This is a genomic window from Bacteroidota bacterium (assembly GCA_018692315.1).
Classification (GTDB): domain Bacteria; phylum Bacteroidota; class Bacteroidia; order Bacteroidales; family JABHKC01; genus JABHKC01.
Genome location: JABHKC010000068.1, coordinates 1 through 57,671, shown reverse-complemented (window position 1 = coordinate 57,671; position 57,671 = coordinate 1). Strand labels below are relative to the sequence as shown.

General features: G+C 31.6%; 43 protein-coding genes (1 of these 43 running past the window's edge). 16 read left to right on the top strand and 27 right to left on the bottom strand.

Annotated features, from left to right (window positions below):
* From lepA to HN894_05600, 4 genes are all read left to right on the top strand, one after another.
* Window positions 1-616, top strand: partial view of an elongation factor 4 gene (gene lepA, locus HN894_05615; protein MBT7142796.1) — the final stretch only. The gene continues 1,175 nt to the left of window position 1, outside the view; 616 of the gene's 1,791 nt are visible here — the last part of the coding sequence; the start codon falls outside the window, past its left edge; it ends in the stop codon at window positions 614-616.
* Between the two features lie 27 nt (window positions 617-643).
* Window positions 644-1,267: an HAD family phosphatase gene (locus tag HN894_05610; protein MBT7142795.1), complete on the top strand. Its 624-nt coding sequence runs from the start codon at window positions 644-646 to the stop codon at window positions 1,265-1,267.
* Between the two features lie 70 nt (window positions 1,268-1,337).
* Window positions 1,338-2,600 carry a DUF2271 domain-containing protein gene (locus HN894_05605; protein ID MBT7142794.1) on the top strand — a complete coding sequence of 421 codons (1,263 nt, stop codon included), beginning with the start codon at window positions 1,338-1,340 and terminating at the stop codon, window positions 2,598-2,600.
* A 124-nt stretch (window positions 2,601-2,724) separates the two neighbouring features.
* Window positions 2,725-3,339, top strand: coding sequence for a DUF2238 domain-containing protein (locus HN894_05600; GenBank protein ID MBT7142793.1), 615 nt, complete (start codon window positions 2,725-2,727; stop codon window positions 3,337-3,339).
* 287 nt (window positions 3,340-3,626) lie between these two features.
* On the opposite strand, the gene HN894_05595 is transcribed toward HN894_05600, so the two are convergent.
* The 17 genes from HN894_05595 to HN894_05515 all read right to left on the bottom strand — a co-directional run bounded on the left by HN894_05595 (window position 3,627) and on the right by HN894_05515 (window position 22,190).
* Window positions 3,627-4,589: a hypothetical protein gene (locus HN894_05595; GenBank protein ID MBT7142792.1), complete on the bottom strand. Its 963-nt coding sequence runs from the start codon at window positions 4,587-4,589 to the stop codon at window positions 3,627-3,629.
* A 177-nt stretch (window positions 4,590-4,766) separates the two neighbouring features.
* Window positions 4,767-6,173 carry a glutamate decarboxylase gene (locus HN894_05590; GenBank protein MBT7142791.1) on the bottom strand — a complete coding sequence of 469 codons (1,407 nt, stop codon included), beginning with the start codon at window positions 6,171-6,173 and terminating at the stop codon, window positions 4,767-4,769.
* 74 nt (window positions 6,174-6,247) lie between these two features.
* Window positions 6,248-6,946 carry a cysteine dioxygenase family protein gene (locus tag HN894_05585; GenBank protein MBT7142790.1) on the bottom strand — a complete coding sequence of 233 codons (699 nt, stop codon included), beginning with the start codon at window positions 6,944-6,946 and terminating at the stop codon, window positions 6,248-6,250.
* Window positions 6,947-6,955: 9 nt separating this feature from the next.
* The gene (locus HN894_05580; GenBank protein MBT7142789.1) at window positions 6,956-7,483 is read right to left on the bottom strand and encodes a DUF4833 domain-containing protein; all 528 of its coding nucleotides are present in this window, start codon (window positions 7,481-7,483) and stop codon (window positions 6,956-6,958) included.
* A 32-nt stretch (window positions 7,484-7,515) separates the two neighbouring features.
* A complete protein-coding gene (locus HN894_05575) occupies window positions 7,516-8,868 on the bottom strand; it encodes a hypothetical protein (protein MBT7142788.1) in 1,353 nt (450 codons plus the stop codon).
* Between the two features lie 83 nt (window positions 8,869-8,951).
* Window positions 8,952-9,518 carry a YceI family protein gene (locus HN894_05570; protein MBT7142787.1) on the bottom strand — a complete coding sequence of 189 codons (567 nt, stop codon included), beginning with the start codon at window positions 9,516-9,518 and terminating at the stop codon, window positions 8,952-8,954.
* A gap of 118 nt (window positions 9,519-9,636) precedes the next feature.
* The gene (locus tag HN894_05565) at window positions 9,637-10,149 is read right to left on the bottom strand and encodes a hypothetical protein (protein ID MBT7142786.1); all 513 of its coding nucleotides are present in this window, start codon (window positions 10,147-10,149) and stop codon (window positions 9,637-9,639) included.
* Between the two features lie 85 nt (window positions 10,150-10,234).
* A complete protein-coding gene (locus HN894_05560) occupies window positions 10,235-10,630 on the bottom strand; it encodes a thioredoxin family protein (GenBank protein ID MBT7142785.1) in 396 nt (131 codons plus the stop codon).
* Window positions 10,600-10,977, bottom strand: a complete 378-nt coding sequence (locus tag HN894_05555; protein MBT7142784.1) for a rhodanese-like domain-containing protein — start codon at window positions 10,975-10,977, stop codon at window positions 10,600-10,602. The genes HN894_05560 and HN894_05555 overlap by 31 nt, the downstream gene beginning before the upstream one ends.
* A 370-nt stretch (window positions 10,978-11,347) precedes the next feature.
* Window positions 11,348-11,614 (bottom strand): hypothetical protein, encoded by a 267-nt coding sequence (locus tag HN894_05550; GenBank protein MBT7142783.1) that lies wholly within the window; start codon window positions 11,612-11,614, stop codon window positions 11,348-11,350.
* A 3-nt stretch (window positions 11,615-11,617) separates the two neighbouring features.
* Entirely contained in the window at window positions 11,618-12,172 is a 555-nt protein-coding gene (locus HN894_05545) for a sigma-70 family RNA polymerase sigma factor (GenBank protein ID MBT7142782.1), read from the bottom strand.
* Window positions 12,173-12,220: 48 nt separating this feature from the next.
* On the bottom strand, window positions 12,221-13,417 hold the full coding sequence (locus HN894_05540) for a TolC family protein (GenBank protein ID MBT7142781.1): 1,197 nt from the start codon (window positions 13,415-13,417) through the stop codon (window positions 12,221-12,223).
* 235 nt (window positions 13,418-13,652) lie between these two features.
* Window positions 13,653-16,745 carry an efflux RND transporter permease subunit gene (locus HN894_05535; GenBank protein ID MBT7142780.1) on the bottom strand — a complete coding sequence of 1,031 codons (3,093 nt, stop codon included), beginning with the start codon at window positions 16,743-16,745 and terminating at the stop codon, window positions 13,653-13,655.
* 45 nt (window positions 16,746-16,790) lie between these two features.
* Window positions 16,791-18,521, bottom strand: coding sequence for an efflux RND transporter periplasmic adaptor subunit (locus HN894_05530; GenBank protein MBT7142779.1), 1,731 nt, complete (start codon window positions 18,519-18,521; stop codon window positions 16,791-16,793).
* 266 nt (window positions 18,522-18,787) lie between these two features.
* Entirely contained in the window at window positions 18,788-19,177 is a 390-nt protein-coding gene (locus tag HN894_05525) for a hypothetical protein (protein ID MBT7142778.1), read from the bottom strand.
* A gap of 391 nt (window positions 19,178-19,568) precedes the next feature.
* Window positions 19,569-19,973 (bottom strand): hypothetical protein, encoded by a 405-nt coding sequence (locus HN894_05520; protein ID MBT7142777.1) that lies wholly within the window; start codon window positions 19,971-19,973, stop codon window positions 19,569-19,571.
* A gap of 48 nt (window positions 19,974-20,021) precedes the next feature.
* Complete coding sequence (locus HN894_05515; GenBank protein MBT7142776.1) at window positions 20,022-22,190, bottom strand: hypothetical protein; 2,169 nt, start codon at window positions 22,188-22,190, stop codon at window positions 20,022-20,024.
* A 485-nt stretch (window positions 22,191-22,675) separates the two neighbouring features.
* On the opposite strand from HN894_05515, the gene HN894_05510 reads away from it, so the two are divergent.
* A complete protein-coding gene (locus tag HN894_05510; protein MBT7142775.1) occupies window positions 22,676-27,190 on the top strand; it encodes a hypothetical protein in 4,515 nt (1,504 codons plus the stop codon).
* Window positions 27,191-27,313: 123 nt separating this feature from the next.
* Here HN894_05510 and HN894_05505 read toward each other — a convergent pair whose 3' ends face one another.
* The 3 genes from HN894_05505 to HN894_05495 form a co-directional block, all read right to left on the bottom strand.
* Window positions 27,314-28,837 (bottom strand): T9SS type A sorting domain-containing protein, encoded by a 1,524-nt coding sequence (locus HN894_05505; GenBank protein MBT7142774.1) that lies wholly within the window; start codon window positions 28,835-28,837, stop codon window positions 27,314-27,316.
* Window positions 28,838-28,988: 151 nt separating this feature from the next.
* Window positions 28,989-29,453 carry a T9SS type A sorting domain-containing protein gene (locus HN894_05500; GenBank protein MBT7142773.1) on the bottom strand — a complete coding sequence of 155 codons (465 nt, stop codon included), beginning with the start codon at window positions 29,451-29,453 and terminating at the stop codon, window positions 28,989-28,991.
* 33 nt (window positions 29,454-29,486) lie between these two features.
* The gene (locus tag HN894_05495) at window positions 29,487-30,101 is read right to left on the bottom strand and encodes a hypothetical protein (GenBank protein MBT7142772.1); all 615 of its coding nucleotides are present in this window, start codon (window positions 30,099-30,101) and stop codon (window positions 29,487-29,489) included.
* A 507-nt stretch (window positions 30,102-30,608) separates the two neighbouring features.
* Here HN894_05495 and rpsA point away from each other — a divergent pair.
* The 8 genes from rpsA (at window position 30,609) to HN894_05455 (ending at window position 41,954) form a co-directional block, all read left to right on the top strand.
* Entirely contained in the window at window positions 30,609-32,702 is a 2,094-nt protein-coding gene (rpsA, locus tag HN894_05490; GenBank protein ID MBT7142771.1) for a 30S ribosomal protein S1, read from the top strand.
* 21 nt (window positions 32,703-32,723) lie between these two features.
* On the top strand, window positions 32,724-33,074 hold the full coding sequence (locus tag HN894_05485) for an STAS domain-containing protein (GenBank protein MBT7142770.1): 351 nt from the start codon (window positions 32,724-32,726) through the stop codon (window positions 33,072-33,074).
* A 33-nt stretch (window positions 33,075-33,107) separates the two neighbouring features.
* Window positions 33,108-34,022, top strand: a complete 915-nt coding sequence (locus tag HN894_05480; GenBank protein ID MBT7142769.1) for a ribonuclease Z — start codon at window positions 33,108-33,110, stop codon at window positions 34,020-34,022.
* A gap of 206 nt (window positions 34,023-34,228) precedes the next feature.
* Window positions 34,229-34,816: a hypothetical protein gene (locus tag HN894_05475; protein MBT7142768.1), complete on the top strand. Its 588-nt coding sequence runs from the start codon at window positions 34,229-34,231 to the stop codon at window positions 34,814-34,816.
* Window positions 34,817-35,113: 297 nt separating this feature from the next.
* Window positions 35,114-36,085 carry a lytic transglycosylase domain-containing protein gene (locus tag HN894_05470; GenBank protein MBT7142767.1) on the top strand — a complete coding sequence of 324 codons (972 nt, stop codon included), beginning with the start codon at window positions 35,114-35,116 and terminating at the stop codon, window positions 36,083-36,085.
* 19 nt (window positions 36,086-36,104) lie between these two features.
* Window positions 36,105-38,993 (top strand): excinuclease ABC subunit UvrA, encoded by a 2,889-nt coding sequence (gene uvrA / locus HN894_05465; protein MBT7142766.1) that lies wholly within the window; start codon window positions 36,105-36,107, stop codon window positions 38,991-38,993.
* An 89-nt stretch (window positions 38,994-39,082) separates the two neighbouring features.
* The gene (locus tag HN894_05460) at window positions 39,083-40,813 is read left to right on the top strand and encodes a T9SS type A sorting domain-containing protein (GenBank protein ID MBT7142765.1); all 1,731 of its coding nucleotides are present in this window, start codon (window positions 39,083-39,085) and stop codon (window positions 40,811-40,813) included.
* Window positions 40,814-40,841: 28 nt separating this feature from the next.
* Window positions 40,842-41,954 carry a glycosyltransferase gene (locus tag HN894_05455; GenBank protein MBT7142764.1) on the top strand — a complete coding sequence of 371 codons (1,113 nt, stop codon included), beginning with the start codon at window positions 40,842-40,844 and terminating at the stop codon, window positions 41,952-41,954.
* Window positions 41,955-42,144: 190 nt separating this feature from the next.
* On the opposite strand, the gene HN894_05450 is transcribed toward HN894_05455, so the two are convergent.
* From HN894_05450 to HN894_05435, 4 genes are all read right to left on the bottom strand, one after another.
* A complete protein-coding gene (locus HN894_05450; protein MBT7142763.1) occupies window positions 42,145-44,073 on the bottom strand; it encodes a response regulator in 1,929 nt (642 codons plus the stop codon).
* A gap of 41 nt (window positions 44,074-44,114) precedes the next feature.
* Window positions 44,115-44,567 (bottom strand): response regulator, encoded by a 453-nt coding sequence (locus HN894_05445; protein ID MBT7142762.1) that lies wholly within the window; start codon window positions 44,565-44,567, stop codon window positions 44,115-44,117.
* A gap of 78 nt (window positions 44,568-44,645) precedes the next feature.
* Window positions 44,646-47,576: a PAS domain S-box protein gene (locus HN894_05440; GenBank protein ID MBT7142761.1), complete on the bottom strand. Its 2,931-nt coding sequence runs from the start codon at window positions 47,574-47,576 to the stop codon at window positions 44,646-44,648.
* A 98-nt stretch (window positions 47,577-47,674) separates the two neighbouring features.
* The gene (locus HN894_05435) at window positions 47,675-48,085 is read right to left on the bottom strand and encodes a DUF4783 domain-containing protein (GenBank protein MBT7142760.1); all 411 of its coding nucleotides are present in this window, start codon (window positions 48,083-48,085) and stop codon (window positions 47,675-47,677) included.
* Between the two features lie 88 nt (window positions 48,086-48,173).
* Between HN894_05435 and rlmH the strand changes: the two genes are divergently transcribed.
* The gene (gene rlmH / locus HN894_05430; GenBank protein ID MBT7142759.1) at window positions 48,174-48,647 is read left to right on the top strand and encodes a 23S rRNA (pseudouridine(1915)-N(3))-methyltransferase RlmH; all 474 of its coding nucleotides are present in this window, start codon (window positions 48,174-48,176) and stop codon (window positions 48,645-48,647) included.
* Between the two features lie 31 nt (window positions 48,648-48,678).
* Here rlmH and HN894_05425 read toward each other — a convergent pair whose 3' ends face one another.
* The 3 genes from HN894_05425 to HN894_05415 all read right to left on the bottom strand — a co-directional run bounded on the left by HN894_05425 (window position 48,679) and on the right by HN894_05415 (window position 53,836).
* A complete protein-coding gene (locus HN894_05425; GenBank protein ID MBT7142758.1) occupies window positions 48,679-50,211 on the bottom strand; it encodes a sodium/proline symporter in 1,533 nt (510 codons plus the stop codon).
* A 68-nt stretch (window positions 50,212-50,279) separates the two neighbouring features.
* Window positions 50,280-52,673 carry a tetratricopeptide repeat-containing sensor histidine kinase gene (locus HN894_05420; protein ID MBT7142757.1) on the bottom strand — a complete coding sequence of 798 codons (2,394 nt, stop codon included), beginning with the start codon at window positions 52,671-52,673 and terminating at the stop codon, window positions 50,280-50,282.
* Window positions 52,670-53,836: a hybrid sensor histidine kinase/response regulator gene (locus tag HN894_05415; GenBank protein MBT7142756.1), complete on the bottom strand. Its 1,167-nt coding sequence runs from the start codon at window positions 53,834-53,836 to the stop codon at window positions 52,670-52,672. The genes HN894_05420 and HN894_05415 overlap by 4 nt, the downstream gene beginning before the upstream one ends.
* A 328-nt stretch (window positions 53,837-54,164) precedes the next feature.
* Between HN894_05415 and HN894_05410 the strand changes: the two genes are divergently transcribed.
* Window positions 54,165-54,830, top strand: coding sequence for a hypothetical protein (locus tag HN894_05410; protein MBT7142755.1), 666 nt, complete (start codon window positions 54,165-54,167; stop codon window positions 54,828-54,830).
* Window positions 54,820-57,603, top strand: a complete 2,784-nt coding sequence (locus tag HN894_05405; protein ID MBT7142754.1) for a right-handed parallel beta-helix repeat-containing protein — start codon at window positions 54,820-54,822, stop codon at window positions 57,601-57,603. The genes HN894_05410 and HN894_05405 overlap by 11 nt, the downstream gene beginning before the upstream one ends.
* Window positions 57,604-57,671: the final 68 nt, after the last annotated feature.

Genomic DNA, 57,671 nt, shown 5'->3' with positions numbered 1-57,671 from the left:
CCCTACTTTAATTGAGCATGTTGAAGAACCATATATAAAGGCTCAAATAATATCAAAAGCAGAATATGTTGGCGGAATAATGAAACTTTGCATCGACAGGCGAGGCATTCTAAAAAATCAATCCTACCTTACGAGCAATCGTGTTGAGGTAACTTTTGAAATGCCTCTTGGCGAAATTGTTTTCGATTTTTACGATAAACTAAAAAGTATTTCAAAGGGATATGCTTCTTTCGATTATTTTCAGACAGGATTTCAGCCGGCAAAGCTTGTGAAATTAGATATTCTGCTTAATGGAGAATCAGTTGATGCACTTTCTACACTGATTCATAACGACAACGCTTACGATTTTGGGCGACGAATGTGCGTAAAACTAAAAGAACTTATTCCACGACAGCAGTTCGATATTGCAATTCAGGCAGCTATAGGCTCAAAAATTATTGCTCGCGAAACCGTTAAAGCTGTCAGAAAAGATGTTACAGCAAAATGTTATGGGGGCGATATTACAAGAAAAAGAAAACTACTCGAAAAACAGAAAAAAGGAAAAAAACGAATGCGTCAGGTTGGGAATGTAGAAGTTCCGCAACAAGCGTTTTTAGCGGTTCTGAAACTGGACTAACTAATTGTGAATTATGAATTGGTAATTATGTTAGATAATTCAAGCTCAATTAAAAATATTATTTTCGATTTTGGAGGCGTTATTTGCAATATTGATTTCGAAAAATCATATAGGGCTTTCACTGAATTAGGATTCAAAAATCTTGACAATCTGTTTTCAAAAAAATCTCAAACTGCAATTTTCGATGATTTTGAAAAAGGAAAAATTAATCCGGCCGATTTCAGAAAAGAAATTTATAATATTACTAAAATTGATATTTCCGATAAAATCTTTGACGAAGCATGGAATGCAATGATTTTAAATATTCCTAACGCAAGGGTAAATTTACTTAAAAAATTAAAAACAAAGCATCGCATATTTTTGTTAAGTAATACAAACCGAATTCATTACGATTATTATTTAAAGAATTTTCAAAATGAATATGGTTTCAAGAATTTTTCTGAATTATTCGAGAAAGCATATTTTTCATTTTTCATTGCAATGAAAAAACCAGATATAGAAATTTTCGATTTTGTAATAAATGAAAACCAACTGAAACCAACTGAAACTATTTTTATTGACGATTCGCTACAACATATTGAAGCTGCTACTTTAGTAGGATTGCAATCTTATCATCTGAAAAACAATGAGGATATTACAGAACTTTTCTGAAATTATAATATATTTGCATCGTATTAATTAGTTTTATATGAATGATTAAATCTTTATTAAATATTGTGTTATGAAAAAAATAGTCTATTTATTATCAGTCATTTCTACTGCACTTACTGTAGTAGTTTTGCTAAGTTCATTTGGACAATCAAGTACATTGCAAACCTCTGGAAATATGAGCTTTACTTTTAAAACAGTTACATATAATGGAAATTTTGCTCCGAAACACGTGTTGGCTGTTTGGATTGAAGATAATTCTGGTTTTATTAGGACACAAAAAAAACATGCCGCTGCCCAACAACAACGTTTATATACATGGATAGCTTCCTCGAACCAAAATGAGATTGATGCAATAACAGGTTCAACAATAAACGTTCATCAAACTCATACAATTACATGGGATTGCAAAGATTTGAACGGAAACGAAGTGCCCGATGGTGATTATACCATTTGGATTGAATTTACAGAAAAGAATATTCAAGGTCCGATTTATTCACTTACATTCACTAAAGACACCGCCTACCAGCTTCTAACACCACCTGATGAGCTAAACTTTATTGACATAGAGCTTGAATATACTCCAACTCCAGGCCTTCCTACCTCCAATTTCTCGGTGAATGATTCAAATATTTGCACCTACGAAGGAGTAACATTTACAAACAGCTCATATTTAGCCACAAGTTATGAGTGGGATTTCGGTGATGGTGCTAATCCTGCAACAGGAAACACTGAAGGCCCTCATACTGTAACTTATTCTACATCAGGAAATAAAACCATAAGTTTGACAATAAATGGAACAATTACCCAAAGCTATACTGAAATGATAGAAGTAATAGCTCAACCTGAAGCGGATTTTATCTATTCGTTTTTGAACACTTATGATGTTATTTTTAGTAGTAATTCAGTAAATGCCACTACCTATCTTTGGGATTTTGGAGATGGAGACACCAGCACCGATGATAACCCAAACCATACTTACCTTGCAGAAGGAATTTATGATGTAAGTCTGATTGCAATGAATGGAGATTGTGAGGACACTGTAATCAAGAGTATTATAATAGATGGTACCAAAATTGAACGTAATGAATTGAATTCTACATCAATAATTTATCCTAATCCTGCAAAAGGCATTTTCTACATAGTTCCTTTGAATGTTGGAACGAAAGATATTTTTGTTTCTGTTTTTGATACGCATGGGAAAATAGTTTTAAAGCAAAAATATGAATACTCAAGTTCCATCAAAATTGATGCAACGATCCTTGATGCAGGAACCTATTTCGTAAAAATTGATAACAGTACACAAACTCATTATAAGAAACTTGTGATTTTGTAAGAATTTCATAGATAATTCAATGGATGGCATTTTAGGTCATCCATTTTTTTCAATCAGTAAGAGTTTTTAGTATTTATTCAATAATTTTTATACTGCTTAAGACAAATCAATTTTAAATTTCATTATGAAAACAATTTGGTTTGTAATTTTTTTCTCTGTTTTCATATGGTCTGGAGTAGCCCCAAAAGACTATTTTACATGGTTTTTGGAAGTTTTCCCTGCAATTATTGGTTTGGTTTTATTGATAGTAACATACAAAAAATTCCCTCTCACAACTCTTCTTTATTTTCTCATTTTAATACATTGCGTAATATTAATGGTTGGTGGACACTACACTTACGCCGAAGTTCCACTTTTCGACTATATTAAACCAATATTTGGTTTTAGTCGTAATAATTACGACAAAGTAGGACATTTTGCACAAGGTTTTATACCTGCGATTTTAGTACGAGAAATTTTTATCAGAAAAGAAATTATTGTTTCACACAATTGGCAAAACTTTTTGATTGTTAGTGTTTGCCTGGCTTTCAGTGCATTTTATGAATTGATTGAATGGATAGTTGCAAAGTTTACTGGCGAATCGGCCGATGCTTTTCTTGGAACTCAAGGATATGCTTGGGACACTCAGACCGATATGGCAATAGCTTTACTTGGGGCAATTTTTGCATTAATTATTCTATCTAAAATTCATGATAAACAATTACTTAAACTATCTAACAAATTGAATTTGAGCAAATAAAGTATTAAACTGAGGTTTAATTGCTCAAGTTTCGCATTTGCAAAATAGCTGTATAATCTACAGAATTTGTCCGAAAGTTATTCAAAACATAATCTTGCAAAGGCGCAAGGGAGCAAAGTTTTATGAAATAAAACTCTTTGCAATCTTAAAACCAAGTTTCACACTCAAAGCAAGATTTTTTTCGTTTCACAGATTTCCAGAAATTTTGCGACTTTGCGGCTGCGAGATTTTTTTCTGGTTTATCCAGCTTATGAAATTGAGAAGTGAAAATTCTGAGTTTATCATTTTCATCCAATTCTCACAAATTCAATAATCGTATTATTCTGTTGAATCTTAACTTTCTTGCAATGACTAAGATAAATAAACTTAAAAGCTGAGTCGGTATTAAAAATAGATTTTCCGATTTTCTCAAATTTCCCTTCACATTCTAATGCTCCAAAATTATTACGCCGACAAATTTTATAATGCTCTTTTTCCAGACTTATACTAAACCATGAACCGGCACCCTCACCGCTTATCCATTGTGCATTTTCTGAAATATTTATATGTCTAACTGGTTCAGGAAGAGTACTCTTTAAAATCTTTTTATTCGAAATCTTAAGTGGATAAAAAGGTTTATTTTGAAGAATTTTTGGAAGTATAATTTTATTAGATAGCGAGTTTACATTATCGCGAGGAGTTGGAGTTAAAGACACAAAATATTTTAGTTTACATAAGATTTTCCAATTTGGTTTGCCGGCAACTATTACAGAATTCACAAAACGGGAACAATTACTCCCCTTATATTTGAACGGACCATAAGGAATCAGGCTTTCATTTTGCATTTCAGTTGCTTTTGCAAATGCCTTCTGAAAATTAATTTGGCAATAGGAAGCATATAATTTTCCTTCACCATGACATTCATAATTGGATTGTAATTCTTTTAAAATATCAAGAAAATTTTCAATATTTTCAGCATTACTTGAAATTTCAGGAATTTCAGGAATTTCATTTATTTTTAAACCATCATCGGTAGATTCACTGCGGACTCTGGCATATTGGAATGGTGTATGGTATCTGCCAAAATCAAAATAGTGGCAACTCATTTTTTTACTATCAATTAAAACTAATGCAGCATGGCCAACTTTGTAGTAATGATTTTTGCTGATTCCAAGAATTTTTGAAATGCTATCGTACCAAGAGCCCGGCTGTTTACAAAACGTTTCCGGCCAGGCAATTGCAATGGCAAATCCTGTGTATTTGATATTCATTAAATTTTGAGTTGTCAATTTTTAATTCCCAATTAGTGCATATAAGAAAATATATCATTTTTTGGAAGTGGTGCTTAGAAGATTTCAAGTTCAAGGCTTGGTTGGCTTGAAAATCAGGAGTTTACTTTTGTAAATGACTGATTTGAAAGCTAAGCATAACGCAGAAATTGGAAGTTTCTAAGTGCCACTAATTATTAATTCTGCTTCATCAATCAAGTTATTAAAAAATAAATCAATATCAGATTTATTAAGTTCAGCGTTTGCGGCTATTAGCCGTATTGTTAAGCTATCTCCAATGTATCCAAAATTGACAATAGATTTTCCGCTTTTTCGTAAAGACTCCCGCAATTTAAGATTGAATTCATTGCTATCTGTATTAATTTCAGGAATATACCGAAAGCATACAGAAAATGATTGACGTGGAACAATTAGTTCTAATTTTGTGTTTTCAATCACTTTCTTTTCTGCATATTTTGCCATTTCAATCAAATTGTCAATTCTATTTTTGTATCCTTCCAATCCAAAATATTTCCATGCAAACCATAATTTTACAGCATCGACTTTGCGACCACACTGAATAGATTTTTTCCCCAAATCTTCAATCATATCTATATCATGAAAAATATAATCTGCATTAATATCAGTAATATTGTGCTGTAAGCTTCCATGTCTTTTGACAAGAATTACAGAACAAATCAAAGGAATATTCATAAGTTTGTGCGGATTCCATGCAAAAGAATCAGTTTTCTCAATACCTTTTACCAGATAGCGATGCTCCTTGCTTAGAATTATTGAACCTCCAAACGAACCATCGGCATGTAACCAAACGCCATATTTCTCGCAAATATCAGCCATCTCATCAATGGGATCATAAGCTCCCAATAAAGTTGTGGCACATGTAGCTACTGCAAAAAAAGGTTTCTCGCCCCGATTGACTGAGTCCTTAATTTCTCTTTCGAGCTCCGATGGAATCAATCTTCCGTTTTCGTCAGCTTTCACTTTGATTACATTTTTCGCACCAATTCCTAAAATATTTGCAGCCGTTTCAAAAGAATAATGAGCTTGCTCGTTTACAAATATTTTCAGTTTCAAATTCCTGTCGTATCCATCAAATCGTCCTTCGGGAAATACCTTATTGCGTGCCGATAACATGGCGATTAAATTTGCATTGCTGCCGCCACTTACAAAAATTCCATCGCCATGGGAATAGCCGGCATAGCTATTCATTAATTTTATCATTTCGGTTTCTATCATAGTAGCCACCGGGGCAACTTCATAGGTGTACATAGAAGTATTTGCCAGAGTTGAGAAAATTTCTCCTATAAAAGCAGGAAAATTAAAACCTGAATACAATTGATTTAAAAACTGTTTGTTTCCTGTTCTAACAGAAAAATTTAAATATTTGTCTAACAATTCTAAAAATTCATTCTCTGAAACACCGATTTGATTTATCGGAAAGTCAATTATTTTATTTAATTCTGCTGGAAATTTAAAATTAACTATCAATTCTTCAATTTTGTTATTATTTTTAAGATAGTTTTTTATTTTCTCAAAAGATTCTGAGAGTATTTTTTGATTATTCATTATTTTTAATTAAAAGTTTGAATATATAAATCAAAAATTCAATTCAAACCTCTGATTTTCATTCATCGAAATAATTAATTCAATTTAGCAATTTGTTCTTCCATTTTCGAAATAACGTTATATTTTTTACTTAACTCATAAAATGGCCTGACTAAAGTAAAATAATCAATAAAGTCGTCTAATGAAATGTTCAATAAGGGCTTATCTGAAAGCATCAATTTTTTATTCATATTAAGATATGCCGAACCTTTTGTAGTAACTTCCTTCTGGAATTCAGGCATATAAACTTTCGCATTCTCCGACACATTATTTTTTCTGGTATTCGATCCATAAATATGAAGTGTAGTGAGCTTCTTTGAAAATGAGTTTCCCATCATATGAGTTAAATCTCCACAAACTGATGCAATCTGACCTTCATAAAAATTATCTTTTTGAATAAGTTTTATTTCTTTCTCATTTGTTTCATACAATCGATGTGCAGCTTCTCCAAAAAAATAAACGCAACCCCATTCAGTATATCCATGGTTGTGAATTGCTGTGAAATCTCCTACACGCCACGACATTAACAGAATTTTATAATTCCCATTATCTACAATTAACTTTCTTCCATAACTCTCAGATATGCAGTGATCGAAAGAAATATATTCCCTGAGTTCTTTTTCGGAAAGATTTGCCTCAGAAACTATTTCAGAGACTAATTCATTATTAATAAAAGGTAAATTATTTAATTCAGCACTAATTTCTTTTATACAATTTGGTAATTCTTTATTCATAATTTTGTTTTATGGAACAATTGTTTCAATTAAATCTTTTCCGGTTTTTATATCTATTGCATGTAGTTCAACTTTTGTGATATTTGGGAACCAGAAAGTTCCTCCGTCTATTTGAATGAAAATTCTCTTTACGGCAACTTCTTTATTTTGTGAATTAGTAAAAACTTTAAAATCTCCATTAGTATTTTTCTTTATTTCAAAATTCCTGTATCCATATGAAACAAATTGGAATTTTGCTTTATTATCTCCAATATCCAAAAATGTTAGACCATAGGAAAATTTTTTTTGAATCCAGCTTAAAGGCTCAATTTTATTTGAATTAGTGTGTTTTATCCAATAAATATTTATAGGATTTTCTGTATTTAGCTTACCAAAAGTTGTAAGATTAATATCATATACAATTTCGTCAGAATCTTTACTTCTTTCTATTTTGAATAAAGATTTTGAAATTCCATGATTCTCTTCTTTTGCAGTAAAACTTATCAAAATGAAGCTAATTATCAGAATAAAAAGAGTCCTGTTCTTATATTTTTTCATCAATTTCGTAAAAGCTAAATTTGTGTGCATTTTTAAAAAAGCATAGCTGAACCAACATATAATCCTTTCTGGCCAAATTGTTTGTCCTTAGAAATTGCCCAGTTCACACTTATAACATTATTATCATTATAAATAAAATAAAAGCCAAGCCCATAACTTGCAATCGGTTTATGATTTGTTTCTGTAAAAAATGAATTTAATTGCTGCAATGGAACCGAAGAAGTGTTTATTTCATAATTTTGAGTAATATATGCAAAATCAGAAAATATCGAAAAATAAGCATTACAGTTTTGTTTTATAAATGTAAATTCATAGGCATCAAATATTATCTCAGAATTACTTAAAATAAATCCATTTGCAACAACTCGATTCCTAAATATTCCCCGAAGATTGAAAGCTCCACCTAATCCGTCATGGCTCATTCTGCTGTCTGTGTAAAATGGAAGCTGATAAAAAGGCAGTTTACCGAAAATGGTATTTTGAGAACTAAATCTGAATTTAAATGTTAGATAATTCTTTACAACATCTTTATAAAAACGAAAAGTAACAGAAGATTTTAAATATTCATTAGAACCAAACAGCGGCGGCGAATAAAGCAAGATTGCTTCCATCCAAATTCCATCTGAACAATTACATTTGTGATTGCGGGTATCGTAGATAATTCCTGCCCTTAAATTAAGAACATTTCCACCATCAATTTCCTCATCTTCAATGATTTTCCAATTAATGTAATTTGCCAAAATATTGTTTTGAAGATTATAACTTGCACCATTTTCTACTTCCGGAAAAATATGAAAATACTTGTATGAAAGTCCGCTAAGAATTCTTAAAGGGGAGTTTTTCATATATCTCTGAATATCAAACCTTAAGCTGAGCAATTTTCTATCATGTGAATAAAAATATTTGTTGATGAAGTTTTCATTTTCCGGATCAATAAATGCCTCATTGTAGTATGCTTTAGCTCCATTGAATCCATAAAAATTTAGTTTTTTATCTCCAAAATAACCAATTTCGATTATAGTATTTGCATTTTTCAATATTTCTTCACTTTCGAATAATGCATGAATATTTGTTGTATTTTTTGTTGTATTAGTAAGCTTTAAATACAAATATTGACTATAATCTGTTTGTTTTCCTTTCGTCCTGAAATCAAAATAATTTAATACAGCTCCGTATTTTATTCCCAAATCTGTATCGAAGGCAAATGCAGGAATAATTCCTATAGGCTTTTGTTCATTTATTGAATCTTTCTGTGCAAAAGCTGAGGAGATTAATAAAGTAAACAAGATTCCTAAACTCATTCTAAAAATTGAAAGGGCTTGATTTGTAATTTTTATTATCATCTGCTTATAATCGAAAAACTTGCTATTCCTATTATTTGCCATGTTTACATTAAATCATTATCTGACCATTAGAAATCGTTTCATTATAAGTTTTCAACCGCTAATTAGCTAATTTTGCTATGTTACTATTTTGCCTGATATTCTGCATGTAAAGTTACTTCAACAGTTTTAGCAATGTTTGAAGACGGTTTTCCCTTCACGAAAGTGATTTCGTAATCGGCAAGCGTAAGATTAAACTTACTATATATTTCAATTTTGTTACCGCTGATTGTTATTTTTCCATTTTCAGAAATAGATTTTGTTACACCTTTTATTGTCATATCGCCTTTTACTGTAGCAGGATAAGTTCCATCTTGTGAGAAATTTATTTCAGAAAGATTTGTTATTTTAGCTTTAAATTTCGCTTTTGGAAATTCTTTTGTTTCTAAAAACTTCTTGCTGTTGAAATGCTTTTGCATTAGCGATTTTTCAAATTCAAAACTTTGCATTGGAACCGAGAAAACAATATCGCCGGTTTCCAAATTAAAAGTACTTACAGAAGCATTATTATTCGCTTCAATATCTTCAACTGCCGTATGCGAGAATAATTTAATATGTGTTTTGGAACTAACAAGTTTACTTTCGGGTAAAGTAAAGGCAAAAAATACAACTGCTATTGCAAACAGGCTCGATAAAATACTTAACTTTTTCATTTTCAATATAATTTATTTGTTTATAATTACTTAATCTTTAAGATATTTAATAGAATTTTTAAATTTGAATTTAGATTTTTATCAACTTTCTTTTAATTAGTGCTTCTAAGAAAACCATCTATTTTCGAGTGGGTATTATTATATCACATTTATCTATAATAACATTCTCATAAAGCTCAAGATCCACATCATAGGCGGCACCAGAACGAATTACTCCCTTGACAGTTACTGTTTCCCCAATTTTCACTTTGCTTACATTTGTCATTGATTCTTTCAAAAATATGCAATTTGTACCTGCTTTATCAGAACTTTCTTTTAATAATAAAACTTTTTGACCATTGAAATTTTCGGCAATTTCGGCAACTGTTCCGGAAACTTCCAAAATTTTAGAATTTCCGTCTTCTGCCAAATATTTATTATTTGCAGTTTTTGTATCTGAAAGATATTCAGAAACCAATTGTGTTGAGGATAAAGAAAAATCAGTATCGGAATTTTGCACATTTCTGTGAGGCATATTTAACATATATAAAACAATTCCTCCTCCAACAATCAATGCTGCCACTACAACAATTGCAAAAATCCTAAACTTTTTACCTAAAACCATAATTTCATTTTTAATTACTAACTTCATATTTTCAAACTATCAGTCGGAGAAATTTTTATTCCTGACAAAAAATTTTGATTTATTTTTGAAGATTACAAAAAAGTATGTTCTTTTACTGAGCTGTACTACCTAATTTTCTTAATTGAGAATCAAAAATAGCTTGTAAATCTTTTTTTTCTATAGTCCCATTTTTTGAGAATATTATATTTTTTTTGTGATATAATATCATGTATGGAACACTAACAATTTGTAATTTCTTAATTAGTTTTTTGCTTGCATCAGAATTTATCTTTACAATTTTAATACGATTGTGATACTCAATCTGAAGGCTATCAATCATAGGCATCATTTTGCGACAAGGGGCACACCATGGCGCATAAAAGTCTATAAATATCAGAGAATCAGAATTTAACAGATTTTGAAATTGCTCTGGTTCAAATTTATTCTTTTCATTGATCTTTGCTTTTGACTCTCTAACTACCGGAAAATTATGTAAATTCCATTCCATAATTCCATGCTCCAGATTATAAACTTTTGTATAGTAATTTTAATTAGTATTTCTGCAGCTTTTTCGCTTCTATATCCAGTGTTGCAATATAAATAAATGGATTGATTTTTTGGAAGTAATAACATCTTTTGCCTAAAATCCACTGCATAATAATTCAATTGCTCGGCATTTTTCAGATGCTCGTTTTCAAATTCATGTTTTGTTCTAACATCGAGCAATATTGAATTATCGCTACTAATTAATTCATGGAACTTTTCTGAACTCAGCTGATTTATATTTTTGGGACTTTGTCCGCATGATGATAGAAATACCTGAAATAATATTCCTACTAAAAAAATTCTTCTCACGACTATTTATTTTTAAAATTATTTACAATTAGTCGTCAGAAACATAAAACCTGACAAAATAATTAATGTAGATCTATGTAACCTCTATGTATTTGTTTAAAGGCCAACGCATATAATTTTTATCAAAATTATTTTGGTGGGAACACCAATCGTAAATTGCCGGTAAACAATGAAATTGTCGTTTTCTGAAAGTGAAAATTTTCATTATAAGGTTTGCGGTAACTTTACTTGTGGGAAGGATTGAGAAATTAGTATTATCCCAAAATTATCTGTAGCCTTGTTCCGATAGCTATCGGAATGTGTCTTTTTATCAAGAAAAAGAAAAAATTATCTATATGTGTTTTACGTAAACAAATCCAATTACTTCAAATTATACATCCAGTGTTTCCAACTTAGTAATAATTTGTTTTTTCAATTGCTCAATATCAAAATTCATACTTTTGTTTTTCTGATTCCTAGTAATACTATTTTCAATTATTTTGCTTTGTTTATCGTATTCGTTGCAAGGCTTACAAATAATTTTATGTGTTTTTAATTGAAGCTTCTCAATGATTGAAAGATGAAAGTGATATTTTTTTTCAATCAATTCGGTTGCCTTTAAACAGGAAAGAAGCATTATGTGCATTATTTTTTTCATATCTTAATTATCCTGATTCCATTTTTTTTCAATACAATCTCTTAATTGCAATTTTGCTCTATGTACAACTTGCCAAAAATTAGTCGGACTAATTCCAATTTCCTGACAAATTTCCTGACCTTTTTTTTCAGATAAGTATTTTAATTTAACACAAGTATTCCATTTTGGAGGTAGTGCATCCATGCATTTTTCCAAAATAGCTTGAAAATCTTTATTATCCAACAAATGAGATTCTTCATCTTGCCATTGCTTTGGCAGTTTTTCTTGCAACCAACTACCGTCCTCATCGAAAAATGTTGATAAATAATCATTCTCTAAACTGATATGCTGACTTGCTCTTTTTCTATAGAAGTCAATAATTTTATGGTTTAAAATTGAGAATATCCAGGTTTTTGCAGAACTTTCTTTTTTGAAGGAACTTATTTTTTCTGCTGCTGCCAAAAATGAATCCTGAACCAAATCTTCAGCCATTGAGATTGACGAAGTCTTATGAAATGCCCATTTTAACAGCTCCTCAGAATGTTTGGAAACAAGTTCCTCCAAAAATTTATTATTCATGCCTGATTCATTAATATATTCAATATTCTTAAAATGATAATTATATCTTCATTGATTTGATTTTATTAAGATATATTTTACAAGTTTCGAATAAGCCATATTTAATTCTTTTTCAATTATCAACATATTGTCAAATGTATGATAAAAAAACATAATCTCCGAGAAATATTTCAAAGCCGAAATTTCTCCTTCTTCCAAAGCTATTTGCAGCAATCGTTCGCTTTCAATTTCAGAAATAATGGAAACCGATAAATCGTAAAGTTCACGATATTTTAAAAAATCGGCGAAAATTTGTTCAATCTCCTGAGTTTTTTGGAAAATAGTATTTTCATAATCGGCATTTGTACTTACAATATTGCTACTGGCATGTTTTATAGTATTTTTGTCTTCCCAAATCGGGACCGACAATCCAAATAATAAGCCTTGGAACTTTTCATATTTAGAAAATTCAGAAGTATAACCAATTTCAAATGTTGGCAGGCTCTTCGCTTTCTGCAATTGTTTTTCGAGCACTGCAATTTGTTTGTTTATATTTTGCATTTGTATTTTAGGGTCGAGAATCAAGCACTGATTTTTCAGACTATCGGGATTGATTTCGTTAGGAATTGTTTCGAAAATGCTATCGTTGAAAACAGTTGTATTATTTCCATCTAAAACCATGAGTTGTTTGAGGGATTTTTGCAATAAGACTTTCGTTAATTCATATTCGGTCTGCATATTCAGCATCTGTATTTTTGCTTTGTTCTCCTCCAAAATGTTGGCAGAGCCAAGGTTATGTTTTCTTTCTAACATCGAAAGAATTTTCCTGGCATTTTCTAATCGGGTTTTCAGAATATTTTTTTTCTTGTTTAAATATATAAGTTCTAAACAAAGGTTTTTTGTTTCGAACAAAATTTCCAACTCATCAGATTTGTAGTGCTTTTCTGCTTTTTTCACTGATAAATTCGAAAGTTTTTTTTGCATAAAATATACTGTAGGAAAATCAAAACTCTGGCTTACATTGAGTTCTCGCAAATTGCCAGAGGCAATATCGCCAAACTTGTGAGCATATTCAATTTCCGGATTATTTGGGTAAATTCCTGTTTTTAAGGACAATTTTATGGTTTCTAAATTTTGTCTGGAAACCTCCAATTGTTTATTATTCGATTTCACAGATTGCAAAATATTTTCGATTGTTGTCTGCGAAAAAACTTGTATCGTTTGGAAAAATATTAATGCAATAATGCCTATTATCTTGATTTTCATTGATTATTATTTTATATTATATTTTCAATTATTCAATGGTTCAATTATTCAATTATTCAATGGTTCAATTTTCAATTATTCAATGGTACAATGGTTCAATTTTCAATTATTCAATGGTTCAATTTTCAATTATTCAATGGTTCAATTATTCAATGGTACAATGGTTCAATTATTCAATGGTACAATGGTTCAATTTTCAATTATTCAATGGTACAATGGTTCAATTTTCAATTATTTAACTATTCTCCTTTTTTTCAATTAAATAATAAACTATTGGGATAATATACAAATTTAGAAGAACCGAAGAAAGCAATCCTCCAATAATTACAACAGCCATTGGGCTTTGAATTTCGTTGCCGGCAATATGCCCACGCATTGCAAGCGGAATAAGTGCAAAAGCAGCGGTTAATGCAGTCATTAGTATTGGATTTAGTCGTTCGGAACTGCCATTAATTATGCAATAAAATATTGATTTCCCACTTTTCCGAAGGCTTTCGTAACGCGAAACTAATAGAATCCCATTTCGGGTTGCAATTCCAAAAAGTGTGATAAATCCAATTATTGCAGGAATACTTAAAATATTTGAAGAAAAAAGTATTGCAAAAATTCCACCAATCAATGCAAGCGGCAGATTCAATAAAATAATCCCTGCCAATTTAAAACTTCTAAATTCTGAAAAGAGCATCAAAAATATAACTAAAATTGCTAACAAAGAAGTGTAAAAAAGCAAACGCGATGCCTTCTGTGCACTTTCGAATTGCCCACCGTATTCAATCCTGAAATTTTGCGGAAGAACTATTTTATTTTCTACAATACTTTTTATATCGTTAACTACACTACGGACATCTCGCTTTTGTACATTTGCCGAAACTACAATTTTTCGTTGAACATTTTCGTGATTTATTGCATTAGGACCACTTCCGGAAACCACTTCAGCCACAGCATGCAAAGGAATTTTCTGACCATCGTAGGTATCAATCAAACTGTTTTCGATATTAGCTTTAGAATTTCTGTTTTTTTCGTCGAATCGAAGAACTAAATCGAAACTTTGATTTTGTTCAAAAACCTGGGAAACAACATGCCCTCCAAATGCAATATCTACAAAATCAGTAAATTGGCTTATTGTTATACCATATTTTGCCAACATATTTCGATTTGGAATAATTTTGATCTGGGGAATTTCAACCAATTGTTCTACATTTAAATCTACAAGTCCCTCAATATCAGAAATGTTATTATTTATCTTATTCGCTATAGCATAAAGCTGCGACAAATCGGGTCCAAAAACTTTAATGGCAATATTTGCTCGTGTACCGGAAAGCATATGATCTATCCGATGTCCTATTGGCTGGCCAATGCTAATAGATATTCCCTGAATGTTTTGAACTCTTTTTCTTATGTCTTGCATAAAATCTTCTTGCAAGCGGTTTTTCAATGTATAGGAAACATCAATTTCTGAGGCATTTGTACCACCATGACTATGCTCATTCAATTCTGCCCGGCCGGTTCGTCGGCTCACATAATTTACTTCATCGAGTGCTAATAATTCTTCATCAATCAAATTGTTAATTTTATTGCTTTCGTCAAGCGAAACTCCTGGCATGGTAACACTGGTAATTGTTATGGTTCCTTCGTCGAACTCCGGCAAAAAACTGCGACCAAAATTTAATAGAATGAAAATCGAAAATCCAAGTAAAACACTTGTAATACTGAATAATATAATTCGGTAACGAAACATTTTTCTGAGAGAATTTACATACAGATTATTGAGTTTTTCTATGAGTTTATTCCCTCCCAAAATAGGCCTTTTCAATTGTGAATGAGAAATCAACAAAAAGCTACTTAATACCGGAGTTAATGTTAGCGAAACAGCAAGCGAAGCAAACAGCGAAACTATAAACGTAATTCCCAAAGGACGAAGCAATCTGCCTTCCATTCCAGACAGGAAAAACAAGGGAACAAAAGCAACAATAATAATAAAAGTTGCATGGATAATTGATGACCTGATTTCCATGGAAGCATCAAAAATTACTGCCAATATATTTCTTTGATTTGTTTTAGGCAATTTGTAGTTCTGTTTAAGGCGTTTAAGCACATTTTCGACATCAACAATGGCATCGTCTATCAACACCCCAATGGCAATTGCCATTCCGCCAAGCGACATTGTGTTCAAAGTAAGACCAAGAATTTTTAGAGTTAGAATTGCCACTATCAGTGAAATTGGTATAGATAACATTGATATCACAGTAGTTCTCCAATTCAGTAGGAAGAAAAACAATATTATTGTGGCAAAAATAGCCCCTTCCATCAAAACTTGTAAAACATTATTAATTGATGTTGAAATAAAATCAGCTTGACTGAATATATCCGAATTGATATTTACTCCTTCAGGAAGAGTTTTTTGAAGTTCAATAATTGCATTTTCAATATCCTCAGTTAGAGCTAAAGTATTAGTATTTGGCTGTTTAAGCACGGTCATAATTATTGCAGGATTACGATTTAAGAATCCTTCTCCAACCTTTTGAGCTGAAGAAATTGTAATTCTTGCAATATCGTTTATTTTAACGGGCTGTTTATTAATCATTTTCACTACAGAATTTCCAATCTCTGAGGTATCTGTTGTTCTAATGATAGTATTTATTAGATATTCCTGACCATATTCGTTAAAAAATCCACCTGAAACATTTTGGTTGAGTCCTCTGCAAGCCTCTTGAAGTTCGGCAAGCGAAACACCATAATATTGCATTTTTGCCTGATCTGCAATTATTTCATATTGTTTGAGTTTGCCACCAATAGTAATTATCTGTGAAACACCTCTCACAGCCATCAATCTGAGTTTTACCTGCAAATCGGAAATGCTACGTAAAGTGGTCATATCTAATGTATTTGAAGTAAGAGAAATCAGCATAATTTCTCCCATAATAGAAGTTTGAGGGGCAATAACCGGAAAAGGAATTCCCTCGGGTAATTGGTTTACTATTCCCGACAATTGTTCGTTCACAATTTGTCTGGCTCTGTAAATATCTGTACCCCAATCAAATTCGACCCAAACAATGCACATTCCTTTTGAAGAAGTACTTCGAACTCTACGAACATTTGTTGCTCCATTTAAGTATGTTTCAATTGGTAACGCAATTATTTTTTCTACTTCCTCGGGGGCAAATTCATGAGCATCTACCAAAATGGCCACAGTAGGTGCAGTCAAATCGGGTAATACGTCAATTTCCATATCTGTTGAAATATATATTCCGCCAACAATTAAGATTACGGAAATAAATATTACCAGTAAACGATTTTTTAAAGATGAATTTATGATTGTTTTTACCATGATCTTATTTTTAATTGCTTTAGGCTACTATATGTGTCCAATTTATTAGTGATTATGCCCAGCATGACTATCCATTCCAGTGCTTAGAGAAGTCAATTTTATTTGCATTGCCCCAATAGTAACAATTCTCTCTCCTTCATTTAGTCCACTAATAACCTGAACATTTTCTCCATCCTTTGTAGCAGTTTTAATTTCGCGCTTTTCGAAACTTTCTCCATTTGTTTGAATAAATACACTGAATGTACCAAGCTCCTCAATAAGGGCTGATTTTGGAATTACTATCTGATTAGAAACAATACCAGTTTTTAGAAAACATTCGACAAAGGCATTTTCTATGAAAGAGCCATCGTTTTCAACTTCAAAATAAACCGGTATATACTTTCCATTTTTCTGAACACTCGAACCAATGGATAGAATTTTTCCGTTAAGTTGCTCTAAACTAATAGTTTTATCTTGATATGGAAATTCGAAAACAGCCCCGGAAATATTATAAACCAAATTGTAGTTTCGAAGAGGAACATCGGCACGAATCATCATTTTTTGTTTTGCAGAAACAACTGCAAGAGGCTGACCAGTGGTAACATATTGCCCTTCTTCAATTAGCAAATTTTGAACAAAACCTGAAATTTGTGAGTTAATTGAGACTCCTTTTTTACTGAAGTTTGACAAAAAATTGAAATAAGAAATGCTATCTGAAATTAATTCTTTTCGAGATTCATTTAATGTTTCGCTCGAAATAATTTTTTCTAAAGCCAATTTTTCATGCCTTAAATATATGATTTTGCACTGCTCGTATTCATTTTTCAACTTTTCATAAGTTACATTAATATTTTCATTACCAATTACATCGCCTGAAATAATGAACAATTCCTCCCCTATTTTCACTGATTTTCCGACTATCAGATTATTTGCAGAAAACAATGCTATTCCATTAGTATTGGCACTAATAATAAATTTTTCGCCTTGAGCCGGTAATATTTCCCCTATAGTATTGATGCTTTGCGAAAAATCTTTCAACTTAATTTCTTGAGTTTCAAAATCGGTTTTCCACATTTGTTCCTTAAGGAAAGAAATATCATGCGGATTTTCTGCCTCTTGAGAATGATCTGAGGCATCGTGTTCATTTGCATACACTATAACATTCTCTACTTCAACACTTTCGTAAATATTTTTATTCTCATACAAAAAACTAAGTTTATAGAATCCGGCTTTTTCAGGTTTTATATCAATTGAAAAAATTCCCTCTCTTGAGAGTTTGCTGGTAGAAATTCTAAAACTGGATTTCTGATTTGACAAAGAAACAGTCAATTTGCCATTTTTTATAGGTTTAAAGTTTGATAAAGTATTTATATGTACAATCATCTGCGATTTCTCACCAACAAATAGAACATCGCTTTCAAAAAACAGTTCCAGCTTTTCGCCAAACAGATTGCGAGAAAATCGGGCTACTTCCTCATTTTCATGCAAATGATCATGCTTTGATTCATTTTGTGGTTTTTCTACTTTCTTTTGTTTTCTGCCAATTTCTTCAGCCCACAAATCATTCATTTTAGATTTAATTTTCTGACTTTTTGTTTCTTTTCCATGATTATGATTTGATTCATTTTCATGGCTATGATTTGAAGTAATATTAGTATTGTCATCTGGTGGATGTTTGTGGCTGTTACTTTTAGAATGCTCGTTACCATTTTGTTTGTCAGTTGTAGTTTTATTATTCTGGCATGACAGATTTATAAATAGCAAGGATACAATTATTATTAATCTTGTGATTTTCATATGTATAAGTAATTTCAAATTTCTATATTCGACTATTGATAAAAGACGAACTGACAAATTAAATCGTAGGAAGTTTAAATGCTCCATGATTTCACGGAAGTGAGTTTATTTCCTTAACATAGAAATACTGAATGTTATTTAAATTTTGAAAAAATAATATTTTACAAAATAGATTTATTCAATAAATATATGCTTAGAAAAAGTGAAATATATGAAACTTGTTAATTATTCCTTTATTTAAGATTTATCAATTTCTTAGGAAAAATTTATAGAATTGAAATTTGTGGGGGACCACGAAGAAAGTACCGTAAGAGTTCCGGAGGTTTATATGAAACGAATAGCCTTAAAGTTTTATGTATAGTCTCATTTTTTAATACAAAATATTGAAATTCATTCAACAAAACTAAGACAAATATTTGCTTAATATCGCTATGCCTGACATTGCTTTTATCATAAAACTGAATATCGTTGAAAGCATGACAATGATCTGGTGTTGAATGATCGTGTTCGTCTGAATGATGATTTGTTTCACACTCGTTTTCACAATCTTCAACTTCTGTATAAAAATCGAAATGATGATGATGTGGTACAAGGTCGTGCAACACAACCATAGAGTAAATTACCAATAAAAATAAAATATGTTTTCTAAAGTTCATCAAATTATTTTTAAACCACTTTGCAAAAATACAAAAAAAAGATAATGGACAAAATTCAAACTTAAACTTGGTTAAATCTTTTTTGAGGTTCTGGAAATTTACTTTCATCCTACAATTATGAAATGTCGTGCTCAGTTTATTGTCCTATCATTTACTTGTGGGGAGGATTGAGAAATTAGTATTGTCCCAAAATCTTCTGCAGCCTTGATTTTGGTTTCTTTTTATCAAGAAAAAATAAATATTTAATCTAAATTGCTATCATTCAGAATTATAAAATGTACCCTCCTTGATTTAGATTTCATAGGAAAATATTATAATGCATGTTTTGTTAAAGGGGGACTTCTAAAGTATTACTTTATTTATTTGCAAATTAGGAAGTGCGAAACTTAAGTTATAAATATAAAATATTTCTATATTCTATTTCAATTTTGCTATCATTCAGTGTGCGAATAAAAATATCGAAAGTTGTTCTGCCCCCCCAATATCCAACTTCTATTTCAATTATTGAGTCAGACATTACTTCATAATTTCCGTAATAATCCAAATATGAAACTGGCGGAGTTCCGCACCAACCAGCATTTTTTTGTTCAAGGAAAGTTCCGTCTTCAAAAAAAGTAAAACCATAACTATCGTCCGCAAGTTCATCGGCTTTCGAAAGTTTTAAGTAACCATCTTTATAAATAGCATTTGTCCAGACACCTATAAGCAACTCATTGGTTGGTGCCTGGTTTTCTTTGTCTTTCATGCAAGAGCCTAAAACAAAAACACTCAGCAATAAAACAATTGTCTTTTTCATTTAAGCAATTTTATGATAAATATTAAAACTAATGGCAATAACTTGTCATTAATCTGACGAAGCCCCAAGAGCTTTGCGTTCTTTCAGTTTTGGAAAATTATACTGCTCGTTTTTGACTTCTATTGTATATCCCATTGATGAATTTAAGGCCGGAAACGAACCTTTCAGTACGTTTTTTGGCTCGCTTCCTTCGAATCCGAGATAACTGTATTTTCCATAATGCGGCAGTTTTCTGATAAGTCCGGCAATTGCATCTGAATTAAGGGTTCCGACAAATCCCACAGAAACGTAATTATTGTTAGGGTTAGGAATTGCATAAACTAAGCTTTGATTGTTATGCATATCAGAAAACTTTTGGGCATCTTCTTCACCCATAGAATTTATCAATTTTTGTTCAACTTTTATGTCATCGTAAAATTTATTTTCGAAACCAATTATCCATGCTGTTTTGTCGTCAGGCATTTTTTCTAACTCGCTGTCGTAAACCAGTTTAGCACTTTTTTCTTGGGCTTCGGCCGAATATTTCCATGTTTCTGCCATTTTTTTATACTGCTCTAAATAATCAGATTTCTCCGGAAGGACAATATAAATATCATTTGCACCAAAAATTTGCGATAAACTCGTTGGAACTTCACTCCTATCTAAACGACGAAAAACATTAAATTGTGGATCTATTTCTATTCGTACAGGTTTTTTGTCGGAATTATATAAAAAACTATGGGTCTTTTGGTTCATTACTAATTCTGATTGAACAATCTCATTATCGTTTTCGAAATAAATTGCATATGGAATTTTCAATTCGAATACATCTTCTTTTTGCGTTTGCGAAAGATCAAATTTAAGATTAAATTGCTTTTTGCTTTTAGAAACATCTACATTAGAAAGCTGAATTGAAGGTGCACCTTTACGGTTTATCCATTGCGAAAAAAACGCTTCAAGATTTTCATTTGTTACTTTCTCGAAACTTTTTCTAATATCCGAGAAGGAAGCTTTCCTGAATTTGTTATTTTCGTAGAAATCACGATATGCCTTTAAGAAAATTTCATCTCCAAATTCGTTTCTTAACATTTCGTTCATCATCAGCACTTTTCCGTAGCCAATAGCTTCTTCGGCAGAATTACTCCGAGACAGAAAATCTTTTACAGGAAAATCGTTGTCGGGATTTACATAATCAGTAAATTTTTGCAAAGTAGAACGCCTATAATCAGCTCCTTGACCCTGTTGTTCCTTTATTAAATGATCGGCCATATAGGCGGTTATTCCTTCGCACCAATTACCTTTTTCATAATCTACAAAAACACTGTTGCCCCAATAGTTGTGAAGCAATTCGTGAGGATAGGAAGAATGAAGTATCCACGGAAATCGAATAACTTTCTCGCCAAGAAGAGTAAATGAAGGCATTCCGTAACCGGTTTCCCAAAAATTCTCGACAAGAGCAAATTTTGTATATGGGTATTTTCCAATTAGGTTTTCATACAATTTCAAATAATCTTTGGTTACTTTCAAATATTTATTTGCCAAAGCCTCGTCTGGAGATCTTAGAAAAGCTTGAACCAAAATTTCTCCCGCTTGATCGGAATATTCTGTCCATTTTCCACCAACAATGTATGCCTCGTCCATAGGATTAGTGCAAATATAAATTATAGTTTTTTTCTTGCCAACTATTTCATTTTTAATTCTTTTGCCTTGCGTAAGGACGGTCCATTCCGAATCGATAGTAACATTTAGCATGTATGTAAACATTTCGGAATCGGGAAAATATGGAACCCATGCAGTCGAACCAGCCAGATAAATTCCATCTTCGGAAATTAAGCCGCTTGTTTCACTAAATCCTCTGGCATATTCTGCCGCACCATTCTTTATTTCATCGTTCACAAGGCCGGAATAAACAATAGGAATGACGAGATTTTTTGTTATGTTTTCAGGAAGTTTAATAGTATAATAACTTAATTTTGAACTCTGATTTTCTGTTTGTTGTTCTTCATTTTTTTCAATAGAAAATGTATTGTTCAATACTTTTACACTGAACTTTTTGGACAAAGCAAATGTTATAGATTTTTTATTTTGAATATAGTTTACCGGAAGAAGCATTTTATCGATAACATCCAATTGTTGTCCTTTCACATTGATATTAACAGAAAAACTGTGGTGAATGTTTTGGCTAAAAACACTTTGAATTACAAACACGAACGCAGCTACTATAATTAACTTTCTCATTTTTTCAACAGTTATTTAAAATTTAAAAAGATACAAAGATAATCAGGATAATAATTTAAAAAACATTATATTTTAAAACCATAGTAGTTAGGGCATTACAGGCCAATTACTGATAATAATAATCATGAAACCAATTTGGCCAACCTTTATAAACTATTGACTTTCTAATCTTTTATGTCATATTTGAAGTTACAGTAAAAATCGAAATGTGGTTTAAACAAAAATTCAATTTATTCTATTTCTATTTTTCACAACCTTATTGAAACTCAAGGGTAGGAAATTATGATATTTAAAATTTTAAGTGAAAGCTTGAAATGGAACTGCCCTAATTTTGCGAGAACTTATTAGCGCTTTAATATAAGTTAGTTATTGAGGTTTTTTATTAGCACTGACTATTCGGTATAATAAAATATTATGCAACATTATAAAACAAAGTGTTGTCATATGCGTTGAACACAATTATTGTAAATTTTAATTTATTTTTTATGAAATATATTGTATCTTTTGTTGTTGTTTGTTTGTTTTCCTTCGGAGGATTTTCACAAAATTCAAAGAAAATTGACTTCCCGAATAAAAAAAGTGGTTTGAAGATTGTTGAAAGCGATTACTCAAATCTGAAATTAGTCAATTCAATTTCGTTAATGAAAGTTGAGAAAGTTTCTACCAAAAAAGGAATGTTCGCAAAATTGTTGATAGATGGATTTAGCTCGGCTGGAGAAATCGGCTATCCTGAGTTACCCACTCTAAATAAACTTATTGAAATTCCATATGGAGCCAAGGTAAAAATAAAGCTTGTTAGTTTTGATGAGCAAATAGTTTCATTGTCAGATTATGGTTTCACTGAAAAAATAATACCGGTTCAGCCATCCTACACAAAAAATATAGACCCAACAAAAGAAGAATTTAAATATAATGAGGCTTATTATAATGGAAATGAAAAACAAATTGTTCCGGAAATTGCCCAAGTTGAGGTTTTAGGTTTTATGCGAGGTGTTCAGGTTGGGAAATTGATTGTTTCTCCATTTCAATATAATCCTGTTGAAAACAGCATGAAAATATTGCACAATATTGAGCTTAAAATAACTTTCGAAAATGCCAATGTTTCATATACAAAACAATTAAAATCTGCAGGCTGCTCTCCTTTTTTTAACAATTCATTTGCTGAAATTATAAATTATCAGTCGGAACAAACAAAAGACACGATTACAAGCTACCCTGTGAAATATGTAATTGTTTCCGATCCAATGTTTCAAACTGCTCTTCAACCATTTGTAAATTGGAAAACAAAAAAGGGTTTCGATGTTATTGAGGCTTACACCGGAACTGCAAATGTTGGAACAACTAAAGAATCAATCAAGGCATATCTTTCGTCGCTATTTTTTTCGGGGACTGCTTCCGACCCGTCTCCTTCATTTGTACTATTGGTTGGCGATATTGCTCAGATTCCAACATATACCGGAATTTCAGCAAGTCATAACACCGATTACTATTATGCCGAATATACAGGAGATATTTTTCCTGATGTTTATATCGGACGATTTTCGGCAAATAATTTGACTGAGCTTCAACCACAAATTGATAAAACTTTGGAATATGAGCAATACTTAATGGCAGACCCAAGTTTTCTCAACGAAGTAGTTTTGATTGCAGGAGTTGATGGAAGTTATGCTGCAACTCATGGAAATGGTCAGATAAACTATGGAACTTCAAATTATTTTAATGCTGCTCATGGAGTTACTTCTCATACTTATTTGTATGGTTCGGGCTCTCCTATTGTTTCGAATAGTTCTGCAGCATCGCCGGCAATAATTCAAAATGTTAGCAATGGTGTAGGATTTGCAAATTATACGGCACATTGTAGTGCAAGTGGCTGGGCAGATCCAAGTTTTACTACAAGCAATGTTTCAGGATTACAAAATGCCGGACAATATCCTTTAATGATTGGAAACTGTTGTCAATCTTCAAGTTTTGGTGACTATGAATGTTTTGGTGAAGCAGTTTTACGAGCTGCAAATAAAGGCGCTTTAGGATATATTGGAGCCTCAAATAATTCTTATTGGAACGAAGATTTTTATTATGGAGTTGGAGTTGGGACTGTTACTGCAAATCCAACTTATGCAGGAACCGGTCTTGGTGCCTACGACAGACTTTTTCATGACAATGGAGAATTACCAAGCGAATGGTTTGTTACTCAAGGGCAAATAAATTATGCAGGAAATATGGCTGTTTCACAAAGTAGTTCAAGTGCAGATCTAAGATATTGGGAAATGTACCATTTATTTGGCGATCCTTCCCTAACTCCTTATCTTTCAGTTCCATCTGCTCTAAATGCAAGTTATCCGGCATCAGTTCCGGTCGGCACTGCTTCTCTTACTGTAAATACAGAAGCACTTGCCTATGTTGCAATTTCTATGAACAATATTTTGCTTGATGCAAAACTTGCAAATACAGCAGGTGTTGCTAATCTTAGTTTTCCTGCTTTTGCAAATGTTGGCGTTGCGCATATTGTGGTTACAAAACAAAACAGACAACCATTTATTGATTCTTTGATGATTATTACATCAAATCAGGCATTTGTAGGATTCAATAATTTCAGTATAAATGATGCCTCACAAAACAACAATAGCCAGGCAGATTTTGGCGAAAGTATATTCTTAAACGTTAATCTGAATAATATAGGAAATGTAGATGCAATAAATGTCAATGCTCAACTTTCTACCAACGATAGCTATATCACATTAATTGATAGTATTGCAAACTGGGGAAATCTTACAGCCTCCTCAAATTCTATGCTTAACAATGCTTTCCAGATTTCGATTGATAATGATGTTCCTAACCAGCACAATGTTTCGTTTACACTAAATATTACCGATGCCAATTCTAACCAATGGACTGCAAGTTTTTCAATGAATGTAAATGCTCCACAATTGGAAATAGGTTCAATCACAATTAACGATTCTCAAAATGGGAACGGAAACGGCAGACTTGATCCTGGCGAAAATCTCACTATTTCTATCGAAACAGAAAATAACGGAGGAATTGCTTCACCTCCTGCCCTATCAACGCTTTCCTGTTCAAATCCTTCTATTTCTATTGTAAATTCTTCTCAAAACATAGGTGCGGTTGTTAGTTCAACAATTACTTCTTTCACAGTTAATGTAAGCTCTTCTGCTATTATTGGAAGTCTTGCCGATTTTAGTTTTAATGTAAATGCTGGAAATTATTCATGCTCCCACTTGTTTAGTGAAACTATTGGTATTATTGTTGAAGATTGGGAAGCGGGTAATTTTCTATCTTTCAGTTGGGCTTTTGCAGGAAATTCCGATTGGACTATTGACAACACATATCAATATGAAGGAAGCTTTTCGGCACAGTCCGGCACAATTTCACACAATCAAAACAGCGAATTAGTCCTCGATTTAAATGTTTTGACAAATGATTCGATTTCATTTTACAAAAAAGTTTCATCGGAAGCAAACTATGACTATCTGGAATTTTGGATAGATAATACAAAAATGGACGAATGGGCAGGAAATGTTGATTGGTCTTTCGAAATATTTCCAATTACTGCCGGAACACACACCATAAAATTTATTTATGACAAAGATTATTCGGTAAGCTCTGGAAGCGATTGTGCGTGGGTAGATTATATAGAATTTCCTCCTATTAATTACAACAACTCTACAATTGCAGATTTCACTGCAACACCATCTATTTGCGTAAACAATTCAGCAACAATAACATACACTGGAATAGCCACAGGAAGTGCAAGTTTCACATGGGATTTTTCGGGTGGAACAATTTTGTCAGGTTCAGGACAAGGTCCCTACGAAATTTCATGGAATAGCCCTGGAACCTACGATATCACTTTATCAGTTGTAGATGGCAGCAATTCTGCAAACTCAACTGTAAGCACAATTGTGAATCCCTTACCTGTTGTAAATCTCGGAGCTGATATTGTTTTACCACAAGGACAATTTGTTACTTTAGATGCAGGTAGTGGTTTCACAACCTACATTTGGAACACTGGTGCAGTTAGCCAGATATTGACAGTTTTCTCTTCTGGCAATTATTCTGTAACAGTTTCAGATTTAAATGCTTGCACCGCCTCTGACGATATTAATGTGTCGTTTTCGAGCTCTCCCTGGACATTCAATGTTACCGGAACAAACCACACAGTTCTTATTCCACAAGCCGCAAGTATTTTGATTGATGGAAATCCGATTGGATTGGGAGATTATATTGGCGTATTCTATGATTCATTGGGTTCATTAGCATGTGCGGGCTATGCAATTTGGCAAGGAGCCACCACAAATATTTCTGCCTGGGGAGAAGATATTGGAAACGATGGTTTTGTAAGCGGAGAGTCTTTCGTGTGGAAAATCTATGATATTTCTGAGAATGCGGAATATATTACAAATGCCACATATAACATCACTAATTTTCCAAATACCGGATCTTTTGTTGTAAATGGAATGAGCGGAATACTTTCTTTAGAAAATAATACAGAAATTAGTCAGGATATTCAATTGCCTTTTGGTTGGAGCATAATTTCTACATATATCGACCCAACAAATCCAAATGTAACAGATGTATTTTCGAATACCACCAGCCTAATAATTCTAAAAGATGAAATTGGATTAGTGTATTGGCCACAATACGGAGTAAATAGCATCGGAAACCTAACTATTGGAAAAGGTTATCAGGCAAAAGTTTCTGCTGCAAGTATCCTTACAGTTGGAGGAACTTTAATTGTTCCGGAAACAACACAGTTAAATTTAAGTTTAGGTTGGAATATTTTGGGCTATATCAGACAATCGCCTGGACCAATTGTAAATATGTTATCCGGAATTTCATCAAATATTTCTATTGTAAAAAATAGTATAGGAAACGTTTATTGGCCGCTATACGGAATTAACAATATTGGAATGATGAATCCAGGTGAAGGATATCAAATTAAACTATTAAATTCTGATACTTTGATTTATCCTGCAAATTAAGCGGTAAAGAGGAAAAAATAATGCAAATTTCTTGCTTTTATGAATTAGCCCCAGATTAATTTTTTGGGGCTTTTAATTTGAAAAAATTAAAAAAGGGGACTTCTAAAAATAGCAAATTATAAACTATTTGCAAATAATAACTTTTCTGTAAATTATAGAATCAATAGTATTTAAACTACAGAAATATACACCATTTTTTAAGCCTTCTAAACTTATTGAGTAAGAATATTTGCCTGGCTCTAATTTCATTTCATAATTTTCATTAATGAGTTTCCCATTAGAATTATATATGTAAATATTCACCGTTTGCTTTTTCTTAAGATTAAAAAATAGATTCAGATTGTCATTGGCGGGATTTGGAAATATTTTAAAATCTGAAACCACCAAATCATTCTCCTCTATCGAAATTGGAGCAGAAAATAATTCATTCAGGTCATATGCTTTTTTGGAGTTGAGATATGCACCGGAATTTCCATCATGAACAGCAAGATGAAGAATTTGTTGTTCAGGAATATGTTGCATAAACTGAATATTTCCATATCCTGAATTTGAATAATCGCTCATAATTTGCCAATTTTGCTCAGCACTGATATCGCTACCATCTGCAATTCCATTGATTACCGAATAATATCGAGAACAATAGTTCAAATGATCGTTTCTTTTTATTTCAGAATTTGCTGCATATAGATTATCGCCGGGAATACTGTCGGAATACGAATTGCTGCGAAAAACCAATTTTGGCGATGCGGGAGCCAATTCAGCAACCATGGCAACCAAACTATCGTGTGAGGCATTCGATGGCGACATAGAAGCAACAATAAAACCTTCTGCATAGCCATTAGAATTTATCTCTAATGCCTGACGAATATCGCCAACATTTTCAAATCCGTCATTATTTAAATCTCTCATCTCAAGCCCTTTTCGCAGAGAAAACCAAATTGGTTCATATGCTTGATTCATTAATGCTGAGCCCGTAAAATCTGACATCATATGCTGAAAAGCCGATACACCTGATTCATTCAAACCGGACAATACAGACATTTGTCCTGCAAAACCTACCAACAACCAAGCTTGTTCATTTGGCTCAGACGGAATATGTATTACAATTACTTGATTTGCAATAATCGAATTATCAGGTGTCCAATCGAGATGTCGAGAAATTACCGATTTGCCATTCAAATTTGTTCCCACAGTAGCATCTCCCCAGCTCATCAGGCTTGAACAACCCAAAGAGTCAATATTTTTCATGATACTTAAACTGTATAAATCGAGAAAAGAATTTGCAATAAGAATATCAAGATAATCCATTCCACTAAGGTCTACTCCTGCAGAATCCATCCCATCAATCATTGCTTGTGCTTCTTGGTGAAATATCGTGTCAATGCTTATGTGGTCGCCCTGACTAATATATTGTTTAGCAGTAGGTATAAATGAGCCAAATTGAGGAACAATGTAAGATGTATATAAATCTTTGATACCATTTCCTAATAGATATCCGTAAGCAAAGCCTCTCTCCTGATGACTACCCCAAACTTTCACTACGGTGATGTTGCTGGTATCCGATAGTATTTCTCCATTAATCTGTTGAGCAAAAGTAGATAGGGAAACTATGCAAATGAAAACTATGCAAATTGCTATTTTTTTCATAATTATTATATTTCAAATTTAGTTTTGTTATACAAACATATTAAAAAAATTGCTAAAATTAATAGTATATGAAAGAAATTCGTTGTTAAATATTCAATAATCAATATTCAATATCAAATAATCAATATTCAATAGCCAATATTCAATTAAATCACTCCTTCACAATCTTCCACGATTTTTCTTTACCATTTATTTCCACACGAAGAAAATATGTACCGGCTTTTTGCCCACTTAGGTTTATATGCAAAATACTTGAACTTTTTGAACCGGCAAGTATTTCTTTTCCGGATTGTTCAAAAACCTTATAAGTAACAGTCCCAAAGTTTTCCTCACCGAAAATTTGTACAACAACCTCTCCTTTTGTAGGATTCGGATAAACCAACAAATCGAAGTTATCGAGTTTATCGTAGAGTTTTTGTTCTTCGAGAGTTTCTTCTTCTGCAATTTCCTCGTTTATAATGCTTGTATTCTGGAAAGCTGCTTTGCTTGGCGGTGGTAGTGTAATAGTTCTGTATTCTCTGTTTCCGGCATCATCATAATCGAAGGTGAGGTTTTGGGAGAATGCCGGTACATTTATTATTAAAATTGTTAAAGTTATTAAGATTTTAGTTTTCATTATTGATATTTTAGTTTTACCAAAACTTTATTTTTATTTTATAAAATTATTCGTTCTATCAGGTTTAGGACTGAACTTTACAAACCGGTAAGTTAAGCTTTTTGAATAGGACTTACCTGTTAAATTATCCACTTCCTCGTTGATAATGAATGTAGAGTCATCTAATATCTCCCCATAATGACTAAAAGTTGTTGTCCTAAATTCCCAGCATTCAAACTTAATATTTGGATACAATATTTGGAATACTCCAATATGACCTGGCATACCCATTATTTTAGCGATATATGCATCGTTAAGCAAATATTCATTCTCAATGTAATCAAATATATCCTCACTTTCTGGAATAACCCGGGTATGAATACAAAATCCATCTCTATAAAATACAGCTACACATAAATTGTTTTCTGATGTTGAATTTGATAAATAGTAACCATCAATTCTCAACTCATCTCCTGTATAAGGAGTTTTAGACATAGTTAAGTCAAATAGCTTTTTACTGCAACCTACAATTAATAACACTACTAATAATAAATAAATTCTTTTTACCATAATGTATAAGGATTTGATGAATAATAGCCTCCGTAAAATCTGTCTGAGATGTTTTTTAGCTCCAAGCTCGAGCGGATTTGTAATCCGTGAGTTCAACATTTCATATTCGGTTATTTTATATTTTTCAGTCATTTAACAAAGATAAAAATTACTATTAACAATTATTGAAATTTGTTGTTAGACGCACGGATAACAAATCCGCACGAGTCAGGAATATTAATATCTGAAAATTATCAATTTCATTTATCTGTTTTGTTTTTTGTTCCATATTCCAAATTATCTGAAATTCTTAGTCCAAAGTTTTTAAAACATCATAAAATTAGTATTTATTATACACTTTTACAATCTTTAATGATTTTTATTTTAATCTCATTTTATTTGAGTTATTAAGCTGAAAATCTCAAGAAAACAACTTGCAAATAGTTAATATTCTGATGCTTACATTTGCATAAAAATACCATAAACATAAGTGTAATGCTGGTTCCGTCAATTTCGTATTATATCAAAATAAAATCAACATAAATTTCTTTTAATTAATTAATTATTATACTTTTGCGGCTTGAAATAAAAAATATAATGTCTAATTTACTAAAAAATTGAATTTTAATGAGTGAAAATGAAGAAAAGGTTGTTAACAAGGAAGTTGAGAATCAAGAAACCAAAGAAGAGAACACGGAAAACGTGGTAGTTGAAGCTTCTGCGAATCAAGAAGAAACTGAAAAAGTAGAAACGACAGAAACCACCGAAGTAATTGAAGAAACTAAAACAGAGAATGCACCTGTTGAGGCTGTTTTAGAAACTAAAGAAGAAGAACCAGTTGCAGAAACACCTGTAGTTGAAGAAGAAAAAGTCGAAACTAAGACTGAAAAAGAAAAACCAAGCGTAGATAAATCTAAGCTTTTGGAAGAATTCGATTGGAATGCACATGTTTCTGATGAAGACCAATATTCATCAGACGAAAGAAACGAGTTAAAAGGTATCTACGAAAAAACTTTATCGACCATCTCGGAAAGCGAAACTGTTGATGGAAAAGTAGTTGCAATGACTAAACGCGAAATAGTTGTTAACATTGGCTACAAATCTGAAGGGATAATTAATTTGAACGAATTCAGATACAATCCTGAATTGCAGGTTGGCGATAAAGTAGAAGTATATGTAGATAGTCTCGAAGATAAAAGCGGACAATTGATTCTATCGCATAAAAAAGCACGAGCTATTCATTCGTGGGATAGAGTAAACAAAGCTTTGGAAGACAGCGAGATAATCAAAGGATTTATCAAATGTCGTACAAAAGGTGGTATGATTGTAGATGTATTCGGAATTGAAGCCTTCTTACCGGGATCTCAAATTGATGTAAAACCAATTAGAGATTACGATATTTACGTTGAGAAAACAATGGAGTTTAAAGTTGTTAAAATCAACCATGAATATAAAAATGTTGTTGTTTCGCATAAAGCATTGATAGAAGCCGAATTAGAACAACAAAAACAAGAAATTATTGCAAGCCTCGAAAAAGGCCAGATTTTAGAAGGAACTGTTAAAAACATTACTTCATACGGAGTATTTATCGACCTTGGCGGTGTAGATGGTTTAATTCACATAACTGATTTATCGTGGGGTAGAGTTTCGCATCCTGAAGAAATTGTTGAATTAGATCAAAAACTAAATGTTGTAATCCTTGATTTTGATGATGCTAAAAAACGAATTGCTCTCGGACTGAAACAATTAACAAAACATCCATGGGATTCTCTCGACGAAAATCTGAAAGTAGGCGATGTTGTTACAGGAAAAGTTGTTGTAATGGCAGACTATGGTGCATTTGTTGAAATTGCAGTTGGAGTAGAAGGACTAATCCATGTTTCAGAAATGTCATGGTCGCAACATTTACGTAGTGCTCAGGAATTCTTGAACGTTGGAAACGAAGTTGAAGCAAAAATCTTAACATTAGACCGTGAAGAAAGAAAAATGTCTCTTGGCATGAAACAACTTAAGCCAGATCCATGGGAGAATATAGCAGAAAAATATCCAAAAGGTTCTCAACATAGAGCAAAAGTTCGTAACTTTACAAGTTTTGGAATTTTTGTTGAAATAGTTGAAGGAGTGGACGGATTGATTCATATTTCAGATTTGTCTTGGACAAAGAAAATTAAGCATCCGGCAGAATTTACTTCAATTGATGAAGAAATAGATATTGTAGTATTAGATATTGACATGGAAAATCGTAGATTAAGTCTTGGCCATAAGCAACTTGAAGAAAATCCTTGGGATGTTTTCGAGACAGTTTTTGGAATTGACTCAATTCACGAAGGAACGGTTAGCGAAATATTCGAAAAAGGAGCAGTCATTGCACTTCCATACGGTGTTGAAGGATTTGCTACTCCGAAACATCTTGTTAAAGAAAACGGAACTCCAGCAAAAGTTGAAGATAAATTAGAATTTAAAGTAATAGAATTTTCTAAAGCAACTAAACGAATAATTCTTTCGCACAGCAGAGTTTACGAAGATGTAAGAAAAGCAGAACAAATTTCTAAAAGAAAAACTGAAGATACTCATACTGCAACCACTACTAAACGAATGTCTGACAATATGGAAAAAACCACATTAGGTGATATTTCCGGCTTAGCAGAATTGAAATCGGAAATGGAAGCAGATGCTAAAAAGAAGCTTGAAGATAGAGAGAAAGCAAAGGAAAATAAATAGTATTAATTAATATTTTGAGTCATGAATTTTAAAATTGAAAAAAACGAAAAATATGCTTTAATAAGAGTAACAGTTGAAAAACTTGACACTCATATTGCTCCTTTATTAAAATCGGAATTAGTGGTAATCTCGGGTACAGGCAAAAACAATATCATTCTTGATATTAGCGACTGTAAATATTGTGACTCTTCTGGACTAAGTGCAATTTTAGTTGCAAATCGGCTATGCAAAAATTCAAATGGAATATTTGTTTTATGCGGTTTGCAAACTGCTGTCGAAAGATTAATCTCAATTTCGCAATTAGATTCAGTATTAAACATTACTAAGAATGTTGATGAAGCTATAAAACATATTGAAGAGGCAAACATTTAATTTATATTATTGAAAAACCAATAAAATAATAGTTTGTATAGTTTTCAGCTTAGAATATTAGGAAGTAATTCGGCATTGCCAACTTCCACAAAATTTTCAACCGCTCACATATTAAATATTTGTGAGCGGTTTTTTTTGATTGATTGTGGAGAAGGAACACAAATTCAAATCAGAAAATTTAAGATAAAATTCAATAAAATTAACCACATTTTCATTAGTCATTTGCATGGCGACCATTATTTTGGTTTGTTCGGGCTTATTTCGACATTCAATCTCATTGGCCGAAAAAACGACTTAAATATCCACTGTAACAAAGATTTAGAGAATATTATAAATTTTTTATTTAAAAATTACGCCGAAGATTTATCTTTTAAAATCAATTTTCACCATCTAAAATACGACAAATCTTATCTGATTTTTGAAGATGATAAACTTACAATACACTCTTTTCCGCTAAAACACAGAATTCAAACATGTGGTTTCCTTTTCAGTGAGAAACAGAAAGATAAAAAATTCAAGAAAGAACTTATAGATTATTATAATATTCAAATAAAAGATATTGTAAAAATCAAGCAAGGTGCAGATTTGATTTTAGAGCATGGAAAAATTATCCCAAATTCAGAATTAACATATCCGCCGGAAAAAGCTCGCTCATTTGCATTTTGTTCAGACACAGCATACACTGAAGAAATTGTAGAATATATTAGCAATGTAGATTTGTTGTATCACGAAGCCACTTTCAAACACGACTTGAAAGAAATGGCAAAAAAGACCTTCCATTCAACAAATGTACAGGCTGCGACTATCGCAAAAAAAGCAAATGCCAAAAAACTCCTAATAGGCCATTTTTCGTCAAGATATAAAGACACTTCAGAAATTATTGAAGAAGCCAGAGAAGTATTTCCCAACACTTTTATTACAAATGATGGCGATGTTTTTGAACCATAAGAAAACATCCAAAACTATTACTTTCCTCATTTGAAAAGCTAACCAACACACCATTATTTTAATCAAAGTATTTTGTGCTTTCGCATGAAAAAAAAACGGATTTATCAATTCCTGAATTTTTGAAATAAAAATAAAAGTGGTTTATCAATAATTGAAATCATATAAATGCTTATTGCTGTATCATTGTATAGAATTTAAAATTTGAAATGATGAAAACTTTAATAAACATTTTACTGATACTTTTTATAATTCCTAATTCCTTTAGCCAAAATAGTAATTCAAGATCGGAATCTTCAGATCAAAACAAAAAACACACATATATTAAAGGTGGATACGGAATAGATGATAATGAAATAGACTCAAAAATTATTGAAAAAAACTCCAAGCAGAAAGAGAAATTGGCTATTATGACAAAAAATAAAGGTAAAATTACTTATCACAAAGGTGGATACGGAACAAATGTTGACAATCAAAAAAGAACTGAAAACGGAAAAGTAGTTTTAAGCAAAAAAGTAAATTCTAAAGGACAAGTCATAACTACTTATGTATCAAAATCAAAAATCAAAAAAGAAGAAGCTAAAGAAGAATTTGCCCACATTAAAAGAGACGATGTATTAAAAGTTGAAAAAAACAGAAATGGAAATACAATAGTTACTTATAAATCAAGAACTTCAAACAGAAATAGATCTCAATACTACGATAATTCATCAAAAAATAAATTGCAAAACCAAAATTCAGGTCTTAATTCTCAAAACAACGAGTATGCTTCAAATAAGAATAAGCATTCCGATTAATATAATCAATTTACTGACAACAACTCTCAAAATGGAAATACCAAAAATTTAGAAGCTTATCAAAAAGAATTTAGCATTTATAAAAGTGTGATTGATAATGACACAAAACAAGTTAGAAAAATATACGATTTTTCAAGCGAACAATACGTGAGAAAATAAAACTCAAAAGTTCCCCAACATTCTAAAGCCATTAATTTTAAGTAATTAGTGGCTTTTTTCATTTTGTTACTTTTCTATTATTAAACTATTGCTAAAAAAACTAATTTTGCAAATTTTTAATAAATACTGTATTACTCTATGAAAATAGGAATTAACACATTGAATAATTTGTACAAAAACAAGCTAATAATTAACATATTATATATTTCAATAGTTTTTTCGTTGCTCTTTACAATATCTAATCTATTCATTTTTTCGGCAAGCGAAGAGCCATCATCTAACTCTAAAAACAAAAATGTTTTTTCGCCAATTGAAATTCCTAAACATATATCCTTCGCTAACGAAAAAGTCCCAGTTAAAAATTTTGATGTGTCTGAAGGTTTAGATCGAGAGCTTTTAATAAATACATATTGGCATTCTCAAACATTTCTGCACTTGAAAAAAGCCAACAGGTATTTCAAAACTATAGAACCCATTTTGAAAAAAAACAACATACCAGACGATTTCAAATATTTGGCTATTGTAGAAAGTGGGCTATCTAATGTTACTTCTCCGGCTGGAGCGGTTGGGTTTTGGCAATTTCTAAAAGGGACAGCCAAAGAAACTGGTTTAGAGGTGAATAGCCAAATTGACGAGAGATATCACCTTGAAAAAGCCACACAAGCAGCCTGCAAATATTTCAACAAATCGTATGAAAAATACAAAAACTGGACCCTGGCAGCAGCTTCCTATAACATTGGCAGACGCAGGCTAAGTGAAGAATTGGAGCGACAAAAAGCACATAATTACTACGATCTTTTATTGAACGAAGAAACCTCAAGATATATATTTAGAGCAATTGCTACTAAAATAATTTTTCAGAATCCGGCAAAATATAGTTTCGATATTTCTGAAAAAGATTATTATCCATTTTTTGAAACCAAGGAAATAAAAGTGGATTCGGCAGTTTCGCATTTCGCCGATTTTGCAAAAATATATGGAACAAACTATAAAATTTTAAAAGTTTTTAATCCTTGGCTACGAAATCATTATCTCACAAATAAATCAAGAAAAGAGTACTTCATTAAAATTCCTGTCGATGCTAACAGAGAAATAGAATTTGAAGAATAATTAGCCAAATACCATTTTAATGAAGAAAGAAAATACAAAAATAAACTTTGAAAATGATCCCTTTTTCGACGAAAACGGCATAAATGTTCTTGGTGCTCGCGTACATAACCTTAAGAATATTGATATTTCAATTCCAAGAAATAAACTTACAGTAATTACCGGATTAAGCGGTAGTGGAAAGTCTTCGCTTGCATTTGACACAATTCATGCCGAAGGACAAAGAAGATATGTTGAAACTTTCTCGGCTTATGCTCGCCAGTTTTTAGGTATGATGGAACGACCTGATGTTGATAAAATCTCAGGTTTGAGTCCTGTTATTTCTATCGAGCAAAAAACCACTATAAAAAATCCACGTTCTACGGTTGGAACTATTACAGAAATATACGATTTTTTACGCCTTTTATATGCTAGAATTGGTGAAGCATATTCGTATGTTTCTGGCGAAAAAATGGTGAAATATACTGACGAACAAATAATTTCTCTTATTATCAACAATTTTAGCAATAAAAATATTCTAATTCTTTCACCAATAGTTCAGTCGAGAAAAGGTCATTATAAAGAGCTTCTTGAAGAGATAAGAAAAAAAGGTTTTCTACAGGTGCGTATCGATGGCAAATTAAGGCAATTATCTACTTCCATTAAGTTAGATAGATATAAAAATCATGATATTGAAATTGTTATCGACAAAATTAGCATTAGCGAAAAATCACGAAAACGATTGAATGACTCCATCGCAATTGCTATGAAACATGGCAAAGGTGTGATTTTAATTTATAATACTGAAACAGAAAAAGTAAAATTCTATAGCCGCCATTTAATGTGTCCAACGAGCGGAATTTCTTACGTAGAGCCTGCACCACACAGCTTTTCGTTCAATTCCCCACAAGGAGCTTGTCAACGATGCAACGGGCTTGGGATGGTTAATGAAATTGATTATCAAAAAATTATTCCAAATTCAAAACTTTCGATTGCCGAAGGTGGAATTTCTGCATTAGGAAAAGCCAGCAATTCATTAATATTTTGGCAGATAGAAGCAATTGGAGAGAAATATGATTTTAATCTGAAAACTCCAATTGAAGACATTTCTGAGAATGCAATGAATATAGTTTTGCATGGTTCTGAAGAAACATTTAGGTTGAAAAATACTCCGCTTGGTCGATTTTCAAATTATTTCTTGAGTTATGATGGCATAATTAATTACATTTCGAGAAAACAGGAGAAAAACGATGATAAAAAGGTAGTTAGAAAAAATGGGAGAAATAATGATTTTGTCAGAAAAACAATTTGCCCTGAATGCCAAGGAGCAAGATTAAAAAAAGAGTCGCTCAATTTCAAAATTGCAGGTAAAAGTATTGATCAAATTTCTGCTTTGGATATTAGCGATCTAAAGAATTGGTTTGACAATATCGAAACAAAACTATCGGAAAAACAAAATCTTATTGCCCGTGAAGTTTTAAAGGAAGTGAAAACGAGATTGCAATTTTTGCTCGATGTAGGATTAAATTATCTTTCGTTGAATAGAAGCTCGAAATCGCTCTCGGGCGGAGAAAATCAAAGAATCAGGCTTGCAACTCAAGTAGGTTCACAATTGGTAAATGTCTTATACATTCTTGATGAGCCCAGTATTGGCCTGCACCAGCGTGATAATATAAAGTTGATAAATTCTTTAAAACAACTTCGAGATTCAGGAAACTCAATAATAGTTGTAGAGCACGATAAAGAAATGATTTTGTCCTCAGATTATGTTATAGATTTGGGCCCTTTTGCAGGAAAACATGGTGGCGAAGTTGTAGCACATGGCGATATTGATACATTATTAAATTCGCAAACATTAACCACACAATATTTAATCAACAAAAAAAGAATCGATGTTCCTAAAACATACAGAGAAGGAAATGGGAAATCTATAGTTTTGAAAGGTGCAAGCGGAAATAATCTAAAAAATGTAAATTGCACATTTCCACTTGGAAAATTTATTTGTGTTACCGGAGTATCAGGTAGCGGGAAATCGTCATTAATTAACGAAACTCTACATCCTATTTTAAGCAAACATTTCTACAGGTCGCACAAAGAACCATTAGATTACAAATCGATAAAAGGAATTGAAAATATTGACAAAGTAATTGAGGTAGATCAGTCGCCATTAGGGAAAACTCCACGTTCAAATCCTGTAACTTATACCGGTGTTTTTGCCGACATTAGGAAACTGTTTGAAAGTATTCCTGAATCAAAAATCAGAGGATACAAAGCCGGCAGATTTTCATTTAATGTGAAAGGAGGAAGATGCGAAACCTGCCGTGGAGCCGGACTAAAAACCATTGAAATGAATTTTCTGCCAGATGTTTATGTTCAGTGCGAAGACTGCAACGGAAAACGATATAATATTGAAACTCTGGAAATCAGATATAAAGGAAAATCAATCAGCGATGTCTTGAATATGACTATCAATCAAGCTGTTAAATTTTTCGAAAATATACCATCAATTAGAAATAAAATAATAACAATTCAGGAAGTTGGATTGGGCTACATTACTCTTGGACAATCAAGTACAACACTTTCCGGAGGCGAATCTCAACGTGTTAAACTTGCTGCAGAGCTATCGAAAAGAGACACCGGAAAAACTTTATACATTTTAGATGAACCAACTACAGGCTTACATTTCGAAGATATAAGAGTTCTGCTTGGAGTTTTGAACAAACTTGTTGATAGAGGAAATACAATTTTGATTATTGAACACAATATGGATGTAATAAAAGTTGCTGATTATATTATTGATATGGGTAAAGAAGGTGGAAAAGAAGGAGGTGAAATTATTTTTACCGGCACCCCTAAACAACTTATCTCCAAGCGGAATAGTTATACTGCCAAATATTTGAAAAAGGAGCTTGAAACTATGCAGGTTAATTGAAACTACCTCAATAAAATCCAAAAAAACCTTTTGAAAAAGAAACAGTTTTGCTTATTTTTACCAAATAATAACTGAAAAACTGATTTGTCATGAAAAAGACGATTTTCACATTTTTAAGCATTTTTTGGATTACAATCAACCTTTTTGCTCAAGAACCGGAATTTGAATGGGCTGTGGGTTTAGGTGGAATGTATGATGATCATGGCTATTCAATTTCAGTTGATAAGGATGGATATGTTTATTCAACAGGAATTTTTAGAGGCACAACCGACTTTGATCCTGGAATTGGAATATTTAATCTGACAACAAATGGAAATGCTGACATATTCGTATTAAAGTTAGATGCCACAGGAAGTTTTGTTTGGGCAAAGGCCTTGGGTGGTTGTAGATCTGAGTACAGTTATGCCTTAGATGTAGATGTAGTTGGAAACGTATATATAACTGGGCATTTTGAAGAAACTGCTGATTTTGATCCTGGCATTGGTACATATAATCTAATTTCTAATGGGAATGATGATGTTTTTGTATTAAAACTTGATTCAAACGGAGATTTTGTTTGGGCAAAATCTATGGGAGGAATATCAAAAGATATTGGTATGGCGATTGTTGCCGATATAGCAGGAAATGTTTATACTACAGGTAAATTTTTTGATACTGCCGATTTTAACCCAAGTGAAGAAACTTATAATCTTCTCTCATCAGGCGGATATGATATTTTTATTTCAAAATTAGATCATTATGGAAATTTTTTATGGGCAAAAGCTATGGGAGGAAGCTCATATGATTTTGGCTATTCTATAGATGTTGACTCTAAAGGAAATGTATTAACAACAGGTTTTTTCACAGATTCAGTTGATTTTAATCCCGGAAATGAAACATTTTATCTTAATTATTCTGGTTGTCAGGATATTTTTATTTCCAAATTAAATCCTGAGGGAAGTTTTGAATGGGCCAAAGCAATTGGTGGAAGCTCATATGATTTTGGCTATTCTATAGATGTTGATAGTGAAGATAATATATATACAACAGGATATTTCTATGACACAGTTGATTTTGATCCTGGATATGGAACTTATTTTATGAATTCAAATGGAGTTCATGATATATTTGTTTTGAAATTAGATTATTATGGTAACTTTAGTTGGGCAAAAAAAATAGGTGGAAGCCTTGCTGAATATGGCTATTCTTTAAGCATTGACAATAGTGAGCACATTTATATTACAGGGCTTTTTCAAAATGAAGTTGATTTTGATCCAGGGAGTGGAATATATTATCTTAGTTCAAATGGATATGAAAACATTTTCATATTGAAACTTAACCCTTTAGGAGAATTTGTTTGGGCTCAAGCTATTGGAGGATACCAATTTGATAGATCATGGGATATTTTTATCGATGTTCCTGGTAATGTTTATTTAACAGGGTATTATATAGATTCGGTTGATTTTAATCCGGGAAATGGAATATTTAATCTTTCTTCTATTGGAGAAAGAGATGTATTTATTCTAAAACTATCACAAGAGCCTGCAGTAATTACAGAAATAAAAAACAATGCCAATCTAAAAGCCTATCCAAACCCATTATGCAATGAAGTGAGAATTGATTATAGTTTAGATAAAAATTCAGAAATTCAAATAAATATATACAACTACCGTGGATCTTTGGTTCGTTTGCTTGAAATTGGAGAAAAACTTGCTGGAAATCATTCAGCTTTTTGGGATGGGACTAATTCTACAGGTACAAAATGTGCCACCGGAATTTATATAATTAAATTTGAAACAGATGAAACCATGCATTATCAGAAAGTTTCTCTAATAGAATAAAACATAGTTCTATCAACATCTATAAATTTTGAACAAAGCAAAAAAAATAATAATCTCAGTAACAAACGATCTGGTTGCCGACCAGCGTGTCCATAAAGTTGCTCAATCGCTTGTTAAGAACAATTTCGATGTTTTAGTTGTAGGACGAAAACTTCCAAACAGTCAGGAACTTAAAAGACAATCCTATGAAACGAAACGAATGAAATTGCTTTTCACAAAAACTGCATTTTTTTATGCTGAATATAATTTAAGATTGTTCTTTTTCCTAATTTTCAGAAAAGCCGATATATTTCTTGCGAATGATCTTGATACTTTGGCGGCAAACTATTTTGCATCAATTCTAAAAAAAACCAAACTTGTTTACGATTCGCATGAATATTTTACGGAAGTTCCAGAATTAAAAAATAGAAAATCAGTAAGAAAAATATGGCTTTCAATAGAAAAATTTATTGTTCCAAAAATAAAACATTCATATACTGTTTGCCAATCTCTTGCCAAAATTTTCAGCGAAAAATATGGGATAAATATGCAAATAATAAAAAATTATCCTATCTGCGAGAAAACAAATATTCAAAATTCAAATAAAAAAATAGATATCCCGGAAGGGAAAAAAGTTGTTTTGTATCAGGGAAGTCTGAATGTAGATCGTGGTTTGGAAAGCATGATCAAAGCAATGCAGTTTATTGAGAATGCTGTCTTGCTAATTATTGGGGATGGAGATATTAGTTTGCAACTGAAACAATTAACAAAAAATTTGAAACTTGACGAGAAGGTAAAATTCATAGGAAAAATTCCATATTATCATTTGCCCGCTTACACAAAAATTGCTTCAATTGGAGTGTCGCTCGAAGAAAATACAAATCTAAACTATCAATATGCATTGCCAAATAAAATATTTGATTACATCCAGGCAGGCGTTCCGGTTTTGGCTTCTTCATTAGCTGAAATTGATTTGATATACAAAAAATACAATATTGGTTTGCAGATAAAAAGCCATGAACCTGAGCATATTGCAGCTTCAATTTTAAAGATGTTAGATTCTAATGATTTAAGAAAAATCTGGAAAAACGATCTAATTAAAGCAGCCAAAGAATTTTGTTGGGAAAAACAAGAAATTGAACTATTGAAAATATTTTTATAGTTTCAATTTTATTTCACATTTTGTAAACTGGGCTATTTGTTATTTCTATGGAAACTCACTTTTTTTGAAGTGGGTTTAAAGAAAGCGGCAAGAACAAGGCTTTCGAAATGTTTAGAATCAGGAGTTTACTTTTGTAAATGACTGATCTAAACATAAGAGTAAGGCTGTTATTGTCGCTTTCTTAGAGCCACTATTTTGAATCAATATATTTTCCTATAGTTTCTATTAGTTCAACAGAATTTATTGGTTTTGGAACATAATCGTCGCAGCCGGCTTCTATAGCCCTCTCTCTATCGCCCACCAAAGCATATGCAGTTGTAGCAATAATTATTATGTTTTCATGCAATCTCTTAATAGCTTTTGTTGCATTATAACCATCTAAATGCGGCATTTTTATATCCATCAGAACAATGTCGGTATTTTGATTTTCGTTACAAAATTTTACGCCTTCTTCTCCGTCTATTGCAACACCAATATTAATTCCTGTTTTTTTCAATATTATCTTCACTAATTCTACACTTGAGTAATGATCATCTACAACTAACAAATTAGTGTTTTCCCATTTAATATTTTCATCAGATTTTTTTTCTATCTTAGCTTTTTGCTGTTTTATGATTGGCAACTTCAGATAAAAATAGAATTCTGTACTTTTATTAACTTTAGTTTTAAAGAATATTTCACCACCCAAAAGTTCAACAACTTTTTTAACAATATGCAAGCCTAATCCAATGCCACCATGTTTTCTTGAGTGAGACTCGTCTCCAAGCCTGAAACCGTCATAAATCATATCGTGCTTTTCCGGCGGAATACCACAACCAGTGTCTTTAATAAAAAACAAAAATTGCTTATCTGCTTGCATTTCGTAACCAAATTCGACAGAACCCGATTCAGTAAACTTGATTGCATTATTTACTAAAATCATTAATACTCTTTTGAGTTTTACTTTATCTGTTATAACATACTGATCTTTAGTAATTTTGCAATGAGAAACAGTAAGCTTTATATTTTGTTTTCCAACATTAAGAAGTTCTTCTACGTTTGTTTCATAAATTTTATTAAAAATATCGCTAAGAAAAAATTTATCGTTAGAAAGTTTTACATTTTTACCATAAATTGAGGACACATGGAATATTTCGTCAATAATTGATAGTAAGCTTTTTCCATTTTTGTTTATCAATGAATTGAAATATACAATGTCGTCTATATTTGAATTTTTTGTAATAACATCTGAGAATCCAATAATTGCATTCAGGGGAGTTCTTAGTTCGTGAGACATAATTGAAAGAAACACAGACTTTAGTCTATCCGACTCTTCAACTTTTTCTTTAGTCATTATCAGTTCGTACTCAGCCGATTTTCTTGCAGAAATATTTCGAAGGGAACCTATTACACTGATAGAATTATTGTCGATAGTAGTGAGTTTTGCCGATACGGAGCATGGAAATATTTTTCCATTTTTATGAATCATTTGAAGTTCATAATCGTTTAGCATTCTCTCTTCTTTCAATTTATGGAAAAATATACTACTATCATTTTCATTTTTATAAAGTTTTTCTATGCTTGTTCCTAAAAGCTCTTTTCTCGAATACCCAAAAATATCATAACAAGAAGGGCTAATTTCAAGAAGTTTTCCTTCAAGATCTGATTCGTAATATACATCTTGATAGCTTTCAAAAATTCTTCTAAATTTTACTTCACTTTTTCGAAGAGATTGTTCGGCAATTGCTTTTTCTTCCATTTCCTTTTTCAGCTTCAAGGAAGATTTAATTGATGATGTCAAACGAATTAATTTCTCTTTCAAGACATAATCCCAAGCTCCTGCCAAAATCAATTCCACTGCTGTCTCTTCGTCTAAAGAACCGGTTACTATTATAAATGGTGTTGTTGGACACTTTTTTATTGCGTATTTTAAAGCAGACAATCCGTCATAAGAAGGCAAACTGTAATCGCATAAAATAATATCGTACTCACAGTTTGACAATTCGTGAATGTAAGATTCTTCCGTTTCAACCCATTTTATGGTAAAATTGCTGAATCCTTTTTTTAACTCTCGTTCCATTAATAAAACATCCGAATGGTTGTCTTCTAAAATCAGGATTTTTAAATTGGTGATTTTCATTGGCTAAAAGATTTTATTGGTAAATTTTGGTAGATTTTCATTTAATTTTCTCCTAAAACGATTGGTAGCTCGTTTAGGGAGAGCCAGTATTTTCTAAGATTTGATATTAGTCGCACAAAATCTTCGAATTTCATTGGTTTTATTATGTAGCTATTTGCGCCGAGCCTATACGCATCTATCAGGTCTTTTTCTTCGCAGGATGATGTTAAGATTACGATCGGAATTGATTTAGTTTTTTCATTGGATTTTAATTCCTGCAAAATGCTAAGTCCATCAACTTTTGGCAATTTCAGATCGAGGAGAATGAGTTGTAGTTTATGATTAATATTTTCTGTGTAATTACCATTGCAAAAAATATAGTCTAAAGATTCTTCGCCATCAGAGATAATTTTAACATGATCAAGTAAATTATTTTTTTTGAACGCACGATTTGCCAATTTTATATCATTAGGATTATCTTCAATTAGAAGAATTTTTGTTTCGCAATATTTCATCTCAAAATTTATTTTCATCGTAAAAGTATAAAAAAATCATAGAGAAGCTAAAGTATTTGGTTTTAAAAATCGAAAAAATTAACAATTATTTATTGGAATTGAAAAATATACAGTCGCACCAACATTCAATTTTCCTTCTATCCAAACTTTTCCATTATGTTTATTAATTATTTTTTTTACTATTGCCAGACCAACACCAGTTCCATCGTAATCGATAGGTGAATGTAAACGCTGAAAAACTCCAAACATTTTTTCTGCATACTTCATATCGAAACCAATACCATTGTCCCTTACAGAAAATACAATATATTTGCCTGTCATTTTACTATCTATCACAATTTCAGGATTTTCTGTCTTTTTTGTAAATTTTATTGCATTCGCTAACAGATTCTCAACAACCCTAATTATTTGTTTTTTGTCTGCACAAATTATTGGCAAATCATTTAATACAAACTTCGTTTCTTTTCCAAAATCTTCGACAAACAATTCTTTGAATGATTTTGTAAATACTTCATTCATATTAATTTTCCCCATACTCAAATCCGATTTTCCTATTCGTGAAAACTCCAATAAATCTTGAATAAGTAATCCCATTTTATGAGTATTTTCTCTTATCAATTTGATAAATTCTTTGCCATCACTGTCGAGCTGTTCGAAATATTCTTCTTCAATAGCTTGCGAAAATCCATCAATCGCACGCAATGGAGCTTTCAAATCGTGGGATACAGAATATGAGAAGGATTGTAATTCTCTATTTGCATTTTTAAGCTTTTTTGAAGTGATACTCAAGTCTATAAATAAGCTTTCTAACTTCTCTTGAGATTTTTCTAAACCAACAGACTTTTCTTTCAGAGCCCGCGTCCGATATTCAACTTTTTCTTCCAAATGTTTGCGGTGGTCTTCCAATTCTCTTTCTTTGTTTTTTCTATCGCTAACATCCCTAATAAAAATTAGTAACTGCAATTCTTTATCTTCTAATTTAATGGTGGTTGCAGAACATTCTGTATAAATCGTTTCGTTTTTTTTATTTACAAATTCTAAATCGAAATCGAGTTTTGAAGTTTTTAATGCTTGCAAAAATATTCTTCTGAATTCTGTTCTTGGATTTTTTCCTTTTATACTAACATCTATTCGACTATTACCCAAAATTTCTTCTTTCTGGCCACCATATATTTCCGCAATTTGTGCATTTAAATCAATAATTTTTCCTTGCTGGTTTACTATTAGTATTCCGTCTGTGATATTATCGAAAACTTTTTTGTACCTATTTTCACTTTCTTTGAGCTTTCTTAATGTAACAATTTTATTAGTTTTATCTATTATCATCGAAATTGCACCAATAATATTTCCCATTTCGTCGATCAAAGGAGAATACCACACCTGAAAAAATTCATTTTTCAATTCAATAATCTCTTCGCTTGATTTTCCTGATAGTGCATCTAAAAGACCTTTGGTTATTTCAGGATAGTTTTCAAAAACATCAGACATAGATAGTCCTACAAATTCAGTAATATTTTTTTTGAGGTGAAAAATATCTGTTCCATCAGAAAATGTAACAATTCCATCCTTATCGACACTTAACATTAAAGAATCAATATTTGTAATAATTGTTTTGAATTTTTCTTCGGCAAGCATCATTTTTTGCACCAACAAACGTAGATTTTCCTTTTGGCTAAGAATTTTTTTATTGTTTTTTTCTAACTGTTTGTTGTGTTTTTGTTTCGCCGAAAGTCTTAACAATAATACAATTAGCAATGAAACAACAAGAAGGCTAATTAGTAATAATGAGGCTTGCAATGTTTTTGCTCTCGAAAGTTGTAATGATTCGTTGCTACGTGTAAGTTTTTCTAAATCATATTGTGTTTTGAATAAATCAATATTATTCTCATTTTGTTCCTCATCTATCAATGAATAATACTTATGATATTCTTTGTAATGTTTAAAAGCTTCAATCGTGTTGTTAGTTGTATCGTACAACTGGTATAAATTTTTGTTTACTAATAATAAAAATTGATTGTTTTCCATAAACATCGCAAACGACAAGGCTTTGTGTAAAAAATCATCTGACTTTTTAAAGTTTTTCAGTTTTAGATAAGTAGTTCCCAAATTGTTTAAAGAACTGCAAATATGAAGTAAAAATCCTGCATTTTTTCTCTCTCTGAAAGCTAATACATTGTAGGTAAGTGTTTTTTCATAATCTCCTTGGCAACCATATACATATGCTTTTAATGTCAAAGTACTTGAAGTTCTTGAAGAATTAAGCTTTGAAAAGTCCTCTGTAACTAATAATGCTGAATCGCAATATTTATGGGCTAATTCAAAGTTTTCATTTTCAATATAATAGTTGCACAATTTAGTGTAGCAATTATAAATACTGATAGAATCGTTACTATTTTTACTTATAACAAGAGAATTTTGAAATATCTGGTAAGCTTCTTCCATTTTGTTTTGGGCTAACAATATTTTTCCCAATTGCAATAATGCTTCCGACTTACACAATTTATTGTCATACTCATCAGACATTTTTATCGATTCATTGAAAAAATGTATAGCATTTTTATAATCTCTAGCAGCAACATATATTTTTGCAATCCCAAAATAAATAATATCCTTCTTGTCGTCAATTCCTTCTTTCTCAGCAACCCTTAGAGCTTTTAGTAAGCTTTCCATTGACTTTGAATAATTGCTACCTTCTAGAACTACTCTGGATAATTGGGTATAGCAATTTATTAGAATATTATGCAAATCGTTTTCAATACATAAAATTTCTGCAGCATTAAACTTGCTTATAGACAAGTAATCATAGCCAAGTTTGTGATAATAATTTGCCATTTTAAGTAATAATTCCGCTTGTTGATTTTGGTTGTTTTGGGCTATCGAAATTTTGAAATTATCTTGTAAAGCTATCAATGTACTGTCGTACAATTGTTCAGGATTGGCAGGAACTAACAATGAATCTAATTCCTCTAAAGAAATTTCATATTTGTTGCTATCAGTGATTGAATCCAAATTTGATGGCTCAGCATTGAGTTGAAATATTAATAATACAAAAAAAAATAAACTGAAATATTTCATTTCCAAACTTATAAAAGTTCAATCTTGTTTTTTTAGAACTTGTCTTTTTTCTCAATTCGCAAAAGAAAAATAGCAGGATTACCATTTTTCATTTGCTTAGTTAAATAATATACTCTGAAATTTCCTTCATTTGTTTTAAGTGTCCCGATAGTATATTTAGAATCTTTTGATTGTCCGTTGTGTTGCACCGAAAAACCAAGTGGTTTGTGTTTTTTGAAAAAATTAGAAACCACCAATTCAGCTTGCGATTTGCTATATACATCTTCCTTTTCTAAAACAACAAGTTCGATAGAAGAATTGAAAAACCGAGCAAGTGCTTTGGTATCTCCGGTTTTTATTGAATTATTAATTTTTTCTGAAACTCCGGTATCTTGCGACAAGCAAAATAAAACACTTAAAAAAAACAGAATTAATACTGATAAAAACTTCCGAATTGTATTCATAATAAATTTTGGATTACATTTACTACTTTTGTTTCAATAAATACTTTTTATTTTAAAAAGAATGCAATATAAAAATTAATTATTTAAAATGAAATTTGTTTTACTTGTCATAGGAAAAACTAATGTTGATTATCTGAATTCGGGGATTGAAGATTATTTAAAAAGGCTTAAGCATTATATACATTTCGAAATAAAGGAATTGCAAGGAATAAAAGTTAGTAAAAAGCATAATGTTTCTGAGATTAAAGAAAAGGAAGGCAAATTGATTTTAAGAAACATCAAGCCTCAGGATTATGTAATTTTGCTCGACGAAGCAGGTAAAAGTTTTTCGTCCATACAGTTTTCTTCTTTCGTTGAAAATAAAACTGTTAGCCAAAACAAAAATGTAGTTTTCGTTGTTGGCGGGGCTTTTGGCTTTTCAAAAGAAATTTATGATAGAGCGAATGATAAAATCTCAATGTCGAAAATGACATTCTCACACCAATTTATTCGACTACTTTTTGTTGAACAACTTTATAGAGCACTTACCATTATTAAAGGAGAACCTTATCATAATCAGTAGGTTGAAATGAGATTTTAATGCTAAAAGAGTCTCATTTGGATTTATCTATTTCTTTATCTTGAAAAAGGAGGCTAAAAACTATTGTAAAAATCAACGCAATAAAAAAAGCTGGAACTAATTCATACATAATTTCTTTCAGAAATTCAATATTTTTCCATACAAAAACGGAAATAGTTCCTGATAAAAGACCGGCAACAACACCAACTTTAGAAGTCTTTTTCCAAAAAAGTGCTAAAATTGAAGTTGGTCCGATGGCTGCTCCAAGACCTGCCCAAGCAAACAGTACAAACCAAAAAACCAAATCTTCATTCAGAAGACCTATAATTACTGCAACTATCACAAGTAATGAAACCACTATTCTGCTCAATAATGCAAGTTTTTTTTGAGATATTTCTTGGTCTTTATACAAAATTTTCTGATAAATATCTCTAACTATTCCAGAAGCGGCAACCAATAGTTGAGAATCGGCTGTGGACATAATTGCAGCAAAAATTGATGCCAGAATTAATCCAACAAAAATTGGGTTAAGAATTTCGTTTGCCAGAAGAATATACACATTTTCAACATCAGAATCTGGTAGTGCGCTAACATCCTGAAAATATGCTCTGCCAATTAAACCAATAAATAAAGCTCCAGCTGCCATCAATACATTCCAAAAAGTACCAACTATGGCAGTCCATCGGAATTGCGAAGGATCTTTAATCGACATATATCTCACTATAATATGAGGGCTTCCGGGCGAACCGAGTCCAATGCCAATTGCACCTATTAATGCACCAAATCCTAAAGCTGCCGGATTTGTCAAATTCCCAAGAGAATTGTCTATTATATTGTTGGTATGATGATTTATTTGATGCAAATTACTGAGTTTTTCAAGCACAATATCCCAGCCACCAATTTGAATTATTCCATAAATTGGCAAGGCAACTAAGGCAATTATCATAAAAAAGGCTTGAAAAACATCAGTCAAACTCACAGCAAGAAACCCTCCAAGAATTGTATAAATTAATACTATCAAAGCAGTGATATACAGCCATCCGGTTTGTTGAGAAATATTTATGAAAGCAAAAAAATCGTTTATTCCACCAGCATCAGAAATTAAAAAGGAAGCATATAAAGTTTTTCCACCGGCTACAAATTGAGATGAAATATATGCTATCATAAAAATCAGAAAAACCAAAACTATCAGCATTCTCAAGTAGCCATTCTTGTCGTTAAATCTTGCAGCAAAATAATCGGGAACAGTGATACAGTCATGCTTCTCGCTGAAATTTCTAATTTTTGGGGCATAATATAGAAATAGTAATAATTCAATAATAATATATCCAATAGCAGTCCAGACTGCAGCAAAGCCTATGGAGTAAGCCAACCCTACAAAACCTAACAAAAGCCATGCACTTCGTCCTGAAACTACCGCCGACAGTGCAACAACAAATTTGCTCATCTGGCGACCGCCCAGAAAATATTCGCTAATTCCTTTCGATGAAAATTTTGTGGCATAAATCCCAATTCCAATCACAATTAGAAAATAAATGAAAAATGGAAGAAGTATTTGTATATTCATAGGATTTTGACTAAAATTTGTTTAAAAACATAGAAAGAATACTGAAAAAATTGAAAGGTCCGAAGTATTTACTTTTTCAATTTCTTTAGAATATCGGGGAAAATCGCCATGTTTTTTTCCATTTTTTCAATATCGAAACTTTTTGCATACATATTTAGTTCATTTCCGTAATTTTCTATAGAAGTCATTTTATTTCTTAGACCAAATTCTCTTATACTTACGCTAAATTCTATAACTTCGTGAACAAAATGATTTATTCGGACATGATTCCATTGTTTCAGCAGATTACTTTCAAAGTACTCAATATTGCTTTTATAGTTTTCACTATTCTGGAAATTTTCAATTGTTTTATCTTCCTCAAAAACTAATGTTTCTGACAATTCATTATAAATTCTGGTTTTCATTTCCGGCAGTTTGCTTTCTTGTGTCAATGGTTTGTTGCCCGCGGGCAAAGTGATACTAAATGTACTGCCCCTACCCCATAGACTTTCAATAAAAATTTTACCATTATTTTTTTCAATAAATTCTTTACACAAAATAAGCCCCAGCCCGGTACCTTTCTCCATTTTTGTTCCTGTTGTAGAATGCGAAATATCAAATCGGAAAAGTTTTTCAATATCCACTTTTTTTATACCGATTCCGGTATCAGAAATTGAAATTTGAACTTCATTATTCACAATTTTTGACATGAGTGAAATCTTTCCGCCTGCGTTTGTAAATTTTATTGCATTCGAAATCAAATTTCTTACAACGGTATCAACCATATTTACATCTGCATAAACATATGTATCGCTACCGATTTCAGAGATAAGCTCAATATTTTTCTCGTGTGCATTATAAGAAAATAAAGATAAGGTTTCTTCAAGTAGAAGTTTAATATCGAAACTTGTAGGGCTTATTTCTATTCTATTGGTTTGCGAATTTGCCCAGGATAATAAGTTTTGAAGCAGATTGAAAGCAAAATGTGATGACTGATTTATACCGAGAATAAAATTCTTAATTGCCTTACTATCAAACTCATCGTATTGCTTCATCAATAATTCCGAAATGTTTATCAACGAGTTGAAAGGTAATTTTAAATCGTGTGCTATGATAGAGAAAAATTTATCTTTCGATGAATTTGCTACTTCTAATTCCTTATTTAAATCTTCGAGTTTATTTTTTTGTGAACCTAACAAAGTATGTGCTTTTCTTTTTTGAAAATATGCTCTAAGAATTACTAAAGATAAAACAGCAACCAGACATAGCCCACCTATTACAGAAAATAACTGTAGCCTTTGTTTAGAAACTTTTGTTTCTTTAAGAGTATTATCTTTTCGCAGTATTTCGTTTTCCTTTTCAATTTTTTCCGATTCGTATTTTGTCCTTAATTCAATTATTTTTCTGTTGCTCGATTCGCCATAAATTGAGTCTTTCAAGGCTGTATATTTTTTAAAATAATTATAGGCATTTTTGTAATCGTACAATGAATCGTAAACTTTAGTATAACTTTTATAATTTTCGAGTATCGATTCTCTAACATTCAATCGCTTGGCAATTTCCTGACTTTCATCGAAATATCTCAAAGCTTCTGAGTATTCTTTCAATCTATATTTTATCAATCCAATATTGTTCAAAAGAAGCGATATTCCGTCGTATGTTCCCAATTCCCTTTCAATTGCTAAAGCCTCCTCATAATATGAGAGTGATTTCAAATATTCACCTTTTTTAAAATATACTCCTCCAATATTGCATATATCGAACGAAACGCCATCCTTTTTTCCTAATTCTTTATCAATTTGCAGCGCTTTGTTAAAATAGCTCAGAGCATCTTCGTATTCCTTTCTGTCGAAATGGACTGCTCCAATATTGCAATACAATTCAGCCACCATGTTCAAATCGTCTAATTCCATAGTGTTTGCCAGAGCATTTACAAAATATTCTAATGATTTGTCATATTTCTTCCAAAAACAGTATATTATTCCAATATTAGATTGCGATTTTGCAATTTCATATTTGTTATCTAACTCTTCTTTTATTTTCAATGATTTAATATGATATTCTATTGCTTTCGAATAATCGCCCCATTTGTCGTACAAAAGTCCAATATTATTCAAACTTTTTGCAACTTCAATTTTGATTCCTAATTCTTGCCATCTTTCAAAAGCATTCTGATGATATAGATATGCAGTTTTATAATCGCCTTTATAATAATATCCGAGACCCAAATTGCTATAAGCAGAAGCTTCCTCCTCCGAATTGTTTATTTCACGAGCAAAACTTAATGCTTGTTCGGCATATTCAATACATTTTGTTGGCGAATTTGATCTTAACAAATAAGACAGTTTATTATAAATGTTTGCTTTATGAATTATCGAAGATTTTGAAAGTTGAATTTTCAAACTATCAACTGCGTCTTGCTTGTTTGCATACAAAAATGTAGTACAGATTGTTAAAAAAAATTGGAAATAATATCTTTTCATTGTTTTGGCAAATTCATTTTGAATATTACTCCTTTGTTTGGTTCGCTTTCACATTCAATTGTACCTTTGAGTTTTTGAGTAACAATATTGTAAACTATGTGAAGCCCCAAACCAGTACCGGATTGTTTATTTGTTGTGAAAAAGGGATCAAAGATTTTTGTCATAAATCCTGCTGAAATTCCCGTTCCGTTGTCTTTATATGTGATTAACAACGAGTTATTTTGTTCTTCTATTTTAATAAGAATTTCTCCATCATTTTTTTTGTCGAAACCATGAACTAAAGAATTTATTATAAAATTTGTAAAAATTTGGGCATAACTTCCGGGAAAGCTATCAATCTCAATATTGTCATCACAGTCTAAACTAATCGAAATATTTTTGCGATCATAAGATGGTTCAACACTCAAAATAACATCTTGTAGATAATTCTTCAAATTAAATATTCTTTTTTGCTCGTTTGACTGATCTACTGAAACTTGCTTAAAACTTTGAACCAAATCGCTGGTACGTTGCAGGTTAGTTAAAATTAGTTTTGTTGTTTTTTTAATAAATTTTATATACGATTCAAGTCCCGATCGTTTAATTTTTTGATTTTGGAAGTCGATTTCAAATTGTTTATTTCTCTCTTCTAAAGTAGTTATTGCTGTTATTCCAATTCCTACCGGTGTATTTATTTCGTGAGCAACACCAGCAACCAAATTTCCGAGCGATGCCATTTTTTCAGATTCAACTAACTGTTTCTGAGCATTTTTTAGCATTTCATTTTTTTCGATTAGCTCTTCTTTAGATTTTTTCAGGTCTAAATGCAGTTTCACTCTTGCCATGAGTTCTTCGGCATTAAATGGCTTCGTAATATAATCTTGTGCACCAACTTCAAAACCTTTCACTATACTTTCGGTGTCGGTTTTTGCTGTTAGAAAAATAATAGGTATATCTTTGGTTTTGGATTCATTCTTTAAAAGTGTACACAATTCGTAGCCTGTAATTCCGGGCATCATAATATCTAACAAAATCAAATCAAAATCATTTGAGCTAATCAGAGATAGTGCTTCTGACGAATTTTGAGTATATGAAACTAAATAGGAAGCCTTATGCAAAATACTTCCAAGGATCTGTATGTTTTTCGGAACATCATCAACAATAAAGATTTTTTGACTTTTCATTTCATTAGAAATTTCCATTTTCACCTTCAGTTTTGTCCTATTAATAAGTTTCAAAATTAAGAAATTTTATTAGTACATACAGATTTCGCAGTAATAATTTGTTATAAAATTAAATAATTGGATTATTATTGGTAGAAAAACAATTTATCTGTAAAAATAATTTTGAAGTGATGCAAATAATTTTTTTCTACGAATATAAAATAAAACTTAAAAATTTATGAGAGAAATAATGTGGCACCTCAAAATAATTCGTATCCACAAACCAAAAATCTTGACATCAAACCTCTTTTTGTTTATATTTGAAAATTATTAAGCAAAAAGCAATATTGTGAAAGTAGAAATTCTATTATTATTTTTTATAACTTTATTTTGCCGACATGCTTTTTCACAAATTACTTCACATAACATTTATCTAAGTGACTCAGCATGGTATTATGATGATTGCGAGATTTATGGTGATACGGTAAATCCCGGTGATACAATATTCATTAATGCTAGCGATACAGCATATAATAAACTCAAATTCGATAGTTTTGTTGGAACTGCTCAGGAACCTATAATCTTTATCAATAAGGGTGGACTTGTTACGATTGGAACCTATGATACCTACCCAAAAGATGTTTTTCAATTTAGTAATTGTCAGCATTTTAAAGTGTTAGGTACAGGCGATTCAAGATTTAAATATGGCTTTAGAATTGATGCAGCAAGAGATGTTGGCTTGCTTCTTGGCAGTCTGACAGAAGAATTTGAGGTCAGCAACATTGAAATTTGCAATGTAGGCTTTGCGGGAGTTCAGTGCAAGACTGAGCTTAGATGTAATGAGCCCTCAACTCATGAAAGTTCCGGAAATATTCTTAAGAATATGTATTTTCATGACTTATATATCCATGACTGTTCCGGCGAAGGCATGTATATTGGTTATGTAGGATATGGTGGAAAAGTAAAAGAATGCCCTGACGGAGATACACTTTTATACCCTTTTATTGCTAAATGATGTATATATTTACAATGTAACTGTTGAAAATACTGGATATGATGGAATACAAGTAAGTATGGTGGAAAAAAACTGTAAGATTTATAATAATACAATATTGCGCTATGGGCTTAGTGAGAATAGCGATCATTACGCAGGAATTCAAATAAACAATGGAACAACAGGTCAATGCTACAACAATTTTATTGCTGATGGCAAAGGATGCGGAATAGTTTTACTTGGAGTTGGTTTTAACAGTGTTTTCAATAATGTAATTATCAATGCGGGAAAAGATCACTACCCTGAAATTGATAGTAGATCAGCTCACGGAATTTATTTTGGGACAACAGAAGCATATGCCAAACCATATTATTTTATAAATAATACTATTTTAAATTCTAAAAACACTCAAATAAAAATAAATGGAAATGATTATCAGGATGATGTATTATTTCTTTACAATAATTTACTTGTTGATGAAACTGTAAGTAGCCAGGCTTATGATATTGGAAAGTATATTAAGTCTGAAAAAGATGATTATATCACTATTTATGATTCAAACAACATTGGCTATAATGACCTTAGCCATTTTGATTTTATAAATAGTGAGAACCTGGATTTCAGACTTCAGAATTCTTCAGTTGCAATCAATCAAGGAAAAGATACTCTTGATTTTGACCATGCCTTTTTCCCAAGAGATAATCAACCAGATGTAGGAGCCTTCGAATGTCATAATTCAATTCAATGGGTGGAAGCAAATACATCGCAGGGATATTATTCGCTAATAATTCCATCAAATTCAACAATAGAAATTGATGGCGAAAGTATTTCCGCAGGCGATACTATTGGTTTATTTTATTACGATACAATTGGAGTTCTGCGCTGTTGTGGATATACAGAATTTGATGGAACAGGAGATACTATTAATGCTTCAGGGGTAGATTCCGGAGCGATTATGAATTGTATTATTTTAGATGACAGCCAGGAGCAATTTTATATTCCGACAGTTTACAAGGATTCTGTAACATTAGATTTGGTTTTCAATACAGCAAGTTCTGTAACAATAGATAGCATGATGGTGAAAAGCATCACAATCGACCAGTGGATTTCTCCTGTCTCAGCCTGCGGATTGGACGATAGCGTTGAAATAAAAATTTCATTGACAAATACAGGAGTTTATCCCGAAAGCGAAGCATTTTCATTAAGTTATACTCTCAATACAGTTTCAGCATATTCAACACCGGAAACATTAGCAAGTCCGATACATTACAATCAATCAATAATATATACATTCGAAAATTTAGCGGAATTTGATTCGATAGGTGAAATGTGGCATTATTCTGCTGCAGTAGCCGGAATCGACACTTTAGAATTTTATTCGATAGAAAATTTTGCAATAGATACAACTCTGGAAATCTATACAAATTTATCCGATTTATATTGCGATTACGATACTCTTGACAACATGCTTACCGGCTCGCACGATGAAGACAGTGCGGTTTTCTACGGAGTTGCGGTGTATCGTGATTTTATTGATGAAGACTCGACTTTCAGTTCGGAAGATTCTATCCGGGACTATTACTTTAATCCTGATGATGCTTTTAATGGTTTTCATACCATTTATTATACAACACCAAGAAATTCAATTACTCAGTGCTTTTCAAAAATTAGTAAGGATATTGAGATAATTTGGAATGTTAATGCAAATTATAGCAATTCAGGTCATACTTATTGCGAAGGTGAAGATTTGGAAATATCATATTCGTTTAGATATGATTCAATGATGTGGTATAATCCAAACAATTCAGAACTGCTTTCTGATAATGAGTTTCTCACGGTTGATTCAAATCTTTTCTATGATTTGAGTTATGTTCTGATTGTTGTTTATGAACGTGGTTGTTCAGATACGCAAGAGCGAGATTTGCCTGATATTCATCTGCCAACTCAATTAAATCCACTTGGCAACGATTCAATTATCCAACCGGATGATACCATTACATTTGTTTATGAATTAGCCTATAAAGAATTATTATGGAATGGTGAAGATAATGACACAAATATTTATCACTTAATTGGTAGTGAAATAGAATTTGGTTACTTAGACATGAATCTATATGTTAAAGATACAAATAATTGTGTTTCATATGATACAGCAAGTTTTAAAGCAATAATGACTCAAGATATCCCACTAAGAGACGGCTGGAGCATTTTCTCCACCTATCTCGAACCATCCGTAAACAATTTCGATACTATTTTTGCAGAACTTAATACTAATCTTATTGAAATTACAGATGAGTTAGGAAATAAATACCGCCCCGACAGTAATTTGTTCGAAATTGACAGTATTACAATTGGCGAAGCATACCGTATAAAAGTTGAGGATGTTGATACGCTTATAATTACAGGTTTGCCCATTATTCCTGAAGAAACGGAACTTCAACTTGATTCCGGTTGGAGTTTGATGGGATATTTGAGACAGCAAACTATTAGCTTTGCAGATGAATTTGGACCATATTTAAATGATACAATTGAATTAGCCAAAGATCAAAATGGGTTAATTTATTGGAAAACATTTACAATTGACCAGATTGGAGATATGAATCCTGGTCAAGGCTATGAAATATCTTCAAAAGTTGAAGAACCATTTTATTATTCTCCAAATTTACCAAGTACAAAATCCATTACATATTTTAAATACTTGACAAATTATGATAACATTTCCAGATCTGATAATAATATGGCTTTAGCCTGCATAATTCATAAAAACAAGCAAAATGATGTTAATATTCTGTAATACAGACAAATGCAAGCTTTGATAAAAAACATTAATTTTTTAAATAAAAATGGAGTTCATGTATATTT

Coding starts and splice junctions, on each gene's coding strand:
- HN894_05590 (MBT7142791.1), bottom strand. CDS start 6,173: ATGAATAATCAAAAAATACTCTCAGAATCTTTTGAGAAAATAAAAAAC.
- HN894_05415 (MBT7142756.1), bottom strand. CDS start 53,836: ATGAAAAGTCAAAAAATCTTTATTGTTGATGATGTTCCGAAAAACATA.
- HN894_05525 (MBT7142778.1), bottom strand. CDS start 19,177: ATGAACTTTAGAAAACATATTTTATTTTTATTGGTAATTTACTCTATG.
- HN894_05535 (MBT7142780.1), bottom strand. CDS start 16,745: ATGGTAAAAACAATCATAAATTCATCTTTAAAAAATCGTTTACTGGTA.
- HN894_05500 (MBT7142773.1), bottom strand. CDS start 29,453: ATGAAAACTAAAATCTTAATAACTTTAACAATTTTAATAATAAATGTA.
- HN894_05515 (MBT7142776.1), bottom strand. CDS start 22,190: ATGAGAAAGTTAATTATAGTAGCTGCGTTCGTGTTTGTAATTCAAAGT.
- HN894_05445 (MBT7142762.1), bottom strand. CDS start 44,567: ATGAAATATTGCGAAACAAAAATTCTTCTAATTGAAGATAATCCTAAT.
- HN894_05600 (MBT7142793.1), top strand. CDS start 2,725: ATGAAAACAATTTGGTTTGTAATTTTTTTCTCTGTTTTCATATGGTCT.
- HN894_05585 (MBT7142790.1), bottom strand. CDS start 6,946: ATGAATAAAGAATTACCAAATTGTATAAAAGAAATTAGTGCTGAATTA.
- HN894_05595 (MBT7142792.1), bottom strand. CDS start 4,589: ATGAATATCAAATACACAGGATTTGCCATTGCAATTGCCTGGCCGGAA.
- HN894_05610 (MBT7142795.1), top strand. CDS start 644: ATGTTAGATAATTCAAGCTCAATTAAAAATATTATTTTCGATTTTGGA.
- HN894_05470 (MBT7142767.1), top strand. CDS start 35,114: ATGAAAATAGGAATTAACACATTGAATAATTTGTACAAAAACAAGCTA.
- HN894_05580 (MBT7142789.1), bottom strand. CDS start 7,483: ATGAAAAAATATAAGAACAGGACTCTTTTTATTCTGATAATTAGCTTC.
- HN894_05475 (MBT7142768.1), top strand. CDS start 34,229: ATGATGAAAACTTTAATAAACATTTTACTGATACTTTTTATAATTCCT.
- HN894_05510 (MBT7142775.1), top strand. CDS start 22,676: ATGAAATATATTGTATCTTTTGTTGTTGTTTGTTTGTTTTCCTTCGGA.
- HN894_05565 (MBT7142786.1), bottom strand. CDS start 10,149: ATGAAGTTAGTAATTAAAAATGAAATTATGGTTTTAGGTAAAAAGTTT.
- HN894_05560 (MBT7142785.1), bottom strand. CDS start 10,630: ATGGAATGGAATTTACATAATTTTCCGGTAGTTAGAGAGTCAAAAGCA.
- rlmH (MBT7142759.1), top strand. CDS start 48,174: ATGAAATTTGTTTTACTTGTCATAGGAAAAACTAATGTTGATTATCTG.
- HN894_05420 (MBT7142757.1), bottom strand. CDS start 52,673: ATGAAAAGATATTATTTCCAATTTTTTTTAACAATCTGTACTACATTT.
- HN894_05540 (MBT7142781.1), bottom strand. CDS start 13,417: ATGAAAATCAAGATAATAGGCATTATTGCATTAATATTTTTCCAAACG.
- HN894_05575 (MBT7142788.1), bottom strand. CDS start 8,868: ATGGCAAATAATAGGAATAGCAAGTTTTTCGATTATAAGCAGATGATA.
- HN894_05495 (MBT7142772.1), bottom strand. CDS start 30,101: ATGTTGAACTCACGGATTACAAATCCGCTCGAGCTTGGAGCTAAAAAA.
- HN894_05570 (MBT7142787.1), bottom strand. CDS start 9,518: ATGAAAAAGTTAAGTATTTTATCGAGCCTGTTTGCAATAGCAGTTGTA.
- rpsA (MBT7142771.1), top strand. CDS start 30,609: ATGAGTGAAAATGAAGAAAAGGTTGTTAACAAGGAAGTTGAGAATCAA.
- HN894_05505 (MBT7142774.1), bottom strand. CDS start 28,837: ATGAAAAAAATAGCAATTTGCATAGTTTTCATTTGCATAGTTTCCCTA.
- HN894_05520 (MBT7142777.1), bottom strand. CDS start 19,973: ATGAAAAAGACAATTGTTTTATTGCTGAGTGTTTTTGTTTTAGGCTCT.
- HN894_05550 (MBT7142783.1), bottom strand. CDS start 11,614: ATGAAAAAAATAATGCACATAATGCTTCTTTCCTGTTTAAAGGCAACC.
- HN894_05605 (MBT7142794.1), top strand. CDS start 1,338: ATGAAAAAAATAGTCTATTTATTATCAGTCATTTCTACTGCACTTACT.
- HN894_05435 (MBT7142760.1), bottom strand. CDS start 48,085: ATGAATACAATTCGGAAGTTTTTATCAGTATTAATTCTGTTTTTTTTA.
- HN894_05530 (MBT7142779.1), bottom strand. CDS start 18,521: ATGAAAATCACAAGATTAATAATAATTGTATCCTTGCTATTTATAAAT.
- HN894_05485 (MBT7142770.1), top strand. CDS start 32,724: ATGAATTTTAAAATTGAAAAAAACGAAAAATATGCTTTAATAAGAGTA.
- HN894_05425 (MBT7142758.1), bottom strand. CDS start 50,211: ATGAATATACAAATACTTCTTCCATTTTTCATTTATTTTCTAATTGTG.
- HN894_05450 (MBT7142763.1), bottom strand. CDS start 44,073: ATGAAAATCACCAATTTAAAAATCCTGATTTTAGAAGACAACCATTCG.
- HN894_05545 (MBT7142782.1), bottom strand. CDS start 12,172: ATGAATAATAAATTTTTGGAGGAACTTGTTTCCAAACATTCTGAGGAG.
- HN894_05460 (MBT7142765.1), top strand. CDS start 39,083: ATGAAAAAGACGATTTTCACATTTTTAAGCATTTTTTGGATTACAATC.
- uvrA (MBT7142766.1), top strand. CDS start 36,105: ATGAAGAAAGAAAATACAAAAATAAACTTTGAAAATGATCCCTTTTTC.